Genomic DNA, 57,671 nt, shown 5'->3' on the forward strand with positions numbered 1-57,671 from the left:
GTTGCTAACGCGAGTTACAAGCCTCGCAGCGCTGGATGAACTGCACGGCTTCAAGCTCAAGCTAAAACTCAAGCCGAGGCCGAGCTTATCTGAAGCTGAGACACCGCCAAATTCAAGAACAAGGCGAAAGCGCAAGGATGCTCGCCACTCGCGGACAGGGATTCAAGCCAAACGAATGACGATGCACAGAGGACATCGAGCCGACCAAAATCATCTCACCGCATTGCGCCGCAAGATGAACTCATGATCCCGCGTCCCGCCCACGATGAATTCGTACTCGCCGGCCTTCTCGAACCCATAGCGCCCATAGAACCGCTGCGCACCGAAATTCTCCGACCACACCCCGATCCACAAAGTGCGCGGACCTTCGCGCTCGAGCCAAGCCAAAACCGTGTCGAACAGACGCGCGCCCCAGCCGCCGTTCTGCGCCTCGCGCAGTACGTACAGGCGCTTTAGCTCGCCGTCGCCCGGGGCGACTTGCGGATGCGGCAGGCCGCACGGCCCGGCCGCGGCGTGGCCGACGACGATGCCGTCGCGCTCGAGCAGGAAGATCGCGTAATCCGGGTGCGACAGGATCACCGCCTGCTTCTCGACCGAGTAGCTGTCCTTGAGGAAGAAGGCCAGATCCTCGGGCGGATACAGGTCGCCGAAAGTTTCGACGAAAGTGCGCGCGGCGATGTCGGCCACGGTGGCCGCGTCGGCGACGACGGCGCGGCGGATCGAGAACTGCGGGGTTTCGCTGGTCATAACGCCTCGCGTGGGACGACAGTGTGTCGGCGCGGCAACGGCTCGGATCGACACAGGTCAATCTAATCTGGTCATTCGAATCGGATCATCCGAATCAGATCGGCTCCGATCGAATCGGATTCCGTCGAAGCACCGACCCGGCACGAAGCCGGATCGATGCATCGATCAGCGCCGGATCAAGCCCGGCGCGGCCCGATCAGGCCGAATCTTTCTTCGGCCGCACCATCACATGCACCTCGGCCAGCTGCGCGTCCGGGATCGGCGACGGCGCGCCAGTCATCAGGCATTGCGCGGTGGTGGTCTTCGGGAACGCGATTACGTCGCGGATCGACTCGGTGCCGGCCATCAGCGCGGCGATGCGGTCGATGCCGAAGGCGATGCCGCCGTGCGGCGGCGCGCCGTACTTGAGCGCGTCGAGCAGGAAACCGAACTTACCCTCGGCCTCTTCCGCGCCGATGCCGAGCAGGTCGAACACGGCCGACTGCATCTGCGGACGATGGATGCGGATCGAACCGCCGCCGATCTCGTTGCCGTTGAGCACCATGTCGTAACCGCGCGACACCGCGGTCTTGGCGTTGGCGCGCAAGTCGGCGATGTCGTCCACCGCGGGCGCGGTGAAGGGATGATGCAAGGCGACGTAACGCTGCGCCTCTTCGTCCCATTCGAACATCGGGAAATCGGTGACCCACAACGGCTTCCAGCCGTCCTGAATCAGGTTGAGGTCCTTGCCGAGCTTCAGGCGCAACGCGCCCATGAAATCGCTGGCGGTCTTGTAATCGGCCGCGCCGAAGAAGATCGCGTCGCCGGTCTGTGCGCCGCTGGCTTCGACGATCTTCGCAAGCGTCGCGTCGTCGAGGAACTTGGCGATCGGCGAGTTGATGCCTTCGCGGCCCTTGCTCGCGTCTTCGATCTTCATCCACGCCAGGCCCTTGGCGCCGTACTTGGCGGCATGCGCGCCGGCTTCGTCGATCTGCTTGCGCGACCAGCCCGCGGCGCCCGGCGCGCGCAATGCGATCACGCGGCCATCGGCGTGATTGGCCCAGTCGGTGAAGACCTTGAATTCGCAGCTCTTGACCAGCTCAGCGATATCGACGAATTCCAGGTCGATGCGCAGATCGGGCTTGTCCGAACCGTAGCGACGCATCGCCTCGGCGTAGGTCATGCGCGGGAACTGCGCGTCGAGTTCGACCTCGATGGTTTCCTTGAACACCACCCGGATCATGTCCTCGACCGTGTCCTGCACGTCGCGCTCGGACACCCAGGCGAACTCCATGTCGAGCTGGGTGAATTCGAGCTGGCGGTCGGCGCGCAGCGCTTCGTCGCGGAAGCAGCGCGCGATTTGATAGTAGCGGTCGAAGCCGGCCACCATCAGGATCTGCTTGAACAACTGCGGCGACTGCGGCAACGCGTAGAACTCGCCCGGGTGCATGCGCGCCGGGACCAGGAAGTCGCGCGCGCCTTCGGGCGTGGCCTTGGTCAGGATCGGGGTTTCGATGTCCTGGAAATTACGCGCGTCGAGCCAGCGGCGCAGCGACTGCACCAGACGGATGCGGGTGCGCATCATCTTCTGCATTTCCGGACGGCGCAGGTCGAGGTAGCGATAGGTCAGGCGGGTTTCCTCGCCGGCGTTTTCATGGGCATGGAACGGCAGCGGCTCGGCCTTGTTGAGCACGTCGATCGACGTCGGCAACACTTCAACCTTGCCGCTGCGGATCTTGTCGTTCGCCGCGCCGCGCGCGCGCACGGTGCCGGTGACGCGCACGCAGCTTTCCACGCTCAGGTCGCTGGCGGTCTTGAACAGATCGGCCATGTCCGAATCGACCACGATCTGGACCACGCCTTCGTGATCGCGCAGATCGGTGAACACCACGTGGCTCTGGACGCGATTGGTGTTGACCCAGCCGCACAGGGTGACGGTCTGGCCGATCAGCGCCTCATCGACGAGGCCGCAGAAGTGGGTACGCATGGAAACTCCGAATTGGTCGATCTGTGGATCGTGGGGGGTGCATCGGCCGGTAAGGGCGGGCGGGTCCGGACCGGGCCGCGGCGGGTGGCCGGGTGCGATCGCTGACCGGCCGGGGGCCGGGACCGAGCTGTCTAGAATACTAGACAAAGGCGTATGCGCCTTATGCCTCGAGCCAAGCCACATATCCGCGGGCTTGAACGCCGCTGGCGTCGTCATCCCGGGAGCCGCAGACATCACAACCGTCATCCCCGCGAAAGCGGGGATCCAGAGACTTCAGAGCCCTGCCTGGATCAGGCCCTGAATCCCGCCGTCGCGCGGATGTCGGCTGGAATTGGCGCGGCACATCACCATGGCAAGCCCAGGACGTTGGGATCCGAGACTTCACAGCCATGCCTGGATGGAACCCTGGATCCCCGCCTTCGCGGGGATGACGGCCGGCATTAACGCGGTTCGCCGCTGCGGCGAGCCCGGAAACGAAACGGGGCGCCTCGCGGCGCCCCATCGGATCGGTGTCGAAAGAGCTAGCGGGCCGTATAGCCGCCTGGCGAATCGCTCAGCTGGCGGCACCGCCACTCGCCGGCTTGCTCGCCGGGGCCGGATCGGCCTTCTTTTCGGACTTGCTTTCCGCAGACTTGCTCTCGGCCGGCTTGCTGTCGCCGCCAGCGGAGCCCGACCCGCCCGACGAAGAACCGCCGGAGCTGCCCTCGCCGGCCAGATTGCGCTTCTTGTCGCCGTCCTTCTTGAAATCGGTCTCGTACCAGCCGCCGCCGGCCAGGCGGAACTGGGGCGCGGTCAATTGGCGGCCGACCTTCTCGGCGCCGCATTCGGGGCACACGGTCGGATCGGCGTCGGACAGCTTCTGCAGGCGATCGAAGCTGTGTCCGCAGGCGCTGCACTGGAAGGCGTAGATGGGCATGGCGGTGGGCTGTGTTCGGGAACGGCGGACTGGCAGTGTGGGGGCGGATCGCGCCGATGCAAGCGCCGGCGCGTGGTTCGGATCGGCCAGCGGATCATCGCGGCCTGCCTCGGAGGTCTTTTTCAGGACCGTTTCACGCCGGTTTGCGGGTCGTTTCATGGCCGTTTTTCGGCGATCGCCAGGGCGCGGTCCGTGCCCCTTCAGGGCTCGCTCGGCGCCGCCGCAGGCTCGACCGGACCATACGCACACTGCGGGTCGATGGCGGTATCCAGGCAATCCGAAAACAAATACACCACCCGGGCCTCGATCCTCGCCACGCGCTCGCCGTCGAGCTGGGCATGTCCGTCGATACGGCCGACGAAGCTGACCTCACGGAACGGCGCGAACCGCCGCGCGTCGTAAAACCCGGCGCGGCAGGCGACGAAACGCTCGCCGTTGGAATCGCGGCCCCAATCCGGCCGGCCACCCGGACTCAGGCGCGCGGCGCGCATCGTGAAGCAACTGCGACCGCCCTCGAACGTCAACCGTTCGATCCCGCCGCCCCAGCGCACCATCACGCCCTGGCGATCGGCGCGGGCGGCTTCGCCCGGGGTGATCGGGTCGAAATCACCGCGCAGCGGGTCGGCGGCCCACGAAGCAGGTATCGGCGCAACGGCGTCAGTGTGCGACGGCGACGGCCCACCGCTCGCACACGAGGCCAGCCCAAGCACACACACCACCAACACAAGGCCACGTACATCCATTCGAATCATCCTTTACCGCTTCGCATCGTGCTGGGCCAGCGTGCGATACGCATCAACGAAAACCCGACGTCGCCGATGCGGGCACGGCGCCCACATCGGCAGAGTCTCATGCATCAAGGCCCGGTCGGCGGCACCGATGCCAGGCAATCCCCGGCAATGCATTCGATATAGTCCGCGCGCGAGTCGAGCAACTGCACCTGATACGGCCCGGTGTAGCCGGCGGGGGCGAGGAAATCATTGGAATAGAAATCCGACACCCCATACAGCCGTGCGCCGACCCGATACAGCGGGCGGAAATAGCGCACGCGCGAGGGCGCGCAGGTCTCTGCTCCGGTGGCAAACGCCTGCGTGCAATTGGCCACGATGAATGAGGTGGGCCGATTGGGAAACAGCGCACGGAAAGAATAGTCAGGGACGCCGGAGCCGGTGGGGTAGTTCCAGCTGGTCTGGCTAGAGCTCACCTGGTTGCCCAGGATGTTGACATCACGTCCGCTCCCGTCTGGGAAACGGCGGATTTCGAAAATTCGAGCCGCCGGATAGCGCGCCAGCCGCCCCTCGGACGCCGGTGTACGCCACGAACCGACCGGCGATCCCAGCGTGATGCCAGGCTGCTCCACCATCGCGACGCTGGCGCCCACGAAGTAACCACCCGCCGCCCGCGCCAGATAGATCAGCGGGCGCGAGGCCTCGCTGCCGGCGGCATAACGCCAGAAGGTGCTGTCGGTCCCCGGCTCCATCGGCGTGTTGCCCCTCACCACCTGCAATGCGCCGTTGCCGATGAGTTGATAACTGAAACTGCGTTCCACGCCGTAGCTCGGAAGGATTTCCATGCGCTCGCCGACGCCGTCGACGGCGCGGAAGGAACCGCCGTGGCCGTAGCGAAACCAATACGGAGCATGCGCGCATTTGCCGAATCCCGGCTGATACGCGGCACGCTGAGTCCAGGTACAGGCGCTCGGCAGCGAGTAGGTCGGGAACTGCAGGCCATCTCCCAGCAATTGGCCCCAAGGATATTGCAGAGACGCGGCATTGAGATCGAACGCCGACCACACCGCGTACGTCGTTGTGTCTTCCGCGAATTGACCTGCCGGGGAGATGTGGCTGTCCGACCACAGCGAGCGCGAAGCCCACAGACTGTACTCGTCGCCCACGACCAGACGGCGCAAGGTATGCCCGCGCGAGACACGATGCACCGGCAACGGTTGGAACAGAGAGAACGGCAGATAACGCAGCACGTTGCGCGTGCCGGCCTCGCCAACCGGAGTGAGCGAGAGCTCGCCTTGGCCGTTAATCGCCGCGGTGTAGCGCGGATGGGTGACCAACACCTCTTCCTCGAACAAGGCGAAGCTGCCGTCGCTCTGGCGATACAGCAACTGCAATTCGCTCAACGACACCGCCGGTTCGTTGATCGGCAGCGGCGCGAGCATCGCGGTCAAGTCGGGCAACTGCGCCAGCGAGGTAAACGGCACGTAATCGGCTTGCGAGAACAGATAAGCTTGCGAGGCCGGATAGAAATCCTGGGTCCAGAGGAATTCCGCATAAGCGGCCGGTGCCTCCAACAATTGCTGCCCGTCCTGATAGCCCTGCGGCAAGGCGACCGCGCCGGACGCGAACGCGTCGAGCAGATAGGCAACCATCATCAGATCGTTGCCGACGATCGAACGGGTCATGGTTTCGAACTCGCTGTCGCTCGCGGCGTCGCGGCCTTCCAATCCCATCCGCACCAACCAGGCCAGCGCGGTGCTGAACGGAGACACCCGCAACGAGGCGCGCTCGGCCAGGGTGACATCGCCATCGCCGCCGGAAACAGCCTGCAATTTGCCGGCGCTGCCGAGCACGGAGCGGTACCGCGCGCGCGTGGAAACCACCTCCACCGTCACCATCTCGGCGTCGTTCAAGGCATTGATCGATGCGGTGTACGTCGCGCCCTGAACGATGGCCGGGAACAACCGACCGCCGACGATCACGGTCGCGGTCACCGGTTCGTTGGCGGAAGCCAAGCCGGCGATCTCGCCATTGAGGCTCAGATCGATCGATACCTGGCTTGAACGATGCTCGCTAGCTGCCGACAACGGCGTGGCGCGGGTTTCAGCGACCGACGAAGCGCCGATACGCTGCGTCCACTGCGTCACTGCGCCCGGATCGGACACGGCCGTCACGGTGGCGCCCGCACTCAATACGACGAAAGCGGCCAAAAGGCCCTTCCCTGCTTTCATGTTCGAATCCCTCGAAGCCGAAGACCATCGTCCTGGACGGCATTCGCCTCCGTGGCTGCGGCGAACCCGCCCCAGCCGGACCATCTCCTGGCACGCAATCTATCCCAGCAAACCAGGCTAATCCAGATGGTTATATCTGGAGTGGTCTACCGAGATCGCGACAGGTCGACCATGGCACTCGCCGCCGCCGGCTCAACCCACGCCGGCGGCACATCACGCCTTAAGCCGCGTCGTACAACGCCATCCACTCCGCCTCGGCCTTGGCCAGTTCGGCGGCGACTTTCTCGCGCTGCTTCGCAAGTTCCGCGGCGTTGTCGCCACCGCCGGCGTACTTGGTCGGGTCGGCGAGGTCCATATCGAGCGTGTGCAATTTCGATTCCAGCTCGGCCATGCGCTTTTCGGCTTCGGCCAGCTTGAGCGGGTTGGCCTTACGCGAGGATTTCGCTGTCGGTGCCGCCGCGCTCGCGGCGGCTGCCGCGGCCGCCGCGGCCTTGGACGCGGCCGCGCCCTTGCCGTCGTTGCTGTTGTCGCGCGTGCGCAGCCACACCGCGTAGGCGTCGAGGTCGCCGTCGAACGGCTGGGCCACGCCGTCGGCCACGCGCCAGAAGGTTTCGCAGACCAGGCCGATGAGATGGCGGTCGTGCGAGACCAGCACGATCGCGCCTTCGAAATCCGACAAGGCCTCGGCCAGCGCTTCGCGCACGTCCAGGTCTAAGTGGTTGGTCGGTTCGTCGAGCAGCAGCACGTTCGGCTTGCGCCAGGCGATCATCGCCAGGGCCAGGCGCGCGCGCTCGCCGCCGGAGAAGCCATCGACCGATTCGAACGCGCGGTCGCCGGGGAAATTCCACTTGCCGAGGAAATCGCGCAACTGCTGGGTCGGCACGCCGGGCGCGATCTCGATCAGATGATCGATCGCGCTGACGCCTTCATGCAGCGATTCGACCGTATGCTGGGCGAAGTAGCCGATGCGCAGGTCCGGATGGCCGCTGCGTTCTCCGGTCAGCAGGTCCAGCTCGCCGACCAGCGATTTGACCAGGGTCGATTTACCCGCGCCGTTCGGACCGAGCAAGGCGATGCGATCGCCGGCTTCGAGGATGAAGCTGACATCGTCGAGCACGACGTGATCGCCGTAACCGCAATCGGCATGGACCAGGCGCAGCAATGCGTGCGGCAGCTTGACCGGGGCCGGGAACTCGATCCGCATCGCGCGCTCCATGCGCACCGCCTCGGTGCCGACCATTTTGGCCAGACGCTTGACCCGCGACTGCGCCTGCTTGGCCTTGGCCGCGCTGGCGCTGAAGCGGTCGATGAAGCTCTGCAGGTGGGCGCGTTCGGCCTGCTGCTTTTCGTGGGTGATCTGCTGCAGGCGCAGGTGTTCGGCGCGCTGGCGCTCGAACGCGGTGTAGTCGCCGGTGTACAGCTTGGCCTTGCCGTCGTGCAGATGCAGGGTGTGGGTGGTGACTTCGTCGAGGAACTCGCGGTCGTGCGAGATCAGCAGCAAGGTGCCCGGGTATTTCAGCAGCCATTGCTCCAGCCACAGCACCGCGTCGAGGTCCAGGTGATTGGTCGGTTCGTCGAGCAGCAGCAGGTCAGACGGCGTCATCAGCGCGCGCGCCAGGTTCAGCCGCACCCGCCAGCCGCCGGAGAATTCCTTGACCGCGCGTTCGTGGGTGTCGGGCGAGAAGCCCAGGCCGTGCAGCAGCTTGCCGGCGCGCGCGGTGGCGTCGTAGCCGCCGAGCTCTTCGAGCTGGTGGTGGGCCTCGGCGACCGCTTCCCAGTCCTCGCGCTCGACCGCTTCGCGCTCGGCCACCAGGACCTTGTAGACGGTGGCGTCGCCGGACAGGACGAAGTCCAGCGCCGGGTCGTCCAGGGCCGGGGTTTCCTGGGCCACGCTGGCGATGCGCACGCGGTTGGGCACGTCGATGTCGCCGCGATCGGCCTCGACCTCGCCCTGGATGGCGGCGAATAACGACGACTTACCAGTGCCGTTACGACCGATCACGCCCACCCGCCAACCGGCGTGCAGGGTCAGGTCTACGTTGGACAGCAGCAGGCGTTCGCCGCGCCGCATGGCGAAATCACGGAAAGAAATCATGCCGATATGGTCGCATGACTGATCGGTATTTGCTCATGAGCACAAGTTCGGCCGCGCCCGGGGCGGGCATCGAATAATCGGGACGTCGGCCTCAGACCGCCCCCACGCGTCAACGAGCTCGCCATCCGCGGCAAAGCGCCCCTCGCGCCGGCCGCGGCGGCGGCGTTCGTCCCGACGTCCCCCGATCGACCGCCCGGAGTCACCATGTCCCGTCGTATTTCTCTGCTCAGCACCGCCGTTTCGATCGCTCTCGCCACCTCGCCCGCCTGGGCCCAGGACGCCGGCGCCCCCGAAGCCGCCGCCTCGAACCCCACCAACCTCGACACCCTGATCGTCACCGGTACCCGCGTCGCGGACCGCACCGTGGCCGAGTCCACCGCGCCGATCGACATCATTTCCCCGCAGACCCTGGAGTCGACCGGCACCGTCGAACTGGCCACCGCCCTGTCGCGCGCCCTGCCTTCGCTGAATTTCCCGCGCCCGGCGATCACCGACGCCACCGACGCGGTGCGTCCGGCGCAGTTGCGCGGCCTCGCGCCGGACCAGGTGCTGGTGCTGGTCAACGGCAAGCGCCGCCACACCACGTCCTTGATCAACCTCAACGACAGCATCGGCCGCGGCTCCTCGCCGGTCGACCTCAACGCGATCCCGATCGCCGCGATCGAACGGGTCGAAGTGCTGCGCGACGGCGCCTCGGCGCAATACGGCTCCGACGCGATCGCCGGCGTCATCAATATCGTGCTCAAGGGCTCGGGCGAAGGCGGCTCGATCGCCGCGCGCTACGGCCAGTTCAGTGCCGGCGATGGCAAGCAGTACCAGTTGTCCGGCGATGCCGGCTTCAAGCTCGGCGAAAACGGCAGCGTGCATCTGTCCGCACAGGGCGGCCACAGCGACAACACCGACCGCGCGCGGCCCTATCTCGGCACGGTCACGCCGACCAGCAATCCGCCGGGCAAGGTCGTGCATCGCTACGGCGATCCGGAAATCGACCAGGCCGCGGTCGCATTTAACGCCGAGTACAAGGCGGCCGAGGGCGTGGAGTTCTATTCCTTCGGCACCGCCAGCCGCCGCCGCGCGATCTCCAACGGCTATTTCCGCGCGCCCGGCAATGCCAACAACATCCGCTCGGTGTATCCCGACGGCTTCCTGCCGCAGATCGACAACGTCAGCAAGGACCGCGCCCTGGTGCTAGGCCTGCGCGGCCAGACCGCCGGCGGCTGGAACCTCGACCTGAGCTACAACTACGGCCAGAACCAGCTCGATTTCGACGTGCGCAACAGCCTCAACCGCACCCTCGGCGCGACCTCGCCGCACGACTTCTACATCGGCGCGCTGGAAGTGACCCAGAACGTGCTCAACGCCGATTTCAACAAGGCTTTCGACGTGGGTTGGCTGAAGTACCCGCTCACCTTCGCCTTCGGCGCGGAATGGCGCGGCGAGAAATTCAACCAGAGCGCCGGCGAACTGGCGTCGTACGTCGCCGGCCCCGAACCCGGCGCGCCGGGCGCGCAGGTGTTCCCCGGCTTCACTCCGTCCGACGCCAGCCGCCGCAATCGCAACAGCCATTCGTTCTACGCCGACCTGGAAACCGACGTGACCGACAAGCTGTCGCTCGGCGCGGCCGCGCGTTACGAAAGCTACAGCGACTTCGGCGAAACCACCTCGGGCAAGCTGTCGGCGCGTTACGCCTTCACCGACAAGGTGGCGCTGCGCGGCACCTTGTCGACCGGTTTCCGCGCGCCGTCGCTGCAGCAGCAGTTCTACCAGTCGACCCAGACCGTGATCGTGCTCGGCGACCCGACCCCGTTCCAGGTCCGCACCTTCGCCGTCGACGACCCGGCCGCGATCGCGCTCGGCGCCGAGCCGCTCAAGGCCGAGGAATCGACCAACATCGGCCTGGGCCTGGTGCTGCAGCCGATCGAATCGTTGTACATCACCGTCGACGCGTATCAGATCGATATCGACGACCGCATCATCCTGTCGGAAAACCTGCGCGGCCCGGCGGTGGCGAGCTTCCTGGAAGCGCGCGGTTATCCGGGCATCACCGGCGGCCGCTACTTCACCAATGCGGTCGACACCCGCACCCGCGGCATCGATATCGTCGGCAGCTACAAATGGACGCTCGGCAGCGGCGCGCTCGATCTGACCGCCGGTTACAACCACAACAAGACCACCCTGGAGCGCATCGCCGCCAATCCGCCCGAACTCACCGCCGGCGGCCTGAACCTGCAGCGCATCGGCCGGGTCGAGCAAGGCCGCATCACCCAGGGCGCGCCGCGCGACAAGTTCTTCCTCGGCGGCAGTTGGAGCACCGGCCCGTGGCGGTTCGACGCGACCGGCACGCGTTACGGCGAATTCCACAGCTTCAACGACGACCCCAGCGGCGTGCGCGACCAGACCTACGGCGCGAAGTGGACCCTCGACCTGGCCGCGACCTATGCCATCGACGGCTGGGAATTCACCGTCGGCGGCGACAACGTGCTCAACGAGTACCCGGACGAATCGATCTACGCCAACAGCGAAAGCGGCCAGTTGCCGTACAGCGGCAACTCGCCGTTCGGCTTCAATGGCGCGTTCGCTTATGCGAAGGTCGGGTACAAGTGGTGATCAAGCGGTAAGGTTGCGGGAGGCGGCTGAAACGCCGCTTCCCGTGTTTTCCCGGCAGCCACACGGCGCATGTCGCCGACACCAACCGGCCCCGCGCACAGCGGGGCTTTGTTCATGCGCTCGCCGGGCTCAGTCGAGAACCCGCTGCAGGAAATCGCGAACGAGCGGCACGGCTTGATCGAAGTGGGTTTCGAGCAGCCAATGACCGGCGTCCTCCAGCAGATGCAGTTCGGCCTGCGGCAGGTCGCGAAGATAGGCGCGGGCTGCGGCGGCGGGCATATAGCCGTCCTTGGGGCCCCACACGATCAACGTCTGCGGCTTGTGCTCGCGCAAATACGCCTGATAGCGCGGGAACCAATCGAGATTGGCCTCCAGCTTGTCCATCAAGCCGACCATCGCCTCGCGCCGTACCGGCGTGTCCATCAGCGGCCAATGCAGCTTCCACAGGTCCGGGGTGATGCGCGCGGCGACTTCGGCATCGACTTCACCGATGAATTCGTCGCGAAAGCCATGTTCGCTGACCGCCGCCTGCAATGGTTCGCGATTCCGCGGCGATCGGTCCGTCCAGTAGCGCTTGATGGTCGCGTACTTGGGGCCGAGCGCATCCTCGTAGATATCGCCGTTCTGGATGATCAACGCGGCGATTCGCTGCGGATGCGCGATCGCATGGCGCAATCCGATCTGCGAACCGTAGTCGTGCAGCCACAGCGCGTAGCGCGTCAGCCCAAGCCGGTCGGTGAACTTCGCCAGGAAATCCGCATAGGCGTCGAAGTCGTAGCCGAACCGCGACGGATCGGGCGTGCCGCTGTAACCGAATCCGGGGAAATCCGCGGCGATCGTGCGCCAGCGATCGCCCAGGGCCGGCATCAGGTTGCGGTATTGAAACGAAGAGCACGGGTAGCCGTGCGGCAACAGCAGTACCGGTGCATCGGCCGGACCGTGCTCTCGATAAAAAATCTCGACGCCGTCGATTTCAGTCGTCAAATAGCGCATGGGATTCCTCGCTCGCGATCGGAAGTTCTGCCTGCACCGATCGATGCTATCGCCCGTGCGTCCACGTTCCGTTAATCAGCAACAGCGACAAGCATCACAGGCAGTCGTCCGAATCGTGGATTGACCCGATCAATGCCGAGCCATCGGGCTCGCGCGGAGACACCTTCAGTCTCGGCGCCTCGCAGCGGACCGGGCGAACTGAAAAAGAACGTCGGCGGTCGCCCCCACTGGACTTCGCGGTCTTCGCTTTCGCGCAAATCGGCGACGCGCGCTTCATCCGACGCCGCGCGACTGAATCGCTGTTCATGCATTCGTCGTCGTCGGCGCATCACGCAAGACGCGCGTGAACCATCGCCGATCACGGCGGTCTGAAGCCCGCTGGGCCGGGACCCGAACGCCGTCGACGCATCCCCGCCGACCGACGGCCGAGCGCGGAAAATGTCGCAGAAACAATCATTTGCGACGACTCGCCAAACGAGAAAGGCTTGCATCCAGCCGGCTCAGCACACATTCTTAAAAGGACCAGACCACAGGAGAGCCGATGCACCACACGTCCCTGATCGCGATTCTGGTAGCCGGCTTCGTCCTGGCCTTCATCTTCGGAATGATCGCGCAACGCCTGCGGCTGTCGCCGCTGGTGGGCTACCTCATCGCCGGCATCATCGCCGGCCCCTTCACGCCCGGCTTCGTCGGCGACCAGACCCTTGCGCCGCAATTGGCCGAAATCGGCGTGATCCTGCTGATGTTCGGCGTCGGCCTGCATTTCTCGCTCGGCGATCTGCTCGAAGTCAAAGCCATCGCCTTGCCGGGCGCGGTCGTGCAGATCGCAGTGGCCACCGCGCTGGGTTGGGGCATGGCCGAGTTGCTCGGCTGGTCGCATGGCGCGGGGCTGGTGTTCGGCCTGGCCTTGTCGGTCGCCAGCACCGTGGTGCTGTTGCGCGCGCTGGAGGAGCGGCGATTGGTGGAAACCACCAAGGGCCGCATCGCGATCGGCTGGCTGATCGTCGAGGATCTGGCGATGGTGCTCGCGCTGGTGCTGCTGCCGGCGCTGTCGGGCCTGCTCAAGGGCGAGGCCGGCGAAGCCTCGGAAGTGTGGAGCAAGTTGTTCATCACCCTGGCCAAGGTCGGCGCCTTCATCGCCTTCATGCTGATCGTCGGCCGGCGGGTGATTCCGTGGATTCTCGAACGCGTGGCCGGCACCGGTTCGCGCGAGTTGTTCACCCTGTGCGTGCTCGCGATCGCGCTGGGCGTGGCGTTCGGTTCGGCCGAACTATTCGGCGTGTCGTTCGCGCTGGGCGCGTTCTTCGCCGGGATGATGCTCAACGAATCCGAGTTCAGCCATCAGGCCGCCAACGAAACCCTGCCGCTGCGCGAAGCGTTCGCGGTGCTGTTCTTCGTTTCGGTCGGCATGCTGTTCAACCCGATGATCCTGCTGGAGAAGCCGCTGGAAGTGCTGGCGGTGTTCGGCATCATCGTGGTCGGCAAGTCGGTGGCGGCGTACGCGATCGTGCGCGCGTTCGGCAAGCCGAACTCGACCGCGCTGATGATCTCGGTCAGCCTGGCGCAGATCGGCGAGTTCTCCTTCATCCTGGCCCAGCTCGGCATCGACGAAGGCATCCTGTCGAAGGACGGGCAGGATCTGATCCTGGCCGGCGCCTTGCTGTCGATCGTGGTCAACCCGTTGCTGTTCGGCTGGCTCGACCGCAAGCAGGCGCGCGCCGACGCGGCCGAAGCCGATGCGCGCGCCGACGCGGCGGTGCCGCCGGTGCCGGCCGATATCAGCGGTCACGTGATCCTGATCGGCTACGGCCGGGTCGGCAGCGAGCTGGCGCGGTTGCTCACCGATCACCACGTGCCGTTGGTGGTCATCGACGGCGAGGACAGCCTGATCGACAAGGCGCGCGCCGCCGGGCATCCGGCGATCCTCGGCAACGCGGTCAACGAGCGGGTGCTGCGCGAAGCGGTGCCCGAGCGCGCGACCACGGTGATGCTGGCGATTCCGCAGGCGCTGGAAGCCGGCGAGATCATCGCCAAGCTGCGCGAACTCAATCCGGCCCTGAGCATCGTCGCGCGCGCGCACAGCGACAACGAGGTCAAGCATCTGCTCCAGCACGGCGCCGACGGCGCGGTGATGGCCGAGCGCGAGCTGGCGCACAGCCTGGCCGAGATGGTGCTGGCCGCGCCGGTGTATCGCGGCGCGCGCAATCTGCCGCCGTCGACGGCGCTGGCGTGAGCCGGCGCCGTCCCGAGCCCGACCACGCAATCGGTTAGTCTGAGCCCGCCCTTCTTCAGTACCCAACGACCATGAGCGACATCGATCCGTCCACCAGCGAACCGTCCGGCACCCACGACGCGCCCGACAGCACGCCTGAAAACACCGCGCCGCAGCTCAGCGCGGTCGAGGCGCGGGTCATCGGCTGCCTGATCGAAAAGGAAGCGACCACGCCCGACGTGTACCCGCTGACCTTGAACGCCATCGTCACCGCCTGCAATCAGAAGACCTCGCGCGAACCGATGATGCAACTGGAACCCGGCGAGGTCGCCAACGCCCTGCGCCGGCTGGAGCCGCGCGGCTGGATCAAGTCGCAACATCATTCGCGCGCGGAACGTTACGCCCACCGCGCCACCACCGCGCTCGACGTGACCCGGCCGCAGACCATCCTGATCGCGCTGCTGATGCTGCGCGGTCCGCAGACCGTGAACGAGCTGCTGTCGCGCAGCGAACGCATGGCCAAGTTCGATTCGGTCGGCGACGTGCAGTACGCGATGGAACGCCTGGCCCAGCATCAGCCGCCGCTGGTGCGCCTGCTCGGGCGTCAGCCCGGCCAGCGCGAGGATCGTTACGGTCATCTGCTCAGCGGCGAACCGGTGTGGAACGGCAGCGTGTCGTCGTCCGGCGACGACGCGGGTTCGGGCGGCGGATCGCAATCGGCCCTGGCCGAGCGTCTGGCGGCATTGGAAGCGAAGGTCGCGGAGTTGGAAGCGCGGCTGGAAGCGGCCGGGGCTTGAGTTTTTCGCGATAGGCGCTTGATGGCGCGCGCGGAGCCCGACGTTTTTCGTCGGCGGAAACTTCAACCCTGCAGCGGCAGGTAGATGTCGGTACGCAGCAACGCTTCGGGCACTTCGTCGGGATCGTCGAGGTATTCGTGATGCAGCGGCGCATCGCGCAAGCGTTCGCCGCTGCCGGGTAGCCAGTGCGCCAGCAGCGCATCGGTCAACGCCTCCAGTCCGTCGAAGGCGCCGACATGGCGGACGCGCGCATAGCGGCCGCCGCCCAGTCGCATCGTGCCCAGGCCGCTGCCGGGTTCGATCCGGAACGGCCGGCCCAGGGCCAGCATGCAGTCGAATACGCAGGCTTGCGGCGGCACGTCGCGACGATCGTCGACCGGCACGCCGTACAGCCCGTTCAACGCGTCCAGCAAACCGTGTTCGGCGGCCCAGCCGAACAAGCGGCCATAGCCCTGGTTCTGTTCCGGATAGGCGCCGGTTACGCGCAGCGTCACCACCTGGAACGGATCGACGCTGACCACTTCGACCCGCAACGGCGGCGATGGCTCGACACCCGAATCCGGCGGCAGCGACAGGCGATCGATCTCGCGCCACAGGCGCTCGGGCTCGGCGCGCAATTCGCTAGGCGTGCCGCCGACGCCCTGGCGAAAGGCGCGGGTGAACGCCTGCGGAGTCTGATAACCGACCGCCAGCGCCGCGTCGGTGACGCTGCGATCGGCACTGGCGAGCAGACGCAGGCCTTGCAGCAGACGCAACCGGGCCACGGTCTGGCCGGTGGTCTCGCCGGTCATCGCGCGGTACACGCGATGGAAATGGAACGGCGAGAACGACGCCGCTTCGGCCAGGCGCGCGAGCTCGGGCGGGTCTTCGCCGCGCGCGATGGCGTGCTCGATCAGCGCCACCGCGCGTTCGATGCGGCGCTGATGGGCGTCGCGGGTGCCGGCCTTGAGCGCGGGGCCGGTGCGATCGGGCGCGGGTTCGTGGACGCTGTCGGCATCGGCAGGCGTGGCGCTGTCGGCAACGGTCGCCGTGGCGGCTCGAACGGGATGATCCTTGACGGGAGGCATGCGCTCGTTCCTTGCGGGTGGGTGATGGGTCGAGGCTCAGGTTCGCAGACCGCCAACGCGGCGGCGGTCCCTATCTTGCGCTTTCGCGCCCCGCCCTCGGCTGCCCAACCCGACGCTTCAGTAGGACAACGCCAGCGCGATCAACACCGCCGCTTCGACGAGTTCGGTCAAGGCGCCGCAGGCATCGCCGGTCATGCCCTGCAGGCGACGCAGACAGGCCCGACGCCAGATCGCGAACACCACCGCCGCGACCGCGACCGCCAGACCGCCGCGCCAACCGGCCAAGGCGCAGCCGCCGACGGCGATCGCGAGCGCGAGCCAGCACGCCGCGCGTGGCGCATCCACCAACGACTGGCCGAGACCTCCGCTGCGTACGTACGGCAGCATCAGGAATGCCAGGGTCAACCCAGTGCGCGCCAGCAACGGCGCGAGCAACAGCGCGGCCCATGCCGGCGCGGGCAGGCTTGCGAGCGCGGCGAATTTCAGCAGCAGCGCCAGCACCACCGCGACCACACCGATCGGCCCGCTGCGCGGATCTTTCATGATTTCCAGCGTGCGTTCGCGACTCGCGGCCGGATCGGCGCGCATGCCGCCGATCCAGGCATCGGCGCTGTCGGCCAGACCATCCAGATGCAAGGCGCCGGTCAATGCGACCCACGCCGTCAGCAACAACGCCGCCGACAGCAGCGGCGGGCGCGTCTGCAACGCCCAGGCCAACGCGCACAGAACGCCGCCGATCAACAACCCGACCGCGGGATACCAGATGAGCGAGCGCGATTGCGCGCGCGCTTGTTCGAACACCCGCGCCGGCACCGGAATTCGGGTCAGAAAACCGATCGCGGCGAGCAAGGCCTGCATCAGCCGTCGACCGGATCGGCCCGTACCGCATCGTGGCGGGCGTCATCGCTACGCGGCACATCGACCGCGTCCCGCAGCGGTTTCGGCGGCCACGGCAAGGCATGCAGCGAAGCATGCGCGACATCGATATTGAGCAGATCGGTATAACGCCGGCCCGCGGCGAGACAACGCAGCAGGCGGATCACGCCGCCGTGGGTCACCACCAGCACGCGCCGGCCTGGGTAGGTGCGCAGCAAGTCGCCGACCGCGCCGGTCAGACGAGTGGCGAAATCGACGAAGCGCTCCGCGCCCGGCGGAGGATGCGCGACCGGATCGGCCCAGAACCGCGCCAGCGCTTCGCCTTCGTCGGCGGCGATGGCGTCGACCGTGCGGCCCTGCCAATCGCCGAAATGGTATTCGCGCAGCGCCGGTTCCAGCGCCAACGGCAAACCGCGCGACTGCGCCAGTTCCTGCGCGAACGCCGCGCAGCGCTGTAGCGGGGAGCTGACGATCGCATCCCACTCGCGCCCGAGCACGGCGTCGCGCATCTGCCGCCAACCCAGTTCGAGCAAGGCGTCGTCGAGTTGACCGCGGTAGCTGCGGTGGCCGGTGTCGCCGTGCCGCAGCAGATCGATATGGGTGGTGGTGGACGAATTCATCGCAGCTCCTTTCCTTGTGCGCGATCGATGGCGATGCGAGGGCTCATCGCGGGAGCCACATCATGCCTGTTGCGCGGCCGGTTCGTGACTGGATCCGGACACGCCGGCCTGGGCGAAGGTCGCCATGCCGTTGTGCAGCGCGCAGGCCAGGCGCAGCAACGGCACCGCCATCGCCGCGCCGCTGGCCTCGCCCAGGCGCATGCCCAGATCGAGCAAGGGCCGCGCCCGCAGGGCCTCGAGCACCGCAGCGTGGCCGCGTTCGTGCGAGCGATGCGCGTACAGCAGCCACTCGCCGCAACCCGGGTTGAGCCGCTGCGCGGCCAGCGCGGCGACGCTGGCGATGAAGCCATCGACCAGAACCGGCAAACCGGCCTGGGCCGAGGCCACATACGCGCCGGTCAGCGCGGCGATCTCGAAACCGCCGAGCCGGCGTAGCCGTTCCCAATCGCTGTCAGCCGGCGCATGCAGCGCCAGCGCGCGTTCGATCACCGCGATCTTGTGGGCGATGCCGCTCGCGTCCAGGCCGGTGCCGGCGCCGGTCAGGTCGGACGGCGAACGCCGCAGCAAGGCGCTGGCCAGCGCCGCCGCCGAGGTGGTGTTGGCGATGCCCATCTCGCCGCCGATGAACAACTGCGCGCCGGCATCGAGCGCGGCGCGCACGCTGGCCGCGCCGGCGCCGAGCGCGGCGTGCAACTGGGCCTCGGTCATCGCCGGGCCTTCGCAGAAATTGCGCGTGCTCGCGGCGATCACCGCCCGATGCACGCCGGCCACCGCGCCGGGATCGTTGACCGTGCCCAGGTCGACCACGTCCAGGTTCGCGTCGAGCGCGCGCGCGAGCACCGCGATCGCCGCGCCGCCGCCGGTGAAGTTGCGCAGCATCTCGCCGGTCACCGCCTGCGGAAACGCCGACACGCCTTCGGCCGCGACGCCGTGATCGGCGGCGAACACGCTGATCCAGACCCGGTCGATCGCAGGGCTGGGCGTGTGTTGCAGACCGGCCAGGGTCACCGCGAGGTCTTCGAGCACGCCGAGCGATCCTGGCGGCTTAGTCAACTGCGCCTGACGCGCGCGCGCCTGCGCCTGCAGGTCCGCATCGGGACGCTTGCAAGGCCGCAGCCACCATGCGTCCGCAGCGATGGTCGATCGGTTCGATATTGGCTCGTTCACTGCTTCGCTCCCGTGCGACTCGTTGCGTCCCGCGCTCACAACGCGGGACCTTTCAATACCAGCGGCAAGCCGGCGGCGACGAACACCACCCGCTCGCACAGCGCGCCCAGCGCCTGATGCAGGCGTCCGGCTTCGTCGACATAACGGCGGGTCAACTCGCCCATCGGCACCACGCCGAGGCCGACCTCGTTGCTGACGAGCAGCACCGTTCCGTTCAATCCGGGCAAGGTCGCCAGCAAGGCCTCGCGTTCGCGCTCGAATGCTTCACCATCCGGATCGCCCAGCAGATTGCTCAACCACAGGGTCAGGCAATCCACCAGCACGCAGCGACCCGGCGCCGCGTGCATGCGCAAGGTCCCGGCCAAGGCGATCGGTTCTTCGATACAGCCCCATTCGGCCGGACGGCGCGCGCGATGATGGGCGATGCGCTCGCCCATCTCGGCGTCGCGCGCCTGCGCGGTGGCGATGTAGACCACGTCCGCGAACGGCGTGGCCAGGCGTTCGGCCAAGGCACTCTTGCCCGAGCGCGCGCCGCCGAGAATCAGGCTGTGCATGTGGCCTCCAATCCGAACAGGGCTTCGAGCCGGGCGATATCCAGATGCGCCTGCACCGCGTCGGCAAGGCGATCGATCGCGGCTTCGCGCAAGCCGCGCAGGTCCAGCGGCTGCGCCTGCGCCAATCCGGCCCAGCGCACCAGCGCCGCCAAGGCTTCGGGTTCGTCGAACAGACCGTGCACGTAGCTGCCAAGGATGCGGCCGTCGGCAGAGATCGCGCCGTCGGCGCGGCCGTCGTCGAAACGCAGACACGGCCGCTGCAACGCGGCGCCGGTGCTGACACCGCAGTGGATTTCGTAACCACTCACGCAAGCGTCGTCGAGGTTCAGCCGACCGCGCACATTGCGCAGTTGCTTTTCCGGTTCCAGCACCGTGTCGAGTTCGAGCCAGGCCAGGCCTTCATCGCTGCCGGGCTCGCCTTCGATGCCGAGCGGATCGCTGATGCGCTGGCCGAGCATCTGCAACCCGCCGCAGATCCCGATCACCTTGCCGCCGTAGCGCAGATGGCGCGCGATCGCGGTCGCCCAGCCGTTGCGCCGCAGCCACTGCAGATCGGCGCGGGTCGACTTGGAACCCGGCAGCACGATCAGATCGCACGGCGGCGGGGTTTCGCCAGGACCGACGAACCAGCAGTCGACCTGCGGATGCGCGCGCAGCGCATCGAAATCGTTGTGGTTGCTGATCCGCGGCAAGGCCGGCACCGCCACCCGCAGGCGTTCGCCCGCCGTGGCGTTCGCATCACCCGCACGTTCGCGAGGCAACGCGTCCTCGGCCTCCAGATGCAGACCGTGCAGATACGGCAACACCCCGATCACCGGCTTGCCGGTTTCGCGTTCCAGCCAGTCCAGGCCCGGTTGCAGCAGGGCGATATCGCCGCGAAAGCGATTGATGACGAAACCGGCGATGCGCGCGCGTTCGCTGTCCGACAGCAAGGCCAGCGTTCCGACCAGATGCGCGAACACGCCGCCGCGGTCGATATCGGCGATCAACAGCACCGGGCAGTCGACCGCTTCGGCATAACCCATGTTGGCGATGTCGTTGGCGCGCAGGTTGATCTCGGCCGGGCTGCCGGCGCCTTCGACCACGACCGCGTCGAAGCCGTCTACCAAACGCCGATGCGATTGCAGCACCGCGTCCATCGCGATGCGCTTGTAGTCGTGGTAGCCGCGCGCATCCATGTTGGCGACCGCGCGGCCGTGCAGGATCACCTGCGCGCCGGTGTCGCTGTTGGGCTTGAGCAGCACCGGATTGAAATCGGTATGCGGCGCCAGTCCGGCCGCCTGCGCCTGCACCGCCTGGGCGCGGCCGATCTCGCCGCCGTCGGCGGTCACCGCCGAATTGAGCGCCATGTTCTGCGGTTTGAACGGCGCCACCGCGACCCCGCGCCGATGCAGCCAGCGACACAGCGCGGTCACCAGCGCGCTCTTGCCGGCATCGGAGGTGCAGCCTTGGATCATCACTACGCGCGCGGTCATGGCTGCGTCCTCTCGTGCATGACGTCGGCCAGGGCCGTGTCGAGCCGCCGCCATTGCGCTTCGTCGTCCGGGAGGCCGAAACGCAGGCTGCGCGGCTGTTCGAAATAACGGGTGAACACCCCACAACGAGCCAGCGCTTCGTGCAACGCCAGCGCCTCGTCGTTGCGATGCCATTGGAAGAATGCGCAGCCGCCGCTGGCGCGCAGGCCGTGCGCACTCAACAAGGCGGCCAGCCGTTCGCCTTGCGCCAGCAATTGCGCGCGCATCGTCGCCTGCCACTCGCGATCGGTCAGCGCGTGCCGCAGCGCATGGCGGGTCGGGCCGGTGACGGTCCACGGGCCGAGCCGTTCGCGCAGCGCTTGCAGCAAAACTTCGTTCGCACAGACGAAACCGGCGCGCGCGCCGGCCAAGCCGAAGAACTTGCCGACCGAGCGCAGCACGATCAATCCTTCGCGCGCGCTCTCGCCGCACAGGCTCAGTTCGGGCGTGGCGTCCATGAAGGCTTCGTCGATCAGCAGCCAGCCACCGCGCGCGGCCAGCCGCGCGTGCAGGTCGAGCAAGGCCGCGCGTTCGAAGCGCTCACCGCCGGGGTTGTTGGGATGGATCAGCACGATCACATCGAAATCGTCGGCCTGCGCGATCAACTCGGCGGCACCGCGCAGTTCGACGAGATGACCGCAACGCCTCCAGGCCTGCGCATGTTCGGCATAGCCCGGCGCAAGCACGCCGACTGTCGAGGCCGCACGCAATTCGGGCAACGCCTGGATCGCCGCCTGCGAGCCGGCGACCGGCCACAGCGATTCGGCGCCGTAGTAAGCGCGGGCGACATCGATCAATCCATCGTCGTCTTCGGGCAAACGGTGCCAGGCGCGCGCGGGTATCTCGGGCACCGGCCAGGCCACCGGGTTGATGCCGGTGGACAGATCGAGCCAATCCTGCACGGCGATGCCGTACTGCCGTGCCGCGCGCAACAAGCGGCCGCCGTGTTCAAGCATTGCGATGGGTTCCTTGCGAATGTCGCGACGTCTTTCGTGGGCGCGGCTTTGGCCTCGCCGCTGTCGACTGAGCCGCCGCGTTGCGACTGAAAGCCGTCGAGTCTGAAAGCCCCGCCGACAAAAAACCTCGGGATGAACCGATCCGTTCGCTCGACAAGCCCGGCCGCGGCTCAAACATGCGCGTACGCCCATCCCGTCCAGGCCGCCAGCACGAACAGACCCACCCACACCGCCACGCCGCGCTTCACCAGACGCAACGCGCGACGAATCGAATCCGCGCTCGGTGCATCGCCCTCGCCCAGCAGCGGCCGTGTTTCCCACACACCGTGATACGGCGCCGCGTCGCCCAGCCGAACCCGCAGCGCACCCGCGCCGGCCGCCATCACCGGTCCTGCGTTCGGGCTGTCCCAGTGCCGTGCCTGCGTGCGCCAGCAACGCCACGCAGCCGCGGTGTCGCCGAGCGCGGCATAGGTCAGCGCGGTCAAGCGCGCGGGTATCAGGTTGAGCGCGTCGTCGATCCGCGCCGCCGCCCAGCCGAAACGTTCATAACGCGGCGTGCGATAGCCCCACATCGCGTCCAGCGTGTTGGCGAGCCGGTACAGGACCGCGCCGGCCGGGCCGAACACGGCGAACCAGAACAACGCGGCGAACACCGCGTCGCTGCCGTTTTCCAGCACCGATTCGGTCGCCGCCGCGGCGACACGTTCGCCGTCGAGCGCATCGACATCGCGGCTGACGATGCGCCCGACCGCGGCGCGCGCGCCGGCCAGATCGTCCGCCTGTAACGCCGCCGCCACCGGCGCGGCGTGTTCGTCCAGGCTGCGCAGACCGATCGCCAGATACAACGCGAACGCAGCGTACGCGGCGCCCAGCCAGAACGAATACGCGAACAGATTGCGCTGCAGCCACCATGCGGCCGCGCTCAACGGCACCACCGCGAGCAACCAGGCCATGATTCCGCGAGCGCGGCTGTCGGCGTGCAAGGCGCTTTCGAGTGCGCGCGCGAGGCGGCCGAAACCGATCAACGGATGCAGCCGCCGCGGCTCGCCGAGCCAGGCGTCCAGCAACACGCCGCACAGCATCGTGGCCGACAGCGACGCGGCGTTCATGGCAGAAACAAGCGCGCGGCGGCCTGCGGGTTCGACGGAAAATAGAAATGGACGAAGCTCGCGCTCAGACGCTGGTCGCGATACAGCGCTTCGCGGCTCGGCCCGCCGTTGGGGTTGGTCGATTGCGCGATCGCCGCGGCCTCGATCTGCGCCTGGGCGTAATGGAAGGTATGCCCGCGCAGCACGCCTTCGGGCAGCTCCACCGACTGCAAGCCCAGCGCGGCCATGCGCGGCTGAATCTGCGCATGCCCGCGCAACAAACCGGCCATCGCACCGGAATTGCCTTCGCGGTCGCTCAACCTATCGAGCGCGTACAACAAGCCGCCGCACTCGGCGAGGATCGGCTTGCCCGCATCGCGATGCGCGTGCAGCGCCTCGCGCAAGGCCGCATTGGCCGACAGCGCCGGCAGATGCAGTTCGGGATAACCACCGGGCAACCAGACCGCATCGCAGTCGGGCAGGCTGTCGCCCGCGATCGGCGAAAACGCGATGCATTCGGCGCCCGCGTCGATCAGCAGCTGCAGATTGGCCGGGTAAACGAAACAGAACGCGGCATCGCGGGAGATCGCGATGCGCCGGCCGCGCAGCAGCGGCGGCACTTGCACGGGCTCGCTCGCCGCGAACTCCACCGGCGGCGGCAATTCGGCATCGGCGTGCGCGCCCCAGGCGTCGGCGAGCGCATCCAGACGCGCATCGATATCGCCCAGTTCGCCCGCCGCGACCAGCCCCAGATGGCGCTCGGGCAAGGCCAGCGCCGGATCGCGCGACAACGCGCCGAGCCAGCGCAAATCATCCGGCAGACTCTCGCGCAGCAACTGCACGTGATACGCGCTGCCGATGCGATTGGCGGCGACACCGTAGACCGTCAAACCTTCGCGATAACGCGCCAGACCGGTGGCGAGCGCGCCGAAGGTCTGCGCCATCGCCGATCCGTCGATCACCGCCAGCACCGGCACGCCGAGGGCCTGGGCCAGATCGGCGCTCGATGGATTGCCGTCGAACAGCCCCATCACCCCTTCGATCAGGATCAGGTCGGCCTCGCGCGCCGCCGCATGCAGACGCGCGCGCACGTCGGCTTCGCCGCACATCCACAGATCGAGCTGCTGCACGCAGTGACCGCTGGCGCGTTCGAGCACCATCGGATCGAGAAAGTCCGGCCCGGTCTTGAACACCCGCACCCGCCGCCCCTGCCGCGCATGCCAGCGGGCGATCGCGGCGGTGACGCTGGTCTTGCCTTGGCCGGAGGCGGGAGCGGACACGAGCAGCGCCGGGCAACGGGCGTTGCCGCCCGCGGGATTGGGGATTCGAGATTGGAGATTTGCAGAAGCAACGGCAGATGCCGAAGCATCCGCTTTTTCGAATCCCGAATCCCCAATCCCCAATCCCGGCTTCACAACTCAATCCCCTTCTGCGCCTTGATCCCCGCCTTGAACGCATGCTTGACCACGCGCATGTCGGTCACGGTATCGGCCGCTTCGATCAGCGCATCGGGCGCGCCGCGTCCGGTGATGACCACGTGCTGTTGCGGCGGCCGCGCCGCGACCGCGGCGAGCACGTCGTCCAGCGCGATGTAGCGATGCGCCAGGGCGATGTTCAACTCATCAAGCAGGACGAAGTCGTAACCCGGATCGGCCAGCATGCGCGCGGCGATCGCCCAGGCCGACTGCGCGGCGCGGATGTCGCGCTCCTTGTCCTGGGTTTCCCAGGTGAAGCCTTCGCCCATTACGTGATAGTCCAGTTCCTCGAAACGGCGGAAGAACGCTTCCTCGCCGGTCGAGAAGCTTCCCTTGATGAACTGCACCACGCCGCACTGGAAACCATGGCCCAGCGAGCGCGCGAGCATGCCGAACCCGGACGAACTCTTGCCCTTGCCGTTGCCGGTGTTGACCACCAGCACGCCGCGCTCGATGGTCGCGCGCGCGATCTTGCGGTCGATCAATTCCTTCTTGCGCTGCATGCGCTCGCGATGGCGTTCGTCGCTGCTCGCGGCAAAGCCGGCACGATCCTTGCTGTCTTCGCTGCCGGCGCTCATGCGGCCGCTCCGCTGCGTTGGCGGATATGGGCGAAACGGACCACCGCATAGGCGAGGAAACCGGCGCCGACGTAACCGGCCAGGGTGCCGAGCGTGCGCGGGTAATACCGCGGAATCCGATCGATGAAACCGGCCAGCGAAGCATCGGGATAACGGCCCGACAGAAAATAGAAGCCGCCCTTCGAGATCAGATACGCCACCACCGAGGTCGCCAGCAGCACCAGCACCAGCCGCGGCACGGTACTCCAGTGATCGCGATGCAGCCGCGCGTAATAGCGTCCACCGAGCCACAGCACGCCGTAGGCGAGGGCCAGCGCCCAGTACGCCGGCGACAGGCACCAGTCGGTGACCCGGCCCAGCGCCAAGCTGGCCAGATCCAGCAGCGACGACAGCACGAACAAGGCCGGGAAGATCCAGCCCGGGCGCAGCAGCGCGCCGGCCAGGAAGAACACCGCCCACGACGCGCTTGGCAAGGCATCGACCGTGGCGAAATGCTGGCCGCGGGTGCAGATCATCAGCGCCGCCAGGGCAAGGCCGGCGACGAACTGAGCCATGCGCGAACGCAGCGGCAGTCCGGTGGAGACAACGGGATCGATCGTCGACATATCAGGCTCCGTGAAGATCGGGTTCGAACAACGACGCCGCCAACGACGGCACGAACGCGGCCGGGACGATCAAGCCTCGGCCAGCGGACGCGCGTCGCGGGGCCGCGCATAACGCGCGATCAGCGCATGGGCGAAGAAACCCGCGGCGACATACCCAAGCGTGGTGCGCACGAACAACGGGCCCCACTTCCACACCCGCTCGATGTACTCGGCGAAATGCGGCTGCGGATAGCGTCCACCCCACCAATAAAACGCGCCGTTGGAAATCAGGAACGACACGCTGGCCGCCAGCAAGGCCACACCGAGCCCGCCGAGCAAGGCGCGCGGGCGCGCCGCCATGTGCGGCGCGTACAACCGGCCGGCGTACCACAGCACCGCGTAGGCGAGCAGCAGGAACGCGTACGACGGCGTCACGCAGTAGTGCTGGAAGAAGCTCAGGCCGCGGCCGGTGATCGCGATGTAGTCGATCGCCACCGCCGCCAGCAGGTAGCCGACGAACGCCGCATGCCGACGCAGATACAGACCGCCGAGAAAGAACACCGCCATCGAGGCATCGGGCAGATGCAGCGCATCGCCGAAATGATGGAAGCGGGTGGCGAGCATCAGCGTCAGCAAGGCCGCGAACAGGCCGTATTGCACGGGACGGGACGGAAGGTTCATCGGCGGCTCTCTCGTTGCGAACCGGCCGCGCGGGCGGCCGGCGGGATGCTGATCCGTCAGCGGGAGGGGCGGTAACGCAGACTCAACAGATAGTTGCGACCGGGTTGATTGTAGAAGGCGGCGGTTTCATAACGGCGATCGAAGACGTTGTTGGCCGACAGTTGCAGGCTCCAGGCCGCGTCAATGGCATAGCCCAGGCGCAGATCGGTCAGCGCGTAGCCGCCCAGGCGGCGGGTATTGGCCAGTTCGTCGTAGCGCTCGCCGGCGGCATAGACGCTGGCGCCGAGCGACCAGGACGATGCGCCATCGATGTCGAAACGGCGATCGGCATCGACCCGCGCGCTGTGCCGAGCGCGCCGCGGCAGATAGTTGTCGCGATAGGCGTTGGGGCTGTCGTTGCGCGGGTCCAACCAGGTCGCGCTGGCGCGCAGATCCCACTGCGCCAGTCGGGTATCGAGCACCGCCTCCAGGCCGCGGATGCGCGCGCGGTCGACATTGCCCGGCGCGCCGATCGAGGCGTCGTAGGCGATCAGGTCGTCGACCCGGGTCTGGAACGCGTTGAGCGACCACACGTGCTGGCGCTGCGCACCGTGGGTGCCGCGCAGGCCGACTTCGACGCTGCGCGAAGTTTCCGGTTGCACCCGCGGGTTGCCGTAGCCGGGGTAATACAGCTCGTTGAAGGTCGGCGCCTTGAATGCGGTGCCGTAGCTCGCGGTCAGCCGTAGCGATTCGCTCAGATCCCAGCCCCACAGCGCGCTGCCGGTGGTTTGCCCGCCGAACTGGCTGTCGTCGTCGCGGCGCAGGCTGGCCTGCAGCGCATGCGCGCCGAAGCTCTGCTGCCACTGCGCGAAGGCGCCGCGCAGGATGCGGCGGTCGCGCGCATAGGCGGTGTTGCTCTCGACTTCGTCGCGTTGCCAATCGAAGCCGACGCTCAACAGACCCGCGCCGATGCCGAAATCGCCCTGCACCGAGCCCAGTTGGCGACGGGTATCGAAGGTACTGGAGTACTTGCCGTTCTTGTAGGTGTCGCTCAAATCGGCGCTGTGGCCGGCATTGGCGGTCAGAGTCACCCGCTCGCTGGGTTTGTAACGCAGCTTGGCGCCGGCCACCTGCTGGACGTTATCGGCCTCGTTGTTCTGGCTGCCGTCGTAGTGGTTGTTGCCTTCGGCGCGGAACAGCCGCGCTTCGCCGTCCCACTGATCGTTGAAGCGATAACCGCCCTGCATGGTCAGCGAGCTGTTGCGATAACCGTCGCGATCGGGCGAATTGGTGAAGCAGCCCGCGCCACCCGGCGAAGGCTTGCCGCGGCAGGCGTTGATGCCGTCGGTCTGTTCGTGCGCGGCGTTGATCGAGTACCAGCCGCGCTCGCCCTTGCCGGCCACGCCGGCGCTCGCGCGACGGGTCGCGTTGCTGCCGATTGACACGCCGAAACTCGGCGCGAACGGGCCTTGCGGGCGGCGGGTGAAGATCTGGATGACGCCGCCGATCGCCTCGGACCCGTACAGGCTGGAGAACGGCCCGCGCACGATTTCGATGCGCTCGATCTGCTCGACCGGAATGTCCTGCAGCGAGGCGCCGCCGCTGGTCGCCGAACCGATCTTGATACCGTCGATCAGCACCAGCACGTGATCGGATTCGGTGCCGCGCAGGAACAGCGAAGTCGATTTGCCGGCGCCGCCGTTGTTGGCCAGGGAAGCGCCCGGGGTGCCACGCAACAGCTCCGGCAGCGAGGACGGCTGGCGCCGGTCGATCTCATCGCGATCGATCACGGTCACCGCCGCCAGGGTCGCGTCCTGGGTCTGCGCGGTGCGGGTGGCGGTCACTATCACCTGATCCAGGTCGACCGCGGCGGGCGCGGCGAATGCGGGCAGCGCGCAGAGGCTCAAGGCAAGGCCGAGGCCGGCGGTCGCAGAATGGCGAAAGCCATGCGCACGCAACGTGGACGCCGACGACGGCACACATCGCAGGCACGAAAAGGAACGGGTACGCAAAGTCACTGGCAGGTCTCCACGGCCGCGCCTCACCCGCGCGGTCCAGACAGGGTCGTGACATGCGGGGGATGCAACGCGGGCACGCGCGGAGGCACGACGCCCGAGACCGGCCCTCCGCCTGTCGGTTCGCGCTCCGGGCCGGTCTCCGGGCTTGCGAGCGAAGCGCGGCCGGCGCGGTCGTTGTTGGACCGAGCGATGCCGCCTCTTCCGTAACGCGCCTTCCCGTGTCGAAACACAGTGGCCGATTGCGCTACGTCTACTCGCCTACCGTTGCGGGGGCAGCTCCGGCTTGAACGCGCTGACGAACGACAGCGACGCGACCGGATTCCCGTTTCAATCGCCGAACCGTGTCGGCGATCACCTTGAGCGCGGGCATCTTAGCAGCGGCGTCCCACACAAACGCCACGGTATGGGCGTCGCCGTGTTCATTTAGGAAGTTATGGGCACATTTCGGACGCGTCTGATTCATCCACTTCCGGCCGTTGCGCAGGATAGGCACATTCTTCGTAAACCGAGCCACGCCATGAGCGCAGCCCATGTCCGCCTAAGCCCCGCGCCGATCGTCCGCAGTCTGGTGATCGGTGCGCAGTCGAACATCGGCCGTGCGGTCTCGGCACGTTTGTCGCGCCGTCGCGGTGAGCTGATGCTCGCCTGCGGCGATCTGCCGGGCTTGGAAGCCACCGCGCAAAGCCTGCGGCCGCTGGCCAAGTCGGATATCGAGACCCATCAGGCCCTGCTCGAAGACACCGACAGCCTGCGCCGCCTGTTCGACCACGCCGGCCAGATCGACCACTTGGTCATCACCGCCAGCGCGCCTTCGCCGGGCCTGCGCCTGGCCGAGCTGGACCTGGACGAGGTGCGGCTGGCGTTCGAACGCAAGCTGTGGGGTTCGATCCAGGCGGTGCAGCTGGCCCTGCCCTACCTGAGCCGCAACGGCAGCGTGACCCTGACCACCGGCATCGTCGCGCGCAAGGCCACCCCGGGCGCGCTCGGCCGCACCCTGATCAACGCCGCGCTGGAAGCCAGCGTCAAGGTGCTGGCGCGCGAACTGGCGCCGCTGCGGGTCAACGCGGTCAGCCCCGGCCTGACCGACAGCGACAGCTACAACGGCCTGGAGCCGACGGCGCGCATGGCGATGCTGGCGCGGGTCGGCGACCGGCTGCCGGTCGGCCGGGTCGGCAGCGCCGACGAGATCGCCTCGGCCTATCTGTTCGCGATCGACAACGCCTTCGTCACCGGCACGGTGATCGACGTCGACGGCGGCGCGCTGATCAGCTGAGCGTCGCGGCCGCGCGCCGCGCTTCTTCTTCCGGACGCCGGGTTCGCGTTTGTTGCGGCCCGGCGTTTTTTATTGGGGCGGGGATTCGGGATTCGGGATTTGGGATTGGCGAAAGCGGAGGGCGCGGTGACCGGACTGCTGCTGCGTACCTACGTGCCGTCATTCCCGCGAACGCGGGAATCCAGTGACTTTGACGAGACAACGCAGACGACGTCGCGGCCCGAGCCTAAGTTCAAGTCACTGGATTCCCGCCTTCGCGGGAATGACGAACAAAGCAGATCGGCGGTCGGGAGTGAGGGAGTGAGGGAGTGAGGCGTGGAATGCCGAGAGCCGAGAGTCTTACAAGCGAGAAACGTGGTAATCGGCCAGATATCCACGCCCTCCCCTACCGTCATTCCCGCGAAGGCGGGAATCCAGTGACTTTGACGAGACAACGGAGACGATCTCGCGTCACGGACCCACGCTCAAGTCACTGGATTCCCGCGTTCGCGGGAATGACGAGCAAAAGCAGATCGGCGGTCGGGAGTGAGGAGTGGAATGTCGAGAGCCGAGAGTCTAAAAGCGAGAGCGCGATGATCGGCCAGATATCCATGTCCTCCCCTACCGTCATTCCCGCGTTCGCGGGAATGACGAGCAAAAGCGAGTCGGCGGACGTCGTGGCGCAACTGCAATGACGCCCTTTGCCACAAGTCGCGTTGATCGACCCGCTCGCGCCGCAACCGCTCTTGCTCTTCCGATTCCCCATTTCCCATTCCCCATTCCCGAATCCCGAATCCCGAATCCCGAATCCCGAATCCCGAATCCCGAATCCCGAATCCAAGACGCCTAGCACCTTTTAACTACTTGCGTTAGCCAGATTCTGGCCGCTTTATTGACCGACTTGTTATAACCGTGTTAAACCCAATGACATCGCTGTCATCCCCCTGCAAGGAGTCGTCATGCCCGTCCGCCGCACCCCAGCCGGTCCGCGCCACCCTCTGGCCCTCGGCCTGCTGCTCGCCCTGTCCGCGTCCGTCGCCCAGGCCCAGGACCCCGCTCCGCGCAGCGATCCCAAGACCCTCGACCAAGTCATCGTCACCGGTACCCGCGTCTCCGACCGCACCGTGGCCGAGTCCACCGCGCCGATCGACATCATCACCCCCGAAACCCTGGAAGCCACCGGCACGGTCGAACTGGCCAGCGCGCTCGCCCGCGCCCTGCCCTCGCTGAACTTCCCGCGCCCGGCGATCACCGACGGCACCGACGCGGTGCGTCCGGCGCAGTTGCGCGGCCTCGCGCCCGATCAGGTGCTGGTGCTGGTCAACGGCAAGCGCCGCCACACCACCGCGCTGATCAACCTCAACGGCAGCCAGGGTCGCGGTTCCTCGCCGGTCGATCTCAACGCGATCCCGATCGCTTCGATCGAACGCGTGGAAGTGCTGCGCGACGGCGCCTCGGCCCAGTACGGCTCCGACGCGATCGCCGGCGTGGTCAACATCGTGCTCAAGGGCAGCGATTCGGGCGGCAGCATCGCCGCGCGCTACGGCCAGTACAGCGCCGGCGACGGCGAGCAGTACCAGTTGTCCGGCGACGCCGGTTTCAAGCTCGGCGAAAACGGCAAGCTGCACCTCGCCGCGCAGGGCGGCCATCAGGACCAGACCAACCGCGCGCGTCCGTTCCAGGGCGTGGTCGAACAGCGCTACGGCGATCCTGAAATCGACCAGGGCGCGATCTCGTACAACGGCGAATACAGTCCGACCGATTACCTGACCTTCTATTCGTTCGGCAGCTACAGCAAGCGCGACGTGCTCTCCAACGGTTATTTCCGCTTCGCCGGCGATCCGCGCAACATCCCGTCGATCTATCCCAATGGTTTCCTGCCGCAGATCCACAACATCAGCAAGGACCGCGCCGCGGTGGTCGGCCTGCGCAGCGAAACCGCCGGCGGCACCCAGATCGACCTGAGCTACAACTACGGCCACAACGGCCTGACCTTCGATATCGAGAACACCCTCAACCGCAGCCTCGGCCCGACCTCGCCGACCAACTTCTACGCCGGCGCGCTCGAAGTCACCCAGCACGTGCTCAACCTCGACTTCACCAAGTCGATCGATTTCGGCTGGCAATACCCGGTGACCTTCGCCTGGGGCGCGGAGTGGCGCGGCGAGGAATTCTCCGAACGCGCCGGCGAGCCGCTGTCGTACGCCAACGGCGGGGTGCCGGCGTCCAACGGCCAGATCATTCCCGGCGCGCAGGTGTTCTCCGGTTTCCGCGCCAGCGATGCCGGCAACTTCGATCGCCACAGCTATTCAGCGTACATCGACGCCGAAGCCGATCTGACCGAGAAATTCTCCGCCGGCGTGGCCGCGCGCTTCGAAAGCTACAGCGACTTCGGCGACACCACCTCGGGCAAGTTGTCGGCGCGCTACGCCTTCACCGACAAGGTCGCGCTGCGCGCCACCGCTTCGACCGGTTTCCGCGCGCCGTCGCTGCAGCAGCAGTTCTTCCAGTCGATCGCGACCAATTTCATCAGCGGCGTGCCGTATGAAATCGGCACGTTCCGGGTCGACAACCCGGCCGCGGTCGCGCTGGGCTCGGAAGCGCTCAAGGCCGAGGAATCGACCAACTACAGCCTCGGTCTGGTGCTGCAGCCGGCCGACGGCCTGTACATCACCGTCGATGCGTACAAGATCGAAGTCGAGGACCGCATCCTGCTGTCGGAAAACCTGACCAGCACCGCGGTGCGCAATTATCTGCAGGCCAACGGCTATCCGGGCATCGGCGGCGGACGCTATTTCACCAATGCGGTGGATACCGATACGCAAGGTATCGATGTGGTGGCGACGCAGGCGTGGGATCTGGACTCGGGCAAATTCAACCTCACGCTTGGCTACAACTACTCCAAGACCGAGATCGACAAGATCGCGCCGAACCCGGCGCGGCTGGCGGCGATCGATCCCAATGCGGTGCGCATCGGCCGCACCGAGATCGGTCGCATCACCAAGGGCGCACCGAAGGACAAGTTCTTTCTCGCCGGCGATTGGAAGACCGGCAACTGGGGCTTCAACGCCACCGCGACCCGCTACGGCGAATTCACCGAACTGCACGCGAGCGACCCGCTGCAGGACCAGACCTTCGGCGCCAGCTGGACCCTCGACCTGGCCGCGAGCTATCGCTTGAACAACTGGGAATTCACCCTCGGCGGCGACAACGTCCTCAACGAGTACCCGGACGAATCCAAGCTGGTGCGCGGCACCCGCAACTACCTGCCGTACAACACCGCCTCGCCGTATGGCTTCAACGGCGCGTTCGGTTATTTCAAGATCGGCTACAAGTGGTGAGTCCGCGACCGCAGGTTCTCGCGTAAGCAAACGGCCCGGTGACCCCGGGCCGTTTCTTGTTCACCACGGCACATTCCGCAGCGGCGCGGATCGGCTATACACGAGGACTGTCGCGGCACCCGCCGCACACGTCCCGTCCCGATTCGCAGGCCAAGCCACGAGGTCACCATGCGTCCGACCGCTCCGCTGTTGCTGTCGCTCGTCCCGTTGTTGCTGTCCCTGAGCATTTCCAATGCAATCGCCGCGCCCGCCGGCAAGCAACAACAGACCGTGCTGATGCAGGGCAAGCCGGCCGGCGGACAGAGCGTCGACACCGCCGCCGACGGCAGCACCCGGGTCGAGTACCAGTTCAAGGATCGCGGCCGCGGCGATCACACCAAGACCCGCTGGAGCCTGGACGCGGCCGGCCTGCCGATCGAGTTCGATGCCGAAGGCCACAACTATTTGCAGGTGCCGGTGCATGAGCGTTTCAGCCTGCGCGATGGCAAGGCGAGCTGGAAGAACGACAGCGAGAGCGGTGAGAAAGCCCTGACCACGCCGGCGTTCTATCTGCCGCTCAACGCGCCACCGGAAATGCAGGGCGTGCTCGCGCGCGCCTTGCTCAAGGCGCCCGACCACACCTTGGCGCTGCTGCCGGCCGGCGAGGCGCGGCTGGAAGCTGCCGGCACCTTCGATGTAACCACCAAGAACGGCGCTTCGACGTTGTCGCTGTATCGCATCAGCGGCTTGGATTACACGCCCGGTTCGGTGTGGCTGGATGCGCAGGGAAATACCGCTGCCTTGATCATGGCCTCCGGTTGGGTCTCGGTGATCGCGCCGGAATACCTGGATTCATTGCCCAAGCTGATCGAATTCCAGGAACGCGCCGCGGCGCAGTGGTCGCTCAAGCTCGCGCGCGAACTCGCGCACGCGCCCAAGGGCCCGCTGCTGATCCGCAACGCGCGCCTGTACGACCCGCGCGACCTGACGGTGACGCCGAACACCAGCGTGCTGATCGAGAACGAACGCATCGTGCGGGTCGCCGCCGACAGCGCGATCAAGGCCCCGCCTGACGCCGAAGTGTTCGACGCCGGCAACCGTTTCCTGATGCCGGGTCTGTGGGACGTGCACAAGCACTACTCCGATGCGGACGGCGCGCTCGACATCGCCAATGGCATCACCAGCGCGCGCGATGTGGCCAACAACACCGACGCATTTCTGGAGAAGGTCAAGCGCTTCGACGCCGGCACCGAGATCGGCCCGCGCGTGCTGTACGCCGGATTCATCGACGGCCCCGGCCCCTACGCCGGCCCGACCAAGATGCTGGTCGCCACGCCGGCCGAAGCGATCAAGGCGGTCGACTGGTACGCCGACCACGGCTACATGCAGATCAAGAGTTATTCCTCGCTGAAACCCGAGCTGGTGTCGGTGATCGCCGATCGCGCCCACGCGCGCGGCTTGCGTTACAGCGGCCACGTGCCGGCGTATATGTCGGCGCGGCAATTCATCGAAGGCGGCGCCGACGAATTGCAGCACCTGCTGTTCGTCGAACTCAACTTCATGTACCCGCGCGTGCAGGAGACCCACACCATGAAGCGGCTGACCGAAGTCGCCGCGCACGCCGCCGAGTTCCCGCCGGAAAAACCCGAGGTGCGCGAATTCATCGAGTTCCTCAAGCGCCACCACACCGTGCTCGATCCGACCATGGGCATTGGAGAGGATCTGTTCGCCGGCAACCCGGCCGACAAGGTCCCGCCCGGTTTGAAGACGGTGGCCTCGCGCCTGCCGCCGCAGGCGCAGCGCAACCTCAGCTGGGGCGCGCTCAAAGCGCCGAAGGGCGAGGAGCACGCCTACGCGCAATCGTTCCCGGCGATGATGCGGCTGCTCAAGGCGCTGTACGACGCCGGCGTGACCATCCTCCCCGGCACCGATGCGCTGGCCGGTTACATGCTGCATTCGGAACTGGCGATCTATTCGCGCGCCGGCATTCCCAACGCCGAGGTGTTGCGCATGGCGACCCTGACCCCGTCGCAGGTGCTCGGGGTGGACAAGGACCGCGGCGTGATCGCCCCGGGCAAGCTCGCCGACCTGGTATTGATCGACGGCGACCCGATCCGCGACATGGAGGACATCCGCAAGGTCGATGCGGTGTTCAAGGGTGGCAAGCGCTTCGATCCGGCGCAGATCGAAAAGGCGTTGGGGATTCAGCCGCGCAAGGCCGTGGCTGGCGGGAAGTAACGCCGGCTTGCGGATTTCGCGGTCGCGGCTCGCGCCGCTCCTACAGGGAGCCCATGCCGGGACGGCGCGAACCGCTATTGCGTTGATACCCCACGCAAAAAAACGGCCCGCAAGCGCGGGCCGTTTTCGTATCAGCCAATCACGATCGGATCACGCCTTGCGAAACACCAGATGCCCTGCCTCGGCCTCGACCTGGATCGTATCGCCGCTGACGAATTCGCCGGACAATATCTTCTGCGCCAGCGGATTCTCCAGTTGCTGCTGCACCGCGCGCTTGAGCGGACGCGCGCCGTACACCGGGTCGAAACCGACGTTGCCGATCAGGTTCAAACCCGCCTCCGACAGCGCCAGCTTCAGGCCGCGCTCGGCCAGACGCTTTTCCAGGCCGTGCAACTGGATCTTGGCGATCTCGCGGATCTGGCTCTTGTCGAGCGGATGGAACACCACGATGTCGTCGAGGCGGTTGATGAACTCCGGACGGAAGTGGGCCTGCACCACGCCCATCACCGCGGCCTTCATCTGGGTGTAGCTCTCCGGCGTATCGTCGGAATTCAACTCCTGGATCATCTGCGAACCGAGGTTCGAGGTCATCACGATCACGGTGTTGCGGAAATCCACCGTGCGGCCCTGGCCGTCGGTCAAACGCCCGTCGTCGAGCACCTGCAGCAGGATATTGAACACATCCGGATGCGCCTTCTCGACTTCATCGAGCAGGATCACGCTGTACGGACGGCGACGCACGGCCTCGGTCAGGTAACCGCCTTCCTCGTAACCGACATAGCCCGGAGGCGCGCCAACCAGACGGCTGACCGCGTGCTTCTCCATGAACTCGCTCATGTCGATGCGGATCATCGCGTCGGCCGAGTCGAACAGGAATTCGGCCAGCGCCTTGCACAGCTCGGTCTTGCCCACGCCGGTCGGGCCGAGGAACAGGAACGAACCGCTCGGACGATTGGGATCGGACAGGCCCGCGCGCGAGCGACGCACCGCATCGGACACCACCCGCACCGCCTCGTCCTGGCCGACCACGCGCGCGTGCAGCGCCTGCTCCATCTTCAGCAGCTTGTCGCGCTCGCCTTCGAGCATCTTCGACACCGGGATGCCGGTCCAGCGCGCGACGACCTCGGCGATTTCCTCGGCGGTGACCTTGTCCTGCAGCAGCTTGAAGCCCTTGGTTTCGACTTCCTGCGCGGCCTTGAGCTGCTTTTCCAGTTCGGGCAGACGGCCGTACTGGATTTCGCTCATGCGACCGAAATCCTGGGTGCGCTGCGCCGCTTCCAGATCGAGCTTGGCCTGCTCGATCTGCTCCTTGATCTTGGTCGCGCCCTGCAAGGTGGCCTTCTCGGCCTTCCAGATTTCCTCCAGGTCGTTGAACTCGCGCTCCAGCGTGGCGATCTCGGCTTCCAGATCGGCCAGGCGCTGCTTGGATTCGGCGTCCTTCTCCTTCTTCAACGCCTCGCGCTGGATCTTGAGCTGAATCAGCCGGCGTTCCTTGCGATCGAGTTCTTCGGGCTTGGAGTCGATCTCCATGCGGATGCGCGAAGCCGCTTCGTCCATCAGGTCGATGGCCTTGTCGGGCAGCTGGCGGTCGGCGATGTAGCGATGCGACAAGGTCGCCGCGGCGACGATCGCCGGATCGGTGATCTCCACGCCGTGATGCACCGCGTAGCGCTCCTTGAGGCCGCGCAGGATCGCGATGGTGTCTTCCACCGTCGGCTCACCGACGAACACTTTCTGGAAGCGTCGCTCGAGCGCGGCGTCCTTTTCGACGTACTTGCGGTATTCGTCCAACGTGGTCGCGCCGATGCAATGCAGTTCGCCGCGCGCGAGCGCCGGCTTGAGCATGTTGCCGGCGTCCATCGCGCCCTCGGCCTTGCCGGCGCCGACCATGGTGTGCAGTTCGTCGATGAACAAGATCACCTGGCCTTCGTTCTTGGACAGGTCGCTGAGCACGGCTTTCAGGCGTTCCTCGAACTCGCCGCGGAACTTGGCCCCGGCGATCAGCGCGCCCATGTCGAGCGAGAGCACGCGTTTGCCGCGCAGGCCTTCGGGCACTTCGTTGTTGATGATGCGCTGGGCCAGGCCTTCGACGATAGCGGTCTTGCCCACGCCGGGTTCGCCGATCAGCACCGGGTTGTTCTTGGTCCGGCGTTGCAGCACCTGGATGGTGCGGCGGATTTCTTCATCGCGGCCGACCACCGGATCGAGCTTGCCCGACTCGGCGCGCGCGGTCAGGTCGATGCAGTATTTTTCCAGCGCCTGCCGCTGTTCCTCGGCGTTTTCCGATTGCACGCTCTCGCCTCCGCGCAGTTTGTCGATGGCCGGTTCGAGTTTGGCCTTGTTCGCGCCAGCGGCCTTGAGCGCGCGGCCGGCGTCGCCGCCGTCGTCGAGCGCGGCGAGCAGGAACAGTTCGCTGGCGATGAAGGCATCGCCGCGTTGCTGGGCGAGCTTGTCGGTGACGTTGAGCAGCCGCGCCAAGTCGTTGCCAACCGAGATGTTGCCGGCCTGGCCCGAGACCTTGGGCAGCTTTTCCAGCGCTTCGCCCAGGCGCTCGCGCAGCAGCGGCACGTTGACCCCGGCCTGGCTGAGTAGCGGCTTGGTGCTGCCGCCAGCCTGGTCGAGCAAGGCGGTCAGCAGGTGGGCCGGTTCGATGACGCTGTGGTCGCGCCCGACCGCCAGCGATTGCGCGTCCGACAGGGCCTGTTGGAAGCGCGAGGTGAGCTTGTCCATCCGCATGGAGGGTTCTCCGAAAGGGTGTGGCGGCCGGCGGTCGCGAGTGTCGCGCGACGGCCGCGAATGACCTGTTAATGCGGGCTGTGGCGGGTGTTTCAAGACTTGGCGAGACTGCGGACGGGACTGGCTTCAGCCGTCTTGGCCCTGGCGGCGGTGGTGCCGCCCGCGGCGATGAGCGTCGTCCGCGCCCACGAGGGATCGCCCGAGGCCGTGCGCGAGGCAACGTTGAAATTCGTCGTTAACGCGCGCGCGTCAGACCGAATGAGCGTGACAGTTTTCCACGTTATTTACTCGGTCCAGGCATATCCAATAAGGACAGGATTATTTTGTTACCGGGCGATTAACAACCCGCTTCGAACCCCGTGTTTTGCTGGATTCGCACAGGCCGGAAGCTTGTGCAAAACGGCTCTTTTCAGGCACAAAAACGGGGGTTTCAATGTTCAATTCACTCATCCGCGATGCCGCGGAGCGATTCAACCTGGGCGACAAGGCCGAGCGCTTTATCGGCCTGTTGCTGGGTTTGATTTTCGACCCGGCCCAGGGCGGGTTCTCCGGCCTGCGTTCGCGCTTCACCCAGGTCGGCCTGGGTGATCTGTTTCGTTCCTGGGTCGGCGCGCATGTGGTCGACAACGTTCTGCAACCCGACCAATTCAGCGCCGCGGTCGGCGACGAGGCCCTGGCCTCGATGGCCGCCAAGCTCGGCGTGCCCAAGGTCTCGATCAGTCTGGCCGGCGCCACCCTGCTGCCGAAGCTGATCGGCCTGCTGACCCGCGACGGCGAGCCGTCGGTGGCGCCCGCCGAAGCCTTGGCGCTGATCAACGGCACGCCAGCCCCGCGCGCGCATCACGTCGCGCCGACCAGCGCGCGCAAGGCCGACAGCCACCCGGGCTGGCTGCTGTGGCTGATCCCGCTGCTGCTGTTGCTCGGCGGATTTCTGCTGATGCGCAGTTGCGGCAAGGACGAGGCTGTCGCGCCGGCGTCGCCCCCGGCGGTGACCGCGCCCAGCGAGCCGGCGGCACCGACCGCACCGGTCGCGCAGGCCAACGCGCGCTTCGATCTGAGCAATGTCGACGGCAAGGTCACGGTCAACGGCCAGGTCGCCAGCGACGCCGACAAGCTCAAGCTGTGGGACGCGCTCAAGGCCGCGTTCGGCGAGGCCAATCTCAGCGGCGACATCCGCGTCGATCCCGCCACACTGCCGGCCAGCTGGATGGACAAGCTGATCGGCTTGCTGCCGCAGCTCAAGGCGAAGGGTCTGAAGTTCGGTTTCGACGGCGACAAGCTCAGCATCGACACCTCCGGCCTGCCCGAGGATCAGCGCATCGCGGTCAGCGAGCAGTTGCGCAACGCATTCGGCGGTTTCCAGATCAGCGGCCTGTGGGATCGTGCCGCGGCCGCGCTGAGCGGATTGAAGGCCGGTTTCAGCGGCGACGATCTGGTCGGAGCGCTCAACCTGATGAACGTCTACTTCGACAGCGGCTCGGCCACCATCACCCGCGACAGCCTGGAAACGCTCGACCACGCGGCCAAGGCGATCAAGGCCGCGCCGGCCGGCATCCGCATCGAGGTCGGCGGACACACCGACAACACCGGCGACGCCGCGGCCAACCTGACCTTGAGCCAGCAACGCGCCGACGCGGTGATCGCCAAGCTCGCCGAACTCGGCGTCGCCCGCGAGGGTCTGATCGGCAAGGGCTACGGCCAGGATCAGCCGATCGCCGACAACGCCAGCGAGGAGGGCAAGGCCAAGAACCGGCGCATGCATTTCACTGTGTTGAAGTGAGTTGAAGATAGATCTCGACTTGATGAGTCCAGGCAGCTGCAAGCCGATTGGTCGCCAGACACTCGGCGGAAACGGACAAGCCGGCGCGAGCCGGCTTGTCCGTTGTTGCGACGCTATGGCCGAGTGCTCGGAGGAGACAGCGGCAGATTCATTCTGGGCAAACGACCTGGGCCGCCGCTCACGATCGGGCAGTCGCGGCGCAACCAGTTCCTGGGACGCGGGTAGTACAGCTTGAGCAACTGCACCGGCACTCCCCAACCAGGGCGATGCTCGAACTCAACGATGACCAGCACGCCGTCCGCATCGCCCGCCTCCGCCGAGACGTAGGGCGATAAATTGACGGTCGTGCGATAACTTTCGCCGCTCTTGAGCGTTTTATCGGTCACGTAATGCAGGGAGAGCGGCAGCAGGACCGGCAAGGTACGCAGCCCGGTTCGGCGCGTGTAGGCGTATGAATCGATATCGACGAAATAACCGGGCGCGTTGGGAAACTCGATCGGGCGTGGCCCGCGATTGCGTACATCCAGAGTCAATGTGTATGGATCATCGCAAGAATACAAATAGCTCACGCTAAGGTCGGACGGCGCTCCCGGAAACGAGGCGTGGCTGCTCGCGGACCACAACGCGAGCACGCATGCAGCGATCAGCAGTTTCATGGAGTCATCCCCGGTGACGGTCGCGAGGATGGTATCGGTTCCTGGACCCGGTTCGCGCTCGCAACAGTACGCATGCGCAGTGACTGAGCGAAAAGCCAATCACCTCTGCCTCTTTCGCAAACAGCGAACGATTGGGCGGCGTTGAGGGATTGTTGGAAACCGGACGCTGGTTCAGCAGGCGACGCAGTGCTGATCAGACCCGCGAAGTCGGCTGCAGAATCTCGACCCAATACCCGTCCGGGTCCTTGATGAAGGCGATGTCCTTCATGCGCCCGTCGGTGAGCTTCTTCTGGAAGGCGACGCCGAGGTGTTCGAAGCGCGCGCAGGCGGCTTCGACGTCGGGCACCGATACGCAGATGTGGCCGAAGCCGCGCGGTTCGCTGTTGCCGTGGTGGTAAGCGAAATCGGCGTCGTCTTCGGTGCCGTGGTTATGGGTCAGTTCGAGCACGCCGCGCTGGCTCAGCAGCCACTCGCCGCGCGCGGGTTCTTCGGCGGGAATCCGCGCGGGGTCGTTCACCAGCACCAGGAAGTACAGGCTGAATTTCGCCTCGGCGAAATCGCGCTTGCGCACCAGGGTGAAGCCGAGCACGCGGGTGTAGAAATCCAGCGAGGCCTTCGGGTCCTTGATCCGCAGCATGGTGTGGTTGAACACGAAGTCGCGGGTCGCGGCTTCGGGTTGCGCGGTCACGCCGGGCACGGCGTCGAGTTCGGATTGCAGGGACATGAAGTGGGCCGGTTCGAAAGGGGAATGAAATATTTAAGGCCGAAAGGCGGCCGTCTCAAGCCTGCGCCGACGGCGCGACCGGATCGCGCTGCAACGACAGCAGGATCAGCAACACCGCCAGGCCGACGTAGGCGCCGATGAACTGCCAGGCGATAACCCGCTGCAGCCCTTCCAGCGCCCACGGCAGGTACACGCCGCCGCGCGGATCGACCGAGTGGATGATGCCGAACAGGCTCAGGCCCGCGCCCGCGAGCAGGAACGCCGCGCCGCGGCGCAGGCGGCCGTCGACCATCGCCGCGACCGCCGAGGTCCAGATCATCGAGGTCATGATGAAGCCGTTGCCGAGGGTCACGATCACCGCCAGTTCCGGCAGGCCGTGGCCGTCGAGCGCGCTCATCAGCTGGGCGTGATGCTCCGGCGCGATCCAGCCGGGATTGCCGGTCTTTATCGCGAGCATGTAGGCCACCGACGGCAGGAAACCGAACACCATCGCGGTGGCGTGCTTGCTCGGCGTGGCCTGGAACGCCTGGGTGGTGATGTCGAGCGCGACGTAGACGATGATCGGCGCGAGCACCGCCAGCGGCAGCCACTGCACCAGCCCCGAGACGATGCCGAGCATGCCGCCCAGGCCGATGAACAAGCCGGTCAACAAGGTGTAGCCGCTGCGCGCGCCCATGTGCTTGTACGCGGGCTGGCCGATGTAGGGCGTGGTCTGAGCGACGCCGCCGACGAAACCGGCGACCAAGGTCGAGAACGCCTCGGCCAGCAAAATATCGCGCGTTCGATAATCGTCGCCGGCCGCGCGCGCGCTTTCGCTGACGTTGATGCCGCCAACCACCATCAGCAGCCCGAACGGCAGCAGCAGCGGCAAGTACGGCACGGTGTACGGCAAGCCATCGAGAAAACCCAGGGTCGGCAGCGGCAGCACGAAGTGCAACGGTTGCGCGGTCGGGAAGCTGAAGCCCGGCGCGCCCAGGCCGATCGCGCCGAAACCGTAGAACAAGGCGGTGCCGAACACGAACGCGACGAACACGCCCGGCAACTTGATCGGCAACCGTCCTTTCGCGATCAGCACGTACAACAACAGCCCGAGGGTCATGAACCCGACCATCGGCGAGCGCAGGGTTTCGATCAGCGGCAGAAAGCCCATCAGCACCAGCGCCACGCCGGCGATCGAACCGAGCAGGCCGGCGCGCGGAATCAGCCGGGTCACGGTGTCGCCGGCGAACGACAGCACGAACTTGAGCAGGCCCATCACGATCAGCGAGGCCATGCCGAGTTGCCAGGTCGCGGTCGCCGCGGCCTGTTCGTCCATGCCGGCCTGCTTGAAGCCGACGAAGGCCGGGCCGAGCACCAGCAGGGCCATGCCGATGCTGGTCGGCGCATCCAGCCCCAGCGGCATCGCGGTGACGTCGTCGCGGCCGGTCTTCGCGGCCAGCCGCCGCGCCATCACGGTGTAGATCAGATTGCCGACCAGCACGCCGAACGCGGTGCCGGGAAACATCCGCGTATAGATCACCTCGGCCGGGAAACCGAAGATGCCGATCAGCGCGGCCGAGATGAAGCCGAGGATCGACAGGTTGTCGACGACCAGGCCGAAGAAGCCATTGAGGTCGCCGGCGACGAACCACGAGCGCCGCATAGTCTTGGTATCGACGTTCACCAGCCGCGTCCCCCGTTACGAATTATGTAATCGACGTTCACCGTCCGCGTCCCCCGTTACGAATCATGGCATCGACGTTCACCCGCCGCGTCCCCCGTCCACCACCGCGCCAACAGCCGACGCCTTTCGAAGAAACGAGCAAACCGGCGGCGGCGCAGCCGCGACGCCGGGGGTTAAGTGGTGAAGCGAACGAGTCGATGACACTCATGGACGGTACTCGGATGCGCGATGCAGGGATGGGCGCGTCCTTGCCGGTGTACCCGCGGTCCGTTTGCGGGAGAGTGATGCGGATCGCGGTGCGGGAGACGATACGCGTTGCGGCTGGATGGTCGGTTGCAGCGAGGTTCGCGGTAATTGTGGTGTCGCGGTCGCGGCTTGCGCCGCTCCTACAGGGGGAAACGAATCTTCGATCAGGCCCTGTAGGAGNCGCGACCGCGACATCACGACTCACGACGCAACCCTCACCCGCGCCGCGCACAAACCCGTCCTGCCCAAGCGATTCCCCTGAAAATCCGGGGATTTCGCCGTTCCGACCACGCCTCGCAGCATAGAACGCCACGCGACCGCCGCGCATCCTGCTCACGGAAACACAGCGGCGCAAATTCGCGCAGATCGGCACCGGCCCGGATCACACCACCCAGAACCTCAGTCGCCGATTGCCAGCCAGCCGCGGTAATGCACCAGCAAGCCGATCCCGGGCAGCGCCGCGCGCACGTCGAAGCGGTAGCGCCCATCGCGTTCGAATTCGTGCGCATGCATGCCGTCGAACCAAGACAACGGCAACGCCACGCCCAGCGCGCGCACGCTGCGCAGCCGCCAGATCAGCCCGGCGTCGACGAGTTCCAGCGCGAACGCGAACGCCATCGGGCCGAGCCGTTCGTGGATCAGGCCGTCGCGCTCGCGCAGGCGCGAACGCATCGCGCCATGGCCGAAGCGGCGTATCCAGGTTTCGCCGTGGCGGTCGGCGTCGATCTCGACTTCGATCGCGCCCGTATGCGCGGGCGGCAGGCCGGCGATCCATCCGCACAGCCGCGACAACCAACCCGCGCCGCGCGAGGCTTCGGCCTCGCCGGCATAGCGCCGCACGCCGGCGCGGGCATGCAGCGCGCGCAGACTCGGCGGCAAGCGCTCGAAATCGGCGCCGAGGATGCGTTGGTACAAGCTGCGCGCATCGAGGTCGGAGGTCTGCTCCGATACCGAACGCGCGCCCGCGACGTCGCTCATCCGCGCGGTCGCTCAGCTACCGCTGTTGCCGATGTAATCGTCGTCGAATCCGCGCAAGTCCTTGGGCACCACGTACTCGCGACCGTCGTAACGCAGGCGCACACTGGATTTTTCGGTGCCGCCGTCGACTTCATCGCAATCCTCGCCCTTGGCGACACTGCGGCTGGTGCTCGCCACGGTGTTGAGCAACAGCCCGGCGTAGCCGTTATCACGCTTGGCGTCGACCGAGATCGTGCGCCGGGTGTCGGTGAACTCGCCGGCGCAGCGGGTATCCCACTCGCCCTGGTTGCGCATCATCACCAGATTGCGCAACACCGGCCGCAGACCCGAGCCGTCGATGACGTACAAACGCAGGGTCTCGTCACCGTAAGGATTGGCGCGCGAGCTGCCGCTGCGATGGATGCGCAGGCCGAACGCGGTGGTCTTGTCGTCGAGACGATAGCGCGCGGTGTCGAACGCGAACGAGGAGACCCGGATCGCATCGGAGGACAACAGGCCGTCCTGACGATGACGCTGCACGATGCGATCGCGCGCGCTGTCGGCGACCACCAGATCGAGGTCGGCCTCGTCAACAGCCTGATCGGCGTCGATAGCGTGCTGCAACTTCACCGCGAGCAAGGTCTTGTCCGGCGAGGCCGGCCAGACCTTGCACACCACCTCATCGGGATTGATCCAGCGCGTGGGCGTGCCGCTTAGGCGCAGCAGTTCGCTACCGTCGCCGGTTTCGCTGGTGGCGTTGGGATACGCGGCTTGCAGCAACGCCGGAATGCGCGTCTGACAATCCTCAGCCGCGATCGCGGCCGTAGAGAACAGCGAGGTGCAGATCAACAACGCGGACAGCGCCGTCCGATGGGCTGGGTTTCGCATCAGGTCATCCATATGAGAGTCGCCATGCGGCCGGTACGACGGTCGCGGCGGTGGGAATAGAAGCGGTCGGGTTCGCCGATCGTGCACAAACCGCCGCCATGCACATGATCGGCGGCCAGGCCGGCCTGCGCCAGCCGCCTGCGCGCGAGCGCATACAGATCGACCCGCCAATGCCCCGGGCGGGTCGCGACGAAGGCCGCGTCGGCCTCGGCATCGCGAGCGACGAAGGCATCGCGCACGTCCGCGCCGATTTCGTAACGTTGCGGCCCGGCGGCGGGGCCGAGCCAGGCATGCACGCGCGCCGGCGCGGTGCGCATCGCCGCGACCGTGGCTTCGAGCACGCCGTCGGCGAGCCCGCGCCAGCCCGCATGCGCGGCGCCGACTTCGCTGCCGTCGTCCGCGGCGAACAGCACCGGCAGGCAGTCGGCGGTGAGGATCGCGAGCACGCTGCCGCGGGTCGAGGTCACCGCAGCGTCGGCTTCGGGTTCCTCGGCGACGGTCGTTGCGCTCGCGCGCGGCGCATCGAAGCGCAACACGCCCGCGCCATGCACCTGATGCAGCCAATGCGGCGGCGACGGCAACCGCGCGAGCTCGATCAATAGCTCGCGATTGCGCGCGACCGCGAGCGGATCGTCGCGATCGCTGCCATAACGCGTGCCGAGGTTGAACCGGTCGAACGGCGGCTGCGAAACGCCGGCGCCGCCGCGCACGGTGGTGAAGCCACGCACCGTGGTGAGCGGCCAAGCCGCGGCGATCCACGGCGCGTCGGCGTCGCTGGGATTCACCGACCGGCCTCGACCGCCGCGCGGGTGTCGGCGCGCAGTTCGGCGACCAGTCGCTGCAGGTCGGCCGGGACCGGCGCGGTGCAGCGGATCGGCTCGCCGCTGGCGGGATGCTTGAATTCCAGGGTTTCGGCGTGCAGGGCCTGGCGCTTGAAGCCGCGCAAGGTCTCGACCAGGCCCTCGGTCGCGCCCTTGGGCAGCTTGAGCGGGCCGCCGTACAGCGGGTCGCCGACGATCGGATGCTTGAGGTGCTGCATGTGCACGCGGATCTGGTGGGTGCGGCCGGTTTCCAGGCGGCACTCCAACAAGGTGTGGGCGCGAAAGCGCTCGCGCAGCCGGTAATGGGTGACCGCGTCCTTGCCGTCCTCGCGCACGCCCATGCGCAGGCGGTCGCGCGGGTGGCGGTCGATCGCGGCGTTGGCGGTGCCGCCGGAGACCAGCGCGCCGACCACCACCGCCAGGTACTGGCGATGCACGTCGCGCGCCGACAGCTGTTCGACCAGCGAGGTATGCGCCGGCAGGGTCCGCGCCACCACCATCGCGCCGGAGGTGTCCTTGTCGAGGCGATGGACGATGCCGGCGCGTGGCAGCGCCGACAGGCCGGGGTCGTGGTGCAGCAGCGCGTTGACCAGGGTGCCGGCTGGATTGCCGGCGCCGGGGTGCACGACCAGGCCGGCCGGCTTGTCCAGCACGATCACCTCGCTGTCCTCGTACAGGATGTCCAGGGCGATGTCTTCGGCGACCGCGTGGGTCTGGGTGTCGAGCACGATGTTGAGTTCGACCGCCTCGCCGCCCTGGACCGGATCGCGCGGGCGCACCTCCTGGCCGTTCAGGCGGGCGTCGCCGGATTTGATCCAGGCCGCCAGCCGCGAGCGCGAATAGTCGGGGAACAGCTCGGCGAGCACCGCATCGAAACGGCGCCCGGCGGCGCTGTCGGGAACGGTGGCGGTCAGGGTCTGGCGGGGTGCGGTCATCGGGTCGGGTCGATTCGGTCTTCGGCGTGAGCCGGGCCTGGGGCCTGGGGGAGCGGGATCGCGGCGGCCGGTCGCGAACATGGCGGCCGGCACAAGGAAGTACGGGATCGGTTAAGGGGGCCGACCCGCGGACTGCTATTATCGGCTCTTCGTGCCTCCGGCGCCCGTTGATGCCTGCCATGACCGTACGTTCCGCCCCGTCCAGCCGTTTCGTTCGCCTGTTTTGCCTGCTGCTGATCGCCGCCGTCGCCACTACCGGCTGCAAAAGCGTCGGCAAGATGTTCAAGAAGGACAAGGATGCGGACGAAGGCCAGCCGGTCGAGGCCATCTACGAGAAGGCCCACAAGGCCATGACCAACGGCAACTGGTCCTCGGCCGAGACCAGCTTCAAGCGCCTGGTGGCGCAGTACCCGTACGGCCCGTACACCGAGCAGTCGCTGATCGAGACCGCCTACGCCCAGTACAAGTCGGGCAAGCACGACGACGCGGTCAGCAGCATCGACCGTTTCATCCGCACCTACCCGACCCACCGCAACATCGCCTATCTGTACTACCTGCGCGGGTTGGTGAACTCCAGCCGCGACACGGTGTTCCTGCAGAAGGTCTGGCGCCTGGACGTCAGCCGCCGCGATCTGGCGACGCCGATGCAGGCGTACAACGATTTCCTGATCGTGGTCGAGCGCTACCCGAACAGCCGTTACGCCGAGGACGCGCGCAAGCGCATGCTGGTGCTGCGCGACACCTTCGCCCGTCACGAGCTCGATGCCTCGCTGTATTACCTGCGCCGCACCGCCAATGTGGCCGCCGCCGACCGCGCCAAGTACCTGCTCGAAACCTACCCGCAAAGCCGCTACCAGAACGATGCGGTCGCGGTGCTGCTCAAGGCTTACGAAGGCCTCGGCAACGCCACCCTCGCCGCCGACGCCAAGCGCGTGCTGCAGCAGAACGACCCCAGCCACCCGGCGCTGTCGGGCGACGATTGGCCGGACTACCCGAGCAACCTGCGCAAGCTCAACCCGTTCGCGGGCGAGAAGTCGGCGGTGGACAACCGCGACAAGGAAGAAGCCAAGCGCAAGCAGCAGTAAGCGCGCGGTTCGAATCGCAGAACAAAAAAGCCGCCCCAGGGCGGCTTTTTTTATTGTTTCCGATTGCCGCGCAAGTCAGGCAGCTTTGTAGGAGCGGCGCAAGCCGCGACCGCGAACCCACACATACGCCGTAACCATGAGGTCGCCGCGATACCGCGCTTACATCGTAATTGAGATGCCGCTGTCGCGGCTCGCGCCGCTCCTACAGGGAGATACGGATCAGAACGTCAGGCCGAATAGCCGTTGGTGATCGGATACCGCCGCTCGCGCCCGAACGCGCGATGCGACACCTTCGGCCCCGGCGCGGCCTGATGCCGCTTCCACTCGCTGATCCGCACCAGCCGCAGCACCCGGTCCACCGTCGCCGGGTCGAAACCGGCGGCGACGATTTCGTCGCGCGACTGCTCCTGATCGACATGCCGCAACAAGATCGCGTCGAGCACGTCGTACGGCGGCAGCGAATCCTGGTCTTTCTGGTTGTCGCGCAACTCCGCCGACGGCGGCCGCTCGATCACCGCCCACGGGATGATCGGCGCGCCGGCGATCGCGTTGCGCCAGCGCGCCAGCGCGAACACCTCGGTCTTGTACAGATCCTTGATCGGCGCATAACCGCCGCACATGTCGCCGTAGATGGTCGCGTAGCCGACCGCGTACTCGCTCTTGTTGCCGGTGGTCAGCAGCAGGCCGCCGAACTTGTTGCTCATCGCCATCAGCAGCGCGCCGCGGGTGCGCGACTGCAGGTTTTCCTCGGTCACGTCGACCGCCTTGCCGGCGAAGGTTTCGGCCAGGGTGTCGAGGTAGCCCTGGAACGGTTTTTCGATCGGCAGCGCGATCAATCGCACGCCCTGGGTCGCGCATTGCTCGGCGGCGAGGTCGTTGGACATATCGGCGGTGTAGCGCGACGGCATGCGCACCGCGACCACGTTGTCCGGGCCGAGCGCATCGACCGCGACGGCCATGACCAGGGACGAGTCGATGCCGCCCGACAACCCCAGCCAGACTTTTTCGAAACCGTTCTTGCGGCAGTAATCGCGGGTACCGCGCACGATGGCGCGCCACGCCAGCGCATCGCGTCCCTCGTCCACTTCGCTCGGCCACGAGACCGGGGTGAAGCTGCGGGTTTCATCAAAGTAATCGGCGACCAGCCAGTGATCTTCGAATGCGATCGCCGCCGGATGCACGTTGCCGTCGCCGTCGGCGAGCACCGAGGCGCCGTCGAACACCAGCGCATCCTGGCCGCCGACGACGTTGAGATAGGCCAGCGCCACACCGGTCTCCTGCACCCGCGTTTCCAGCAGGGCATCGCGCTGGGCGTGCTTGTCGCGCTCGAACGGCGAGGCATTGGGCACCAGCACCAGGCGCGCGCCGGCGTTCGCGGTCGCGGCCAGCGGTTCGGCGAACCACAGGTCTTCGCAGATCACCACGCCGACACTGACGCTTTCATCGGACCCGCGGCCCTTGACCTCGAACACGCAGGCCTCGCCGTCGGGATCGACGTCGAAGTAGCGGCGCTCGTCGAACACCGCGTAGTTCGGCAGTTCGCGCTTGCGGTAGGTGGTTTCGACCCGGCCGTCGCGCAACACGCTGGCGGCGTTGTAGACCACCGCGCCGGCCGCCTGCGGCCAGCCGACCACGGCGACAATGCCGCGCGTGCTCGAGGCGATGCGCAGCAACGCGGCTTCGCAATCGGCGAGAAAGCTCGGCCGCAGCAGCAGGTCTTCGGGCGGATAGCCGCTGACCGCCAGTTCGGGAAACAGCACCACATCGGCGCCATGCTCGTCGCGCGCCTGCACGATCATCGCCGCGATCCGCTCGGCGTTTTTTTCCACCGCGCCGACGGGGAAGTCGAACTGGGCCAGGGCGATGCGCAAGGTGTTGGGCATGGGAGCTTCAGTAGGTAAGTCAGTCCAGGCTGACGATATTGCGGGTCAGGGCGGCGTGGATCTGTTCCAGCACCGCGTCGGTCCGCATCAGGACGTCATTGTTCCAGAATCTGAGGACGCGGTAGCCGCGGGATCGCAGATACAAGGTCCGCCGCTCGTCGGCGTGGAGATTGGAATGTTGGCCGCCGTCGGCTTCGACGATCAGACCGCGCTCGATGCAGGCAAAGTCGGCAACGTAGGGTCCGATGGGGTGTTGGCGGCGGAACTTGCAACCCATCAGAGTTCGGTTTCGCAGGTGGAACCATAGCCTGTGCTCGGCGTCGGTCATTCTGTGGCGCAGGCTTCGGGCGAAGTCGGATTTTTGGCCTGGGCGCATCCTTGCGCTCCTTGGATTGGGTGGAACTGTAGTTTCTTCGCTGCGGCTTTGGCGGTTCGTGGGAAAAGCGGCCCTCACCCCAACCCCTCTCCCGCAAGCGGGAGAGGGGCTTTATCCCGGGCGCGGATAGGAATTCGCACCATTGCTTGCGATGTCCCCGTGCGTACACGAAACCACACACACGACATATCAAGCCCCTCTCCCGCTCGCGGGAGAGGGGTTGGGGTGAGGGCCACCAGCCTCGCCTCCTAAAAGCAGAAAGGCCGCCCGAAGGCGGCCTTTCCAACAAACCAGAACGCTCCGACTTACTTCGCCAACCGCTTCGCAATCGCCGCGCCCAGATCGCCCGGCGACTTCACCGTGGTGACGCCGGCCTTCTCCATCGCCGCGAACTTGCCTTCGGCCGTGCCTTGACCGCCCGAGGCGATCGCGCCGGCGTGGCCCATGCGCTTGCCCTTCGGCGCCGAGGCGCCGGCGATGAAGCCGACCACCGGCTTGGTCACGTACTGGCTGATGAACTCGGCCGCTTCTTCCTCGGCCGAACCGCCGATCTCGCCGACCATGATGATGCCTTCGGTCTGCGGGTCGTCCTGGAACCACTTCAGCGCGTCGATGAAGTTGGTGCCGTTGATCGGGTCGCCGCCGATGCCGATGCAGGTCGACTGACCCAGGCCCACGTCGGTGGTCTGCTTGACCGCTTCATAGGTCAAGGTGCCCGAACGCGAGACGATGCCGATCTTGCCCGGCATGTGGATGTGGCCCGGCATGATGCCGATCTTGCACTCGCCGGGGGTGATCACGCCGGGGCAGTTCGGACCGACCAGGACCACGTCCTCGTAGCCGTTGAGGGTGTTCTTGACCCGCAGCATGTCCAGCACCGGGATGCCTTCGGTGATGCACACGATGACCTTGATGCCGGCGTCGGCCGCTTCCAGGATCGCGTCGGCCGCGAACGGCGGCGGCACGTAGATCACCGACGCGTCGGCGCCGGTTTCCTCGACCGCATCGCGCACGGTGTTGAACACCGGCAGGCCGAGGTGCTGGGTGCCGCCCTTGCCCGGGGTCACGCCGCCGACGACCTTGGTGCCGTACTCGAGCATCTGTTCGGCGTGGAAGGAGCCCTGCGAGCCGGTGAAGCCCTGGACGATGACTTTGGTGTTCTTGTTGATCAATACGGACATGTCATTAACCCCTTACTTGCCAGCGACGGCAGCAACCGCCTTCTTGGCGCCGTCGTTGATGTTGTCGGCCGGGGTGATGGCCAGACCCGAATTCTTCAGCAGTTCCTTGCCGGCTTCCACGTTGGTGCCTTCCAGGCGCACGATCACCGGCACCTTGACGTCGACTTCCTTGACCGCGGCGATGATGCCCTCGGCGATCATGTCGCAGCGGACGATGCCGCCGAAGATGTTGACGAAGATCGCCTTGACCTTGTCCGAGCTGAGGATCAGCTTGAACGCCTCGGTCACGCGCTCCTTGGTGGCGCCGCCGCCGACGTCGAGGAAGTTGGCCGGCGAGCCGCCTTCCAGTTGGATCACGTCCATGGTCGCCATGGCCAGGCCGGCGCCGTTGACCATGCAGCCGATGTTGCCGTCCATGGTGACGTAGTTGAGGTCGTACTGGCTGGCCAGCACCTCGGTCTCGTCTTCCTGGCGGATGTCGCGCATCGCGGCCAGATCGGCGTGGCGGAAGGTGGCGTTGTCGTCGCTGTTGACCTTGCCGTCGAGGACCGCGAGGTCGCCGTTGGTGAGGATGGCGAGCGGGTTGAGCTCGACCAGCGCCAAGTCCTTCTCGTTGAACAGCTTGTACAGGCCCAGCATGATCTTGGTCAGCTGACCGGCCTGCTTGGCGTTGAGGCCCAGGTCGAAGGCGAGCTCGCGGCACTGGTAGGCCTGCAGACCCTGCACATAGTTGACGTGGATGGTCTTGATCGCGTCGGGGGTTTCCTCGGCGACCTTCTCGATCTCGACGCCGCCTTCGGCCGAGGCGATGAAGGTGACCGACTTGGTCGAACGGTCGACCAACACCGACAGGTACAGTTCCTTGGCGATGTCGGTGCCTTCGGAGATCAGCACCGTATCGATCGGCAGCGCCACGCCGGCCGACTGGTAGGTCTCCATCTTGGTGCCGAGCATGGCCTTGGCGTACTGCTTCACTTCATCGAAGTTCTTCGCCAGCTTGACGCCGCCGGCCTTGCCGCGGCCACCGGCGTGGATCTGGGCCTTGACCACCCAAAGATCGCCGGGAATGGCCTTGGCGGCCGCGACGGCTTCGTCGGGAGTGCGCGCAACGCGCCCGGCCGGCACTGCGATGCCGTAGTCGGCAAACAGCTGCTTTGCCTGATATTCGTGAAAATTCATGCGTCACCGAGGGGAGTGAAAGACGTCCCGCGCGTGCGACCGGCCCGGAGCCGGCAGACGTGCGAGGGGGCCGCATTGTCGCCGATCGCGGCGAGCCGAGCAAAACCCGGCCCGCGGAGGAGCCCGCGCAGCTTCCGCCGGGGCCATTACAGAGCGATCGCAGGCCGGTTACCGCCGATCAGGCCCCGCCGGACGCCCGTTCGAGCAAAGCCGGCGGATCTGTCGGCACCCGCCGGCGGCCGTCAGTCGGCACGCGGCGGCGGTCGGCACCGGCCAGCCGCCCTATACTGATCGATACTCCGCCCGCGCAGGGAAACCCGCTTGCCGTCAGGTCTCGCCCCCGTCAGTCCGGCCGAAGCCGACCTCGCGCTGCGCCGCGAACTTTATTTCTTCACCCTGTACCGGTTGCTTGAAGCCGCCTTGCTGGTGCTGTTCCTGTTCGGGCCGGTCGAGAACCTGATCGGCGTGGCGCGCCACGACCTGTTCGCGCGCTCGCTGTCGCTGTCGTATCTGTTCATCGCGACCTTGCTGTTCCTGTTCGGCCGGCGCGGCGAACTGCGCGGCCAGGCCCTGGCCGGGATCGCCTGCGACCTGTTCTTCGGCATCCTGGCGATTCACGCCTTGCCCGGCGCCGGCACCGGCATCGCCTTGATGCTGATGTTCAACGTCGGCGCCGCGGCCTTGCTGCTGCGCGCGCGCTACGGCATCGGCGCGGCGGTGCTGGCCTGCGCCGGCCTGATCGGCGAATGGACCTGGAACGAGATCGGCGGCGAAACCACCGGCCGCACTATCGCCGAACCGATCATGTTCGCGATCGGCTATCTGTCGATCGCGTTGCTGACCAACATGCTCGGCCGGCAGATGCGCGAGAGCCAGGAACTGGCCGAACGGCGCGGCGCGGAAGCGGCGAACTACGCCGAAATCAACGAACTGATCATCCGCCGCATGCGCACCGGCGTGCTGCTGGTCGACGGCGAAGGCCGCCTGCGCCTGGCTAATGAGGCGGCGATGCTGCTGCTCGGCGACAGCGGTGAATACGATGGTTCGCGCCATGGCCATCGCATTCTCGCCATCGCCTCGCCCGAACTCGCGCGCCGGCTGAGCCGCTGGCGGGTCGAGGGCCGGCCTGACGAGAGCCCGCTGCAACTCGCGCCGGACCTGCCCGAAGTGGTGCCGCGCTTCACCCGCCTGCTCGCCGGCAGCGACCAGACGTTGATCTTCCTCGATGACACTTCATTAGTGTCGCGCCGCGCCGAATCGATCACCCTGGCCGCGCTCGGCCGCTTCTCGGCCAGCCTGGCGCACGAGATCCGCAACCCGCTGGCGGCGATCAACTACGCCGTGCAGTTGCTGGAAGAATCGCGCGACATCGCCATCTCCGACCGTCGCCTGCTCGAGATCGTGCGTCAGCAGGGCTCGCGCATGAACGGCATCGTCGAGAACGTGCTCGGCATGGCGCGACGCGAACCGGCCAAGCCCGAGCACCTGGAACTGATGGGCTTCGTACGCCAGTTCCTCGACGAGTACCGGGTCAGTCATCCGCTCGAACAGGACACCTTGCGCGCGACCGGGCCGGAAGCCCGGGTCGCGGCGATGGTCGATCCGCGCCAGTTGCATCAGGCCTTGACCGTGCTGGTCCACAACGCGCTGACCTACGGCCGCATCCCCGGCGAACCGGCGCGGGTGACCGTGCATGTGTACTTCGATGAAGTGGGATTGCCGGCGATCGATGTGCTCGACCGCGGCCCGGGCATCCCCGACTCGGTCGCCGAGCGCCTGTTCCGCCCGTTCTTCACCACTTCCAGCCACGGCACCGGCCTTGGCCTGTATATCGCTCGCGAGTTGTGCCGCGCCAATCAGGCCTCGCTGGATTACGTGTCCGTGCCCGGCGGCGGCGGCTGTTTCCGCATCCGCCTTGCCGGCGCCAGCGCGTTGTCGCCGGCATGAATCGTCGTCTCGCAAGCAGAATCTGTGCCACGAGCGTCTTGGCCGCGACCATACCGTTAAGCTATCGTGGGCGATGGAGGGCGCAATGGCTGAAACACGTAGTGCATTGGTAGTCGACGACGAGCGCGATATTCGCGAGCTGCTCGTCATGACCTTGGGCCGAATGGGCCTGCGTTGCGATACCGCGTCGGGCCTCGGCGAGGCTCGCAGCCAGCTGCTGCGCAACAGTTACGACTTGTGCCTGACCGACATGCGTCTGCCCGACGGCTCGGGCATGGACCTGATCGCCGAGATCAGCCAGAAGTATCCGAACACGCCGGTCGCGATGATCACCGCCTTCGGCAACGTCGAAGCCGCGGTCGACGCGCTCAAGGCCGGCGCCTTCGATTTCGTCGCCAAACCCGTCGATCTGGCGGTGCTGCGCGATCTGGTGCGGCACGCGCTCGAACTCAACGACACCCGCCGCAGCGCCAGCGAAGCGGTCGGTTCGCGCCTGTATGGCGAATCGCCGGCGATGATCAAGTTGCGCCAAACCATCGGCAAGGTCGCGCGCAGCCAGGCGCCGGTGTACATCGCCGGCGAGTCCGGCGTCGGCAAGGAGCTGGTCGCGCGCACGATCCATTCCGAAGGCGGCCGCGCCGACGGCCCGTTCGTGCCGGTCAACTGCGGCGCGATCCCGGCCGAGCTGATGGAAAGCGAATTCTTCGGCCACAAGAAAGGCAGCTTCACCGGCGCCCACGCCGACAAGCCCGGCCTGTTCCAGGCCGCCGACGGCGGCACCTTGTTCCTCGACGAAGTCGCCGAGCTGCCGCTGCCGATGCAGGTCAAGCTGCTGCGCGCGATCCAGGAAAAATCGATCCGCCCGGTCGGCGCGCAAGCCGAACTGGTGGTCGACGTGCGCATCCTCTCGGCGACCCACAAGGACCTCGCCGCGCTGGTCGCCGACGGCCGCTTCCGCCAGGACCTTTACTACCGCATCAACGTCATCGAGCTGCGCGTGCCGCCGCTGCGCGAACGGCTCGACGACCTGCCCGGCCTGGCCTCGAAGATCCTGCACCGGCTCGCCGGCAACCAGGGCCGGCCGGTACCGCGACTGGGCGACGACGCGCTCGAAGCGCTGCGCGCCTACGGCTTCCCGGGCAACGTGCGCGAACTGGAAAACATCCTCGAACGCGCCCTGGCCCTGGCCGAAGGCGAAGAGCTCAACGCCAGCGACCTGCGCCTGCCGCGCCTGTCGACCCAGCCGCCGCCGCTGCCGCCTCACGTAACCCAGCCCGGCAACCCGTCGCCGCAGCCCGGCGCCGTCGACCCGCGCACCCTCAACCCGCGCGACACCGCGACCAGCGCCCTGCCCTCGTACATCGAGGAAATCGAGCGCGCCGCGATCCAGCAGGCGCTGCAGGAAAACCGCTACAACAAGACCCGTACCGCCGCGGCCCTGGGCATCACCTTCCGCGCGCTGCGCTATAAGCTCAAGAAGCTCGGGATCGATTGAGATCGCGGGTGGCCGCGGGGCCACCCGGTGCTTGCGGCCCGGTCATTTCGGGCGATTACTATAGAGCGCACTGCATAAAGGCCTGCGTCGACCGATGGCGGGGGCGCGGCGCTGGCCGTAGCTATCGCCCCATCATCGGCAGGCCCGGCCCGACCCTGGCGACCATCGAAACGACCGCGGCGGGCGACCGTCTGTCGCCGGAATCCGATCCTCTACCAGCGGCCACGCCTCACGCCCGCCGAAGCGGCCATGTGTTACGTGATGAAAATCGCAGTTTCTGCCCAGGAAAATCCAATCTGACGCATTTGGTCACCCGCCCGATGCATCGACTGACCCTGCGCGTCACACGACCACGAGCACAACCCCGCCGATACGTGATGCCGCTATCAGTTTCGATCCCGAGCCCGAGCCGCAGTGAAGTTGGCATGGGTTGTGCGTACTCTTCCATGCACGTGCGGCACGCACGGCTGCCGAAGGATCGAACATCCGGACCTGTTGGCACGTGAAGCAACTCAATCACCACTCCTAGGGGATACACCATGAAGAAGCAGCAAGGCTTTACCCTCATCGAACTGATGATCGTCATCGCGATCCTCGGCATCCTGATCGCCATCGCTCTGCCGGCGTACCAGGACTACACCATCCGTACCAAGAACGCTGAGTGCCTGAACATCGCCGCCGCCGCCAAGCTGGCCGTCGCCGAAACCGCTCAGGATCGTGGCACCCTGGCCGGCGTGACCGAAGCTCTGACCGGCTACCAGTTCGCCGCCAGCAGCTACTGCGCCTCGATCACCATCGCCAACGGCGGCGCGATCACCGCGACCACGCAGGCCACCGGCGCCACCCCGCCGGCCGTGCTGACTCTGCGTCCGACCGGCGGCAACGGCCGTCTGGAATGGGCTTGCAGCGGCACCGGTCGTGACTCGCAGCTGCCGGCCGAATGCCGCAACTGATGTAACACACGAGCCTTTGTGCTCTCTGCCTGGCAGGGAGTGTCATTTGCTCGATGGCAACACCAAGAAACCCCGGTTCGCCGGGGTTTCTTGTAGGTGATTACCACGCGGCCCCGCGTCTTTCAGTGATTGATCGCTCCCCCCGATCCATCCACGACCTTCTAGCACTCAAGATCTGCGGGGTATTCAAATGAAACGGCAACGTGGATTCACTCTGATCGAATTGATGATCGTGATAGCGATCATCGGAATATTGATTTCAATAGCGCTCCCGGCTTATCTGGATTATGTCGCACGGGCCAAGAACATGGAGTGCCTCAATGTCGCCGCCGGAGCCAAGCTTTCCGTATCGGAAACCTCTCAGGACCGCGGCTCGCTGAGCCTGGTTACCGCGACCAACACCGGTTACAGCTTCAGCGCCTCGAGCTATTGCGCGAGCATCGATATCGGCGCCAATGGCGTGATTACCGCGACCACATCCACGGTAAACGCGCCGGTTACCTTCACTTTCCGCCCCCGCTCCATACCTGGCGGACTGGAATGGGACTGCAGCGTTCCGGGTGGAACCAACCTGACCTTAGTGCCGGCCGAATGCCGCTGAAACCACATCTGGCACCGCCTAAACATCAATGCCGACACGGAATGTCGGCTGATTGATCTGTAACCCCGGCAGTACTCGGCAGAATGCATGTCCTGTCCGTATAGTTCACAAAACTTCAGGACAAGCTGATGCTGACTCGCTCGCTTCTTTTTGCCGCGATACTTCTGACTTTATTTGTTTACTGGACTGGCCTGTCCGGCCCGTTCATGTTCGATGACGTCGCTAATCTGGACCCCATCCAGAGCTGGCTTAACGGTGACGTGACTTGGCAATCGATCGTGTTCGGCAACGAGTCGGGTATGTTCG

45 protein-coding genes and 1 riboswitch (1 of these 46 only partly in view) are annotated in these 57,671 nt (G+C 66.5%); of the genes, 13 read left to right on the forward strand and 32 right to left on the reverse strand.

Annotated elements, in window-relative coordinates:
• Positions 1 to 210 precede the first annotated feature (210 nt).
• The 6 genes from ASD86_RS00175 to ASD86_RS00200 all read right to left on the reverse strand — a co-directional run bounded on the left by ASD86_RS00175 (position 211) and on the right by ASD86_RS00200 (position 8,683).
• A complete protein-coding gene (locus ASD86_RS00175; protein WP_056105709.1) occupies positions 211 to 747 on the reverse strand; it encodes a GNAT family N-acetyltransferase in 537 nt (178 codons plus the stop codon).
• A 196-nt stretch (positions 748 to 943) separates the two neighbouring features.
• Positions 944 to 2,713, reverse strand: a complete 1,770-nt coding sequence (gene aspS / locus ASD86_RS00180; RefSeq protein ID WP_056105710.1) for an aspartate--tRNA ligase — start codon at positions 2,711 to 2,713, stop codon at positions 944 to 946.
• Positions 2,714 to 3,266: 553 nt separating this feature from the next.
• Positions 3,267 to 3,629: a zinc ribbon domain-containing protein gene (locus ASD86_RS00185; RefSeq protein ID WP_056105711.1), complete on the reverse strand. Its 363-nt coding sequence runs from the start codon at positions 3,627 to 3,629 to the stop codon at positions 3,267 to 3,269.
• 200 nt (positions 3,630 to 3,829) lie between these two features.
• Complete coding sequence (locus ASD86_RS25655) at positions 3,830 to 4,372, reverse strand: Slp family lipoprotein (RefSeq protein WP_162253583.1); 543 nt, start codon at positions 4,370 to 4,372, stop codon at positions 3,830 to 3,832.
• A 113-nt stretch (positions 4,373 to 4,485) separates the two neighbouring features.
• Complete coding sequence (locus ASD86_RS00195) at positions 4,486 to 6,588, reverse strand: hypothetical protein (protein ID WP_157475954.1); 2,103 nt, start codon at positions 6,586 to 6,588, stop codon at positions 4,486 to 4,488.
• Positions 6,589 to 6,808: 220 nt separating this feature from the next.
• Entirely contained in the window at positions 6,809 to 8,683 is a 1,875-nt protein-coding gene (locus ASD86_RS00200; protein WP_056105717.1) for an ABC-F family ATP-binding cassette domain-containing protein, read from the reverse strand.
• A 204-nt stretch (positions 8,684 to 8,887) separates the two neighbouring features.
• Between ASD86_RS00200 and ASD86_RS00205 the strand changes: the two genes are divergently transcribed.
• The gene (locus ASD86_RS00205; RefSeq protein WP_056105719.1) at positions 8,888 to 11,290 is read left to right on the forward strand and encodes a TonB-dependent receptor; all 2,403 of its coding nucleotides are present in this window, start codon (positions 8,888 to 8,890) and stop codon (positions 11,288 to 11,290) included.
• 129 nt (positions 11,291 to 11,419) lie between these two features.
• Here the strand turns inward: ASD86_RS00205 and ASD86_RS00210 are convergent, their stop codons facing one another.
• Positions 11,420 to 12,283 carry an alpha/beta hydrolase gene (locus tag ASD86_RS00210; protein ID WP_056105722.1) on the reverse strand — a complete coding sequence of 288 codons (864 nt, stop codon included), beginning with the start codon at positions 12,281 to 12,283 and terminating at the stop codon, positions 11,420 to 11,422.
• Between the two features lie 541 nt (positions 12,284 to 12,824).
• On the opposite strand from ASD86_RS00210, the gene ybaL reads away from it, so the two are divergent.
• Together ybaL and ASD86_RS00220 are read left to right on the forward strand one after the other, a co-directional pair.
• Positions 12,825 to 14,516 (forward strand): YbaL family putative K(+) efflux transporter, encoded by a 1,692-nt coding sequence (gene ybaL / locus ASD86_RS00215; protein WP_056105724.1) that lies wholly within the window; start codon positions 12,825 to 12,827, stop codon positions 14,514 to 14,516.
• Positions 14,517 to 14,587: 71 nt separating this feature from the next.
• Positions 14,588 to 15,292 (forward strand): YceH family protein, encoded by a 705-nt coding sequence (locus ASD86_RS00220; RefSeq protein ID WP_082577933.1) that lies wholly within the window; start codon positions 14,588 to 14,590, stop codon positions 15,290 to 15,292.
• A 62-nt stretch (positions 15,293 to 15,354) separates the two neighbouring features.
• Here the strand turns inward: ASD86_RS00220 and ASD86_RS00225 are convergent, their stop codons facing one another.
• From ASD86_RS00225 to btuB, 13 genes are all read right to left on the reverse strand, one after another.
• Positions 15,355 to 16,359 carry an AraC family transcriptional regulator gene (locus ASD86_RS00225; protein ID WP_082577934.1) on the reverse strand — a complete coding sequence of 335 codons (1,005 nt, stop codon included), beginning with the start codon at positions 16,357 to 16,359 and terminating at the stop codon, positions 15,355 to 15,357.
• Between the two features lie 117 nt (positions 16,360 to 16,476).
• On the reverse strand, positions 16,477 to 17,220 hold the full coding sequence (locus ASD86_RS00230; protein WP_056105726.1) for an adenosylcobinamide-GDP ribazoletransferase: 744 nt from the start codon (positions 17,218 to 17,220) through the stop codon (positions 16,477 to 16,479).
• On the reverse strand, positions 17,217 to 17,855 hold the full coding sequence (locus tag ASD86_RS00235; protein ID WP_082577935.1) for a histidine phosphatase family protein: 639 nt from the start codon (positions 17,853 to 17,855) through the stop codon (positions 17,217 to 17,219). Before ASD86_RS00235 ends, ASD86_RS00230 begins: the two co-directional genes overlap by 4 nt.
• 60 nt (positions 17,856 to 17,915) lie before the next feature.
• Positions 17,916 to 18,971: a nicotinate-nucleotide--dimethylbenzimidazole phosphoribosyltransferase gene (cobT, locus tag ASD86_RS00240; RefSeq protein WP_056106974.1), complete on the reverse strand. Its 1,056-nt coding sequence runs from the start codon at positions 18,969 to 18,971 to the stop codon at positions 17,916 to 17,918.
• Positions 18,972 to 19,057: 86 nt separating this feature from the next.
• Entirely contained in the window at positions 19,058 to 19,576 is a 519-nt protein-coding gene (gene cobU, locus ASD86_RS00245) for a bifunctional adenosylcobinamide kinase/adenosylcobinamide-phosphate guanylyltransferase (protein WP_056105729.1), read from the reverse strand.
• A complete protein-coding gene (locus tag ASD86_RS00250; protein ID WP_056105731.1) occupies positions 19,564 to 21,051 on the reverse strand; it encodes a cobyric acid synthase in 1,488 nt (495 codons plus the stop codon). Before ASD86_RS00250 ends, cobU begins: the two co-directional genes overlap by 13 nt.
• Positions 21,048 to 22,046 (reverse strand): threonine-phosphate decarboxylase CobD, encoded by a 999-nt coding sequence (cobD, locus tag ASD86_RS00255; protein WP_056105733.1) that lies wholly within the window; start codon positions 22,044 to 22,046, stop codon positions 21,048 to 21,050. The genes ASD86_RS00250 and cobD overlap by 4 nt, the downstream gene beginning before the upstream one ends.
• Positions 22,047 to 22,216: 170 nt before the next feature.
• The gene (gene cbiB, locus ASD86_RS00260) at positions 22,217 to 23,155 is read right to left on the reverse strand and encodes an adenosylcobinamide-phosphate synthase CbiB (protein WP_056105735.1); all 939 of its coding nucleotides are present in this window, start codon (positions 23,153 to 23,155) and stop codon (positions 22,217 to 22,219) included.
• Entirely contained in the window at positions 23,152 to 24,459 is a 1,308-nt protein-coding gene (locus ASD86_RS00265; RefSeq protein WP_056106976.1) for a cobyrinate a,c-diamide synthase, read from the reverse strand. The genes cbiB and ASD86_RS00265 overlap by 4 nt, the downstream gene beginning before the upstream one ends.
• A gap of 86 nt (positions 24,460 to 24,545) precedes the next feature.
• Positions 24,546 to 25,187, reverse strand: coding sequence for a cob(I)yrinic acid a,c-diamide adenosyltransferase (gene cobO, locus ASD86_RS00270; RefSeq protein WP_082577936.1), 642 nt, complete (start codon positions 25,185 to 25,187; stop codon positions 24,546 to 24,548).
• Positions 25,184 to 25,741: a hypothetical protein gene (locus ASD86_RS00275; protein WP_235567648.1), complete on the reverse strand. Its 558-nt coding sequence runs from the start codon at positions 25,739 to 25,741 to the stop codon at positions 25,184 to 25,186. Before ASD86_RS00275 ends, cobO begins: the two co-directional genes overlap by 4 nt.
• 120 nt (positions 25,742 to 25,861) lie before the next feature.
• Positions 25,862 to 26,452 carry a hypothetical protein gene (locus ASD86_RS00280; RefSeq protein ID WP_056105737.1) on the reverse strand — a complete coding sequence of 197 codons (591 nt, stop codon included), beginning with the start codon at positions 26,450 to 26,452 and terminating at the stop codon, positions 25,862 to 25,864.
• 56 nt (positions 26,453 to 26,508) lie between these two features.
• Entirely contained in the window at positions 26,509 to 28,338 is a 1,830-nt protein-coding gene (gene btuB, locus ASD86_RS00285) for a TonB-dependent vitamin B12 receptor (protein WP_235567621.1), read from the reverse strand.
• A gap of 223 nt (positions 28,339 to 28,561) precedes the next feature.
• Positions 28,562 to 28,823, reverse strand: a riboswitch (cobalamin riboswitch).
• A 143-nt stretch (positions 28,824 to 28,966) separates the two neighbouring features.
• Here btuB and ASD86_RS00290 point away from each other — a divergent pair.
• The 3 genes from ASD86_RS00290 to ASD86_RS00305 all read left to right on the forward strand — a co-directional run bounded on the left by ASD86_RS00290 (position 28,967) and on the right by ASD86_RS00305 (position 35,259).
• On the forward strand, positions 28,967 to 29,722 hold the full coding sequence (locus tag ASD86_RS00290; RefSeq protein ID WP_056105741.1) for an SDR family oxidoreductase: 756 nt from the start codon (positions 28,967 to 28,969) through the stop codon (positions 29,720 to 29,722).
• 938 nt (positions 29,723 to 30,660) lie between these two features.
• Positions 30,661 to 33,042, forward strand: coding sequence for a TonB-dependent receptor (locus ASD86_RS00300; protein WP_056105744.1), 2,382 nt, complete (start codon positions 30,661 to 30,663; stop codon positions 33,040 to 33,042).
• Between the two features lie 168 nt (positions 33,043 to 33,210).
• The gene (locus tag ASD86_RS00305) at positions 33,211 to 35,259 is read left to right on the forward strand and encodes an amidohydrolase family protein (protein ID WP_056105746.1); all 2,049 of its coding nucleotides are present in this window, start codon (positions 33,211 to 33,213) and stop codon (positions 35,257 to 35,259) included.
• Positions 35,260 to 35,409: 150 nt separating this feature from the next.
• On the opposite strand, the gene clpB is transcribed toward ASD86_RS00305, so the two are convergent.
• Positions 35,410 to 37,995 (reverse strand): ATP-dependent chaperone ClpB, encoded by a 2,586-nt coding sequence (gene clpB / locus ASD86_RS00310; protein WP_056105748.1) that lies wholly within the window; start codon positions 37,993 to 37,995, stop codon positions 35,410 to 35,412.
• A 433-nt stretch (positions 37,996 to 38,428) separates the two neighbouring features.
• On the opposite strand from clpB, the gene ASD86_RS00315 reads away from it, so the two are divergent.
• Positions 38,429 to 39,775 carry an OmpA family protein gene (locus tag ASD86_RS00315; RefSeq protein ID WP_056105750.1) on the forward strand — a complete coding sequence of 449 codons (1,347 nt, stop codon included), beginning with the start codon at positions 38,429 to 38,431 and terminating at the stop codon, positions 39,773 to 39,775.
• 113 nt (positions 39,776 to 39,888) lie between these two features.
• Here the strand turns inward: ASD86_RS00315 and ASD86_RS00320 are convergent, their stop codons facing one another.
• The 7 genes from ASD86_RS00320 to rluD all read right to left on the reverse strand — a co-directional run bounded on the left by ASD86_RS00320 (position 39,889) and on the right by rluD (position 46,665).
• Complete coding sequence (locus ASD86_RS00320) at positions 39,889 to 40,431, reverse strand: hypothetical protein (protein WP_056105752.1); 543 nt, start codon at positions 40,429 to 40,431, stop codon at positions 39,889 to 39,891.
• A gap of 193 nt (positions 40,432 to 40,624) precedes the next feature.
• Entirely contained in the window at positions 40,625 to 41,155 is a 531-nt protein-coding gene (gloA, locus tag ASD86_RS00325) for a lactoylglutathione lyase (RefSeq protein ID WP_056105754.1), read from the reverse strand.
• 55 nt (positions 41,156 to 41,210) lie between these two features.
• The gene (locus ASD86_RS00330; protein ID WP_056106982.1) at positions 41,211 to 42,797 is read right to left on the reverse strand and encodes a hypothetical protein; all 1,587 of its coding nucleotides are present in this window, start codon (positions 42,795 to 42,797) and stop codon (positions 41,211 to 41,213) included.
• Positions 42,798 to 43,463: 666 nt separating this feature from the next.
• Positions 43,464 to 44,042: a DUF4166 domain-containing protein gene (locus tag ASD86_RS00335; protein ID WP_056105756.1), complete on the reverse strand. Its 579-nt coding sequence runs from the start codon at positions 44,040 to 44,042 to the stop codon at positions 43,464 to 43,466.
• A gap of 12 nt (positions 44,043 to 44,054) precedes the next feature.
• Complete coding sequence (locus tag ASD86_RS00340; protein WP_157475956.1) at positions 44,055 to 44,909, reverse strand: hypothetical protein; 855 nt, start codon at positions 44,907 to 44,909, stop codon at positions 44,055 to 44,057.
• A complete protein-coding gene (pgeF, locus tag ASD86_RS00345) occupies positions 44,909 to 45,694 on the reverse strand; it encodes a peptidoglycan editing factor PgeF (RefSeq protein WP_082577938.1) in 786 nt (261 codons plus the stop codon). The genes ASD86_RS00340 and pgeF overlap by 1 nt, the downstream gene beginning before the upstream one ends.
• On the reverse strand, positions 45,691 to 46,665 hold the full coding sequence (gene rluD / locus ASD86_RS00350; RefSeq protein ID WP_056105761.1) for a 23S rRNA pseudouridine(1911/1915/1917) synthase RluD: 975 nt from the start codon (positions 46,663 to 46,665) through the stop codon (positions 45,691 to 45,693). The genes pgeF and rluD overlap by 4 nt, the downstream gene beginning before the upstream one ends.
• A gap of 179 nt (positions 46,666 to 46,844) precedes the next feature.
• Between rluD and ASD86_RS00355 the strand changes: the two genes are divergently transcribed.
• Entirely contained in the window at positions 46,845 to 47,750 is a 906-nt protein-coding gene (locus tag ASD86_RS00355) for an outer membrane protein assembly factor BamD (protein WP_056105763.1), read from the forward strand.
• A gap of 227 nt (positions 47,751 to 47,977) precedes the next feature.
• On the opposite strand, the gene ASD86_RS00360 is transcribed toward ASD86_RS00355, so the two are convergent.
• From ASD86_RS00360 to sucC, 4 genes are all read right to left on the reverse strand, one after another.
• Complete coding sequence (locus ASD86_RS00360) at positions 47,978 to 49,633, reverse strand: NAD+ synthase (protein WP_056105765.1); 1,656 nt, start codon at positions 49,631 to 49,633, stop codon at positions 47,978 to 47,980.
• 19 nt (positions 49,634 to 49,652) lie between these two features.
• On the reverse strand, positions 49,653 to 50,009 hold the full coding sequence (locus tag ASD86_RS00365) for an endonuclease domain-containing protein (protein ID WP_056105767.1): 357 nt from the start codon (positions 50,007 to 50,009) through the stop codon (positions 49,653 to 49,655).
• 305 nt (positions 50,010 to 50,314) lie between these two features.
• Positions 50,315 to 51,190, reverse strand: coding sequence for a succinate--CoA ligase subunit alpha (sucD, locus tag ASD86_RS00370; RefSeq protein ID WP_056105770.1), 876 nt, complete (start codon positions 51,188 to 51,190; stop codon positions 50,315 to 50,317).
• Between the two features lie 12 nt (positions 51,191 to 51,202).
• Positions 51,203 to 52,369 carry an ADP-forming succinate--CoA ligase subunit beta gene (sucC, locus tag ASD86_RS00375; RefSeq protein WP_036104548.1) on the reverse strand — a complete coding sequence of 389 codons (1,167 nt, stop codon included), beginning with the start codon at positions 52,367 to 52,369 and terminating at the stop codon, positions 51,203 to 51,205.
• A gap of 321 nt (positions 52,370 to 52,690) precedes the next feature.
• On the opposite strand from sucC, the gene ASD86_RS00380 reads away from it, so the two are divergent.
• The 5 genes from ASD86_RS00380 to ASD86_RS00400 all read left to right on the forward strand — a co-directional run.
• Positions 52,691 to 54,316 (forward strand): ATP-binding protein, encoded by a 1,626-nt coding sequence (locus tag ASD86_RS00380; protein ID WP_056105772.1) that lies wholly within the window; start codon positions 52,691 to 52,693, stop codon positions 54,314 to 54,316.
• A gap of 85 nt (positions 54,317 to 54,401) precedes the next feature.
• Positions 54,402 to 55,811: a sigma-54 dependent transcriptional regulator gene (locus ASD86_RS00385; RefSeq protein ID WP_056105774.1), complete on the forward strand. Its 1,410-nt coding sequence runs from the start codon at positions 54,402 to 54,404 to the stop codon at positions 55,809 to 55,811.
• 539 nt (positions 55,812 to 56,350) lie between these two features.
• Entirely contained in the window at positions 56,351 to 56,764 is a 414-nt protein-coding gene (locus ASD86_RS00390; RefSeq protein WP_036104562.1) for a pilin, read from the forward strand.
• 190 nt (positions 56,765 to 56,954) lie between these two features.
• Positions 56,955 to 57,365, forward strand: coding sequence for a prepilin-type N-terminal cleavage/methylation domain-containing protein (locus tag ASD86_RS00395; RefSeq protein WP_056105775.1), 411 nt, complete (start codon positions 56,955 to 56,957; stop codon positions 57,363 to 57,365).
• A gap of 128 nt (positions 57,366 to 57,493) precedes the next feature.
• Positions 57,494 to 57,671 carry the 5' end (the start) of a hypothetical protein gene (locus tag ASD86_RS00400; protein ID WP_157475958.1) on the forward strand. Its footprint extends 1,715 nt past the window's final position, so only the first 178 of its 1,893 coding nucleotides appear in the window; it begins with the start codon at positions 57,494 to 57,496; its stop codon lies off the right edge, out of view.

It is taken from the genome of Lysobacter sp. Root690, assembly GCF_001427785.1.
GTDB lineage: Bacteria > Pseudomonadota > Gammaproteobacteria > Xanthomonadales > Xanthomonadaceae > Lysobacter.

Coding starts and splice junctions, on each gene's coding strand:
- ASD86_RS00315 (WP_056105750.1), top strand. CDS start 38,429: ATGTTCAATTCACTCATCCGCGATGCCGCGGAGCGATTCAACCTGGGC.
- ASD86_RS00225 (WP_082577934.1), bottom strand. CDS start 16,359: ATGCCTCCCGTCAAGGATCATCCCGTTCGAGCCGCCACGGCGACCGTT.
- sucD (WP_056105770.1), bottom strand. CDS start 51,190: ATGTCCGTATTGATCAACAAGAACACCAAAGTCATCGTCCAGGGCTTC.
- ASD86_RS00290 (WP_056105741.1), top strand. CDS start 28,967: ATGAGCGCAGCCCATGTCCGCCTAAGCCCCGCGCCGATCGTCCGCAGT.
- aspS (WP_056105710.1), bottom strand. CDS start 2,713: ATGCGTACCCACTTCTGCGGCCTCGTCGATGAGGCGCTGATCGGCCAG.
- ASD86_RS00205 (WP_056105719.1), top strand. CDS start 8,888: ATGTCCCGTCGTATTTCTCTGCTCAGCACCGCCGTTTCGATCGCTCTC.
- ASD86_RS00340 (WP_157475956.1), bottom strand. CDS start 44,909: ATGCGAAACCCAGCCCATCGGACGGCGCTGTCCGCGTTGTTGATCTGC.
- ASD86_RS00300 (WP_056105744.1), top strand. CDS start 30,661: ATGCCCGTCCGCCGCACCCCAGCCGGTCCGCGCCACCCTCTGGCCCTC.
- cobU (WP_056105729.1), bottom strand. CDS start 19,576: ATGCACAGCCTGATTCTCGGCGGCGCGCGCTCGGGCAAGAGTGCCTTG.
- cobD (WP_056105733.1), bottom strand. CDS start 22,046: ATGCTTGAACACGGCGGCCGCTTGTTGCGCGCGGCACGGCAGTACGGC.
- ASD86_RS00195 (WP_157475954.1), bottom strand. CDS start 6,588: ATGAAAGCAGGGAAGGGCCTTTTGGCCGCTTTCGTCGTATTGAGTGCG.
- ASD86_RS00175 (WP_056105709.1), bottom strand. CDS start 747: ATGACCAGCGAAACCCCGCAGTTCTCGATCCGCCGCGCCGTCGTCGCC.
- ASD86_RS00355 (WP_056105763.1), top strand. CDS start 46,845: ATGACCGTACGTTCCGCCCCGTCCAGCCGTTTCGTTCGCCTGTTTTGC.
- rluD (WP_056105761.1), bottom strand. CDS start 46,665: ATGACCGCACCCCGCCAGACCCTGACCGCCACCGTTCCCGACAGCGCC.
- ASD86_RS00275 (WP_235567648.1), bottom strand. CDS start 25,741: ATGGCTCAGTTCGTCGCCGGCCTTGCCCTGGCGGCGCTGATGATCTGC.
- cobO (WP_082577936.1), bottom strand. CDS start 25,187: ATGAGCGCCGGCAGCGAAGACAGCAAGGATCGTGCCGGCTTTGCCGCG.
- ASD86_RS00395 (WP_056105775.1), top strand. CDS start 56,955: ATGAAACGGCAACGTGGATTCACTCTGATCGAATTGATGATCGTGATA.
- ASD86_RS00335 (WP_056105756.1), bottom strand. CDS start 44,042: ATGAGCGACGTCGCGGGCGCGCGTTCGGTATCGGAGCAGACCTCCGAC.
- ASD86_RS00235 (WP_082577935.1), bottom strand. CDS start 17,855: ATGAATTCGTCCACCACCACCCATATCGATCTGCTGCGGCACGGCGAC.
- ASD86_RS00200 (WP_056105717.1), bottom strand. CDS start 8,683: ATGATTTCTTTCCGTGATTTCGCCATGCGGCGCGGCGAACGCCTGCTG.
- ASD86_RS25655 (WP_162253583.1), bottom strand. CDS start 4,372: ATGGATGTACGTGGCCTTGTGTTGGTGGTGTGTGTGCTTGGGCTGGCC.
- ASD86_RS00365 (WP_056105767.1), bottom strand. CDS start 50,009: ATGCGCCCAGGCCAAAAATCCGACTTCGCCCGAAGCCTGCGCCACAGA.
- ASD86_RS00220 (WP_082577933.1), top strand. CDS start 14,588: ATGAGCGACATCGATCCGTCCACCAGCGAACCGTCCGGCACCCACGAC.
- ASD86_RS00390 (WP_036104562.1), top strand. CDS start 56,351: ATGAAGAAGCAGCAAGGCTTTACCCTCATCGAACTGATGATCGTCATC.
- ASD86_RS00210 (WP_056105722.1), bottom strand. CDS start 12,283: ATGCGCTATTTGACGACTGAAATCGACGGCGTCGAGATTTTTTATCGA.
- clpB (WP_056105748.1), bottom strand. CDS start 37,995: ATGCGGATGGACAAGCTCACCTCGCGCTTCCAACAGGCCCTGTCGGAC.
- ASD86_RS00280 (WP_056105737.1), bottom strand. CDS start 26,452: ATGAACCTTCCGTCCCGTCCCGTGCAATACGGCCTGTTCGCGGCCTTG.
- gloA (WP_056105754.1), bottom strand. CDS start 41,155: ATGTCCCTGCAATCCGAACTCGACGCCGTGCCCGGCGTGACCGCGCAA.
- sucC (WP_036104548.1), bottom strand. CDS start 52,369: ATGAATTTTCACGAATATCAGGCAAAGCAGCTGTTTGCCGACTACGGC.
- ASD86_RS00185 (WP_056105711.1), bottom strand. CDS start 3,629: ATGCCCATCTACGCCTTCCAGTGCAGCGCCTGCGGACACAGCTTCGAT.
- ASD86_RS00320 (WP_056105752.1), bottom strand. CDS start 40,431: ATGAAACTGCTGATCGCTGCATGCGTGCTCGCGTTGTGGTCCGCGAGC.
- cbiB (WP_056105735.1), bottom strand. CDS start 23,155: ATGAACGCCGCGTCGCTGTCGGCCACGATGCTGTGCGGCGTGTTGCTG.
- ASD86_RS00250 (WP_056105731.1), bottom strand. CDS start 21,051: ATGACCGCGCGCGTAGTGATGATCCAAGGCTGCACCTCCGATGCCGGC.
- ASD86_RS00305 (WP_056105746.1), top strand. CDS start 33,211: ATGCGTCCGACCGCTCCGCTGTTGCTGTCGCTCGTCCCGTTGTTGCTG.
- ASD86_RS00330 (WP_056106982.1), bottom strand. CDS start 42,797: ATGCGGCGCTCGTGGTTCGTCGCCGGCGACCTCAATGGCTTCTTCGGC.
- ybaL (WP_056105724.1), top strand. CDS start 12,825: ATGCACCACACGTCCCTGATCGCGATTCTGGTAGCCGGCTTCGTCCTG.
- ASD86_RS00385 (WP_056105774.1), top strand. CDS start 54,402: ATGGCTGAAACACGTAGTGCATTGGTAGTCGACGACGAGCGCGATATT.
- ASD86_RS00360 (WP_056105765.1), bottom strand. CDS start 49,633: ATGCCCAACACCTTGCGCATCGCCCTGGCCCAGTTCGACTTCCCCGTC.